The following is a 57,671-nucleotide window of genomic DNA, read 5'->3' as shown; positions in this document are numbered from 1 at the left end:
GCTTTGAAATCTGGGTTCACAGATTGCACCAGCAGGACCAGACGCTCCAGACCCATCGCAAAACCGACCGCTGGCGTTGCGTGCCCGCCCAGTTGTTCCACCATACCATCATAACGCCCACCGGCACAGACCGTGCCCTGTGCGCCTAGACTGGTGGTGACCCATTCAAATACCGTGCGGTTATAGTAATCCAAACCACGAACCAGACGCGGATTAACGGTATATGGGATACCAGACTGCGTTAAAAGTTCACCCAACGCTTCAAAGTGCTCACGCGATTCGTCATCCAGATAGTCCGTCAGCACGGGCGCGTCGTTCAGCAGAACCTGAATCTGCGGGTTTTTCGTATCCAGAACGCGCAACGGGTTGGTGTACATCCGGCGCAGGCAGTCTTCATCCAACTGATCTTTATGCTGTTCGAGGAACGCGACCAGCGCTTCACGATAGCGCGCGCGCGCGTCTAATGAACCGATCGAGTTCAGTTCCAGCTTCACGTGATCGGCAATGCCCAGCACCCGCCACCAGCGAGCCGTCATCAGGATCAATTCGGCATCGATATCCGGCCCTTGCAGACCAAACACTTCACAACCCAACTGATGGAACTGGCGATAGCGCCCTTTCTGCGGACGCTCGTAGCGGAACATCGGGCCGACATACCACAGGCGCTGTTCCTGATTATAGAGAATACCGTGCTCAATACCGGCGCGGACGCAGCCTGCCGTCCCTTCCGGACGCAGAGTCAGACTGTCGCCATTGCGATCGTCAAAGGTATACATCTCTTTTTCGACGACATCAGTCACTTCACCGATAGCGCGCTTAAACAGCGGCGTTTGCTCGACAATCGGCAAACGAATTTCATTATAGCCGTAGCCACTGAGCACCTGTTTCAGGCTGTTTTCAATACGCTGCCACAATGCCGTTTCGGCTGGCAGGTAATCGTTCATGCCACGGATGGCTTGAATATTTTTTGCCACGTCAGTTCTCTATGCGTTTTTCAAAAAATAAACCCGATTATAGAAGGATTGCCGTCGCATCTTCAATGCGGGGCATCCCCATCGGGTTCAGGAATCGTGAATTAGGCGGGTGGCGGCATGCCGCCACACCGTCAAGGTTATTTATCCACCAGATTGACGGTAATACGCTGATTTTCGTCCATCATGGAGGCTTTCGCGCGGATCTTGGCTTCTAACTGATCGATCATCTGCTCGTTATCGAAGCGCTCTCTCTGCCGCACGCCGTCTTCATAGAAGCCGCTCTTGTTGTGTCCACCCGTGACCCCAATGGTCGACACCAGCGCTTCACCGGGGCCATTCACCACGCAGCCGATAATCGAGACGTCCATCGGCGTGATGATGTCTTCCAGCCGTTGTTCCAGCGCGTTCACTGTCCCGATCACGTCAAACTCCTGACGGGAACAGGTCGGGCAAGCAATGAAATTGATTCCGCGTGAACGAATGCGCAGTGATTTCAGGATATCGAAGCCGACTTTCACTTCCTCAACCGGATCGGCCGCCAGTGAAATACGCAGTGTGTCGCCAATACCTTCAGACAGCAGTAGACCGAGACCGATAGCCGATTTCACCGCGCCGCTACGTGCGCCACCCGCTTCGGTGATACCAAGGTGCAGCGGCTGATCGATACGTGCAGCCAGCAGGCGATAGGATTGCACTGCAAGGAAAACGTCCGAGGCTTTGACGCTGACTTTAAACTGTTCGAAGTTCAGGCGATCGAGGATATCGACATGGCGCATCGCCGATTCCAACAGCGCTTCCGGCGTTGGTTCGCCGTATTTTTCCTGCAAATCTTTTTCCAGCGAACCGCCGTTCACACCAATACGGATCGGGATATTGTTGTAACGCGCACAATCGACAACCGAGCGAATACGCTCTTCGTTACCAATATTACCGGGGTTGATACGCAGACAGTCGACGCCGTATTCCGCGACTTTCAGCGCGATGCGGTAGTCAAAGTGAATGTCGGCGACGAGCGGGACATTCACCTGCTGTTTGATAAGCTTAAAGGCTTCCGCCGCGTCCATCGTTGGCACGGAGACGCGAACAATATCGACGCCAACACGTTCCAGCGATCTGATTTGATTGACGGTAGCTTCAACGTCGGTGGTTCGGGTGTTGGTCATGGATTGCACCGCAATCGGCGCACCATCACCTACAGGCACCTTGCCGACGTAAATCCGTTTTGATTTTCGACGGGTTATGGGTGCAGCGTTATGCATTACTTCATCTCCAACATTGCAGTCTTACCTGAACAACACGTTATTCTGCAGTCAGCGTCAGGCGCGCAACCTGATTGCTGCGCACAAAGCGGCTTAAATCAACCGGCTTGCCTTGAAATTGAATCTGTACCGCAGCAGGTGCGCCAATTTTAAGTTTATAGGGTGACTGACCATCCAGATTCAGCGTGCCACCATTACGCTGCATGCCGCTGAACAGTTTTTTGCCGCTGGCATCCGTCACTTCCAGCCAGCAATCGGCCGTGAAAGTCATAACCAATGCATGGGAAGCAGAGACCGGATTGCTCTCCGCTACCGTACCCGCAGCGGGGGCAACGGCCCCTGCGCCTAACAGCACATTACCCGCAGCCTGATGCTGTGCAGTATTCGCCTGTGAAGGCGCTTGGCTGGAAGGTGCCGTTGACGGCGTCGTTGAGGAAGCAGAAGAAGAAGGCGTTGAAGGTGTCGCCGTGACAGTCGCAGACAGGTCAACTGGCGTAGAAGCCGGTGCCGCAGCAGAATTCGGTGTCGCCGTTTCCTGCGGGGCGCTGTTGTCCATCAGCGGAACAGGTTGCCCTTCCGTTTGCGCCTGCATCGAACTGGCATGATCGACCATGCTGTTGATTTCCGCCTGCTGAGCCTGATGATTTTGCCACCACCATGCGCCAGTTAGCCCCAGAACAACCAGCACGACCAGCCAGGTGATTGTCATCAACCAGCCATCACGCTTTTTGCGACTTTTTTTCAGCGAAAAACTCTGCATCGGCGAGACAGAGATCGTTTTAGGTATGGCCTGCCTATCCACGGCGGGAAGTAGCTCATCTTCGGGTAAATGAACCAGCTTGGCATAAGAACGGATATAGCCGCGCAGAAAGGTCGGCGCTAAATCGGCAGGCGTCGTACCGTCTTCAATATCACGAACGGTGGAGATTTTAAGGCACAAACGCTCGGCAATAGTTTGCTGGGTAAATCCAAGACGTTCACGCGCCTCACGCAGACGTTCGCCGGGTAGTTTTGCTTCTGTTGTATCTTGGGTGGCTTCAGTATTCATTAGCTAAGAAGTGCTGGTACTGTTTAGATTGTGGAAAACTTCGCGCCAGCACGTTGCCATAACGTTCTTTATCGCCATCATGGCCCGCCAACGCGGCGAAACGAATCTGTAACCATAAGCTTTCGGCACTGGCCGGAAGACTATGCTGATAAACCTCAAGCAGCAGCCGCACTTGCTCATTTTTCCCGGCATCAAACTGTTTGTTTGCTTCCGCCAGCAAGGCACTGCCTTTCGTCGGGTCGTATTTCAGCGCCCGACTTAATAAATTGCGCGCGTTTTCAGTCTGTCCGGCATAGAAAAAGCAGTATCCCGCATTTTCCAACGCATCAGCAACCTGACTGTAATCAGGAAGTTGTGCAGCCGCACTAAACTGTCGCTGTGCCGCTACATACTGCCCTAAACTACACAGAAACGCACCGTAATTATTCATGACGCTGCCATTTTCCGGCGCCATGTTCAACACATGCTGATAACGCTGTTCAGCAAGGCGGTTTTCACCTATCCGCTGCTCGTAAAGCGCCATCCCCAATTGTGTTCGATAATCCTGCGGAGCAATCGCCACCGCCTTTTCAAGATTCTGCCGAGCCGAATCCAAATTATTGTGCGCCAGATACGCCAACCCCAGCTGCAAGCGGGTTTGAGCAATCGCTGGATTTGTCGCTTCCTGAGGCGAATGCATACATCCCGCCAGCAACAGCATCGCGAACAGGCCACTCAGCCAGTGCGCTCCGCGTAATAACGCGATTCTCTGTGATAGAGACAATCCCTGTGACAGAACCTTTGCCATCCCTGTTCCCTCTCGTTGTCCTTGCCAGACATCCTTTTGTCAGAGAGGTTACCTGAATATGAGCAGAGCGGCAGTCAGATCGGGTAACAACGCGGCGCGCCTCGCAATTTGCTCACGTTTGTCCTGCAAATCACCTCAGCGCCAGACAGCGGGGTAGCGCTTCCACGCTAACCCGCGCGCAATTCGATCTTAGACCGCTTTCACCGCGATAGGTTCACCCGCCATTTTCTTCTTCAGCGTACGTTTGGTTCTGTCCACGACTTCGCCAGCCAACTGACCGCAGGCAGCATCAATGTCATCCCCACGGGTTTTACGTACGATCGTCGTGAAGCCATACTCCATCAGTACCTTGGAGAAACGGTCAACGCGGCTGTTTGAGCTGCGGCCATACGGCGCGCCTGGGAACGGGTTCCACGGAATCAGGTTGATCTTGCACGGCGTATCTTTCAGGCATTCAGCCAGTTGATGCGCATGCTCAGTACCGTCATTGATATGATCCAACATCACATACTCAACGGTAACACGTCCCTGATTCGCATTGGATTTTTCCAGATAGCGACGTACCGCACTCAGGAACATCTCGATATTGTACTTTTTGTTGATCGGCATGATTTCGTTGCGGATGTCGTCGGTCGGCGCATGCAAAGAAATCGCCAGCGCGACATCAATCATATCGCCCAGTTTATCCAACGCAGGCACCACGCCAGACGTAGACAGCGTCACACGACGTTTGGACAGACCGAAACCAAAATCATCCAGCATGATTTCCATCGCTGGCACCACGTTAGTCAGGTTCAGCAGCGGTTCGCCCATACCCATCATCACCACGTTGGTGATGGGGCGCTGGCCGGTGACTTTAAAAGCGCCGATGATCTTCGCCGCACGCCACACCTGGCCGATAATTTCCGATACGCGCAGGTTACGGTTAAAGCCCTGCTGCGCCGTTGAGCAGAATTTGCACTCCAGCGCACAGCCTACCTGAGACGATACGCACAGCGTGGCGCGATCTTCTTCGGGAATATAAACGGTTTCTACGCGCTGGCCGCCCACCAGAATCGCCCACTTAATCGTGCCGTCGGAAGAACGCTGTTCATCTACGACTTCAGGCGCGCGAATCTCAGCGACTTCCTGCAATTTGCTGCGGAAGACTTTGTTAATATCCGTCATCTGGTTGAAGTCATCACAGCAGTAGTGATAAATCCATTTCATGACCTGATCGGCGCGGAACGGTTTCTCTCCCATCGACATGAAGAGGTCACGCATTTGCTGGCGGTTAAGATCCAACAGGTTGATTTTTTCCGCACTAGTTTTAACGGATTGAGAGGCATCAGCAGACGCCGGAGAGAATTCGGACACAGTTTGCTCGGATACGGTAGTGTTAGATGCGGTAGTGTTAGATTCCGTCGTTTCAGACACGACGATTTCAGACGCGATTTGCTTAGACATTGTCAATCCTGGCCTCGTTATTACACGTTATGGCGCTAAAAAGAAGGTTGAATTCGATGGTTATGACCAAAGAAACGCCCCGGATGAGTGCAGGCTCATCCGGGGCGCAGCATTGTACAAAGTTTAAAACAGGTAAGCTACCATCACCGCTTTTTTTCTGTGCCATTGCGTCGACACGGCACACTAACACAACGAAAAAGAAGCAACATCACACGCGCTAACCTGTTTATTACACGCACATTACGCGCGCGCGCAGATTTCGTCGTCGCTGAAGAAATAGGCGATTTCACGCTGAGCGGATTCGATAGAGTCAGAGCCGTGTACCGCGTTCGCCGTGAAGCTGTCCGCGTAATCGGCGCGCAGCGTGCCTGCCAATGCATTTGCCGGGTTGGTCGCACCCATGATGTCACGGTTACGTTGAACGGCGTTTTCGCCTTCCAGCACCTGCACCATAATTGGGCCAGACATCATGAATTCGACCAGGCCATCGAAGAACGGCTTGCCTTTATGTTCAGCGTAGAAACCTTCCGCCTGCTCACGGCTCAGACGCAGCATTTTAGCCGCAACGATGGTAAAACCTGCGCTTTCAAAGCGTGAATAAATCGAACCAATCGCATTCTTGGCAACCGCGTTAGGTTTTACGATGGAGAAGGTACGTTCTATCGTCATATTGACCTCATTAACTAAACTGTCAGATTGCAGCCGGATTATAAGAATTGTATACCCAGCCAGTGAAAGTGGCGCAAATTATAGGTGCAGAGACCTTTGTTGCCTACCAAGGAAATAACATTTTATTAAAAAAATATTACCTCTCATTTTCCCTTCATTAACGATCGCGCATCGCGCTTTTTCGTTTCCCACCGCCCCCGTACTGAATGTAACAAATCATCGGCGATCACAGTTCTGAAGGTTACTTGTAACGTTATAGGTTATTTGTTTTTAAAACAATAAGATAACTGGAATTTCTTTATCATTCACTGCTAGCCTTGCTGCTGTACCCACCATAATGGCCAGTAAGAGGGCTGATAATGAAAAGAGCGGTCAATGCATTGCAAAATTTCGGCAAGTCCCTATATGGGCCGGTGCTGATACTTCCGATTGTCGGGCTATTCATCGCATTTGGGAACGTGTTTGGTAACGGCAACTTAGCGGGCTATGTCCCTTTACTTAATCACCCCTTGATTCAGGATTTTGGTCAACTGGTTTCCAAATCCGCCGTGGCGATTCTGGCTAATTTGGCACTGGTGTTCGCCGTTGGGATCCCGATTGGATTGGCGAAACGCGATAAGGGCTATGCTGCTCTGATTGGTCTGGTGATGTTTATCATCTTCATTAATGCCATGAACATCACACTGCAATTACAGGGCAAACTCGTACCAGCAGCAGAGATGCGCGCCGCCGGGCAAGGCATGGTGCTGGGCGTTCAGGTGCTGGAAATGGGCGTTTTCGCCGGTATCCTGATCGGCGGATTCGCAGGCTATCTGTATAACCGCTATTCCAGCAAACAGTTTAACGGCGTCATGGCGATCTATTCCGGCCACTGCTTCGTCGCCATTCTGGTTATTCCGCTGGCGATTGCACTGGGCTTTGCGATGAGCGCGCTGTGGCCGTTTGCTCAACATGGTATTACCTGGCTCGCCTTCGCGATTAAAGATGCAGGCCCTGTTGGCATCGCGATTTATGGCTTTCTGGAACGCGTACTGATCCCCACCGGGCTGCATCATCTGGTCTATACCCCATTCCTGTATACCGAACTGGGCGGAACCGCAGAGGTATGCGGCAAGCTGTATCAGGGCGCACGCAACATCTATTTTGCTGAAATGGCCTGTCAGGACGTTAAACAGCTGAGTTCCACCGTGGTCTGGGACGCGCGCGGTATCAGTAAAATGTTTGGTCTGACGGCCGCCGCACTGGCGATGTATGTCACGGCGAAGCCAGAGAAACGTCTGGCCGCCAAAGCCATCCTGATTCCGGCCGCGTTTACCTCTTTCTTGCTGGGCGTTACCGAGCCGCTGGAGTTCTCCTTCCTGTTCGTCGCGCCCATGCTGTTTGCCGTCCACGCCGTACTGACCGGCATAGGGATGATGCTGTTCTCCATCATGGGCGTGCATGCAATTGGCGCCAACGGCGTCATCGACTTCCTGCTTTATAACCTGCCGCTGGGCATCGAGAAATCCAACTGGCCGATGTACATCGCGGTTGGGCTGACCATGTCGGTGATTTACTTCTTCGTCTTCCGCTTCCTGATTCTGTATTTCGACATGCCAACACCGGGGCGTGAAACCGATGAAGAAGAGACGCGACTGTATTCTAAAACCGAATATCAGGCCAAAACCGAAGGTCAGGTAAAAACATCAGACGCGGTGAAAAGTGATGCTCCACCTATCGGCGCTACCATCATCGCCGGGCTGGGCGGTAAACCGAATATCGAGGTAGTGGATAACTGCTACACCCGCCTGCGGGTCACTCTAATCGACCCGAATCTGGTAGACGAACAACAGCTTAAGAGCACCGGTGCGAAAGCCGTTATCCGGCAGGGTAACAACGTACAGGTGGTTTACGGACTTCACGTCAAAACGATACGCGAAGCAGTTGAAAACGCGCTTTAACAGGAGACTGACCATGACGAAACCCCCATTCATTCTGACCATTGCCGGCGGCGGCAGCACCTATACCCCAGGCATCGTAAAGAGTCTGATGGTACGTCTCGCGAATTTCCCGCTGGCAGAGATTCGTTTATATGACATCGACGGCCCGCGGCAGGACATCATCGCGCCGGTGGTGGAAAAGGTCATTCGCGACCACAGTGACAGCATCATCTTTACCGTCACGACCAACGCGGAAATCGCATTTAGCGGCGCACATTTTGTCTTTGCCCAGATGCGCGTCGGGCAGTACAAGATGCGCGAACAAGACGAGAAAATCCCGCTACGTCACGGCGTCGTCGGGCAAGAAACCTGCGGCCCCGGCGGACTGGCCTACGGCCTGCGTACCATTCTGCCGATGGCTGAGCTGATCGATCTGGTTGAGCGCTATGCGCATCAAGAGGCGTGGATCGTCAATTATTCCAACCCCGCCGCCATTGTTGCCGAAGGCGTTCGCCGCCTGCGTCCTCACGCCCGCGTGCTGAATATCTGCGACATGCCGGTTGCCGCGATGCGTAACATTGCGGCCGTGCTGGGCGTCGATCGTCACGACATCACGGTGGACTATTTCGGGCTGAACCACTTCGGTTGGTTTACCCGCGTGCTGGTCGACGGCGTCGATCGTATGCCGGAACTGCGTGAACACATCGCCCGCTACGGCCTGTTGACCGCCGATGCTGCCGATACCGATCCGCAGCACGCCGATCCATCGTGGGTAAAAACCTGGCGCAACATCAAACCGGTCATGGATCATTTCCCGGAATTCGTACCGAATCCGTATTTGCAGTACTACCTGATGCCGAATCAGATCGTTGAGCATCAGGATCCTGACTACACGCGCGCCAATGAAGTGATGGACGGACGTGAGAAAAAGCTGTTTGCGGCTGCCGCCAGCTACAAGGAAACCGGTATTCTGCCAGATGCGTTCCACGTTGGCGTGCACGGCTCATTCATCGTTGATGTCGCCTGCTCGCTGGCGTTCGATCTGCGTCAGCGTCATCTGGTGATCGTCGAAAATAAAGGTGCCATCGCCAATCTGCCGTATGACGCGATGGTGGAGGTACCCGCTTATATCACCGCACAAGGGCCGGAGCCGGTGCGGATGGGGAATGTCCCACCGTTCCACCGAGCTTTGCTGGAACAGCAGTTGGCGTCCGAACAACTGTTAGTGGAAGCGACGCTAGAAGGCAGCTACGAGAAGGCTTTGCAGGCATTTACCCTAAACCGTACCGTGCCGACGATGCAGCACGCCAAAGCCATTCTGGATGAGATGATTGAGGCCAATCAAGATTACTGGCCGCAATTAAAACAAGCATATAGAGACGGTATCGCCCAATAATCTGCGACTTGTCGGATGGAGGAAAATCGCTGACAATGCATCTATCATTGCACATCAATGGTAGATTCGGGGTCGAATTCGTCGGCCCCAACGTGGAGGATCTATGTCAGCATCGTCTTCTGATTTGCCCGTTTCTCATGAGCGGTTTGTTTCCGCAGACTGGCTTGCCAGCCACTTGAATGACAGCAGTATCACACTCATTGACGCCCGGATGCTGCCGCCGGGCAACAGCACCCGTGATGTTCATGCCGAATACCGTGCCGGTCATCTGCCTGGCGCGGTTTTTTTTGATATTGAAGCCTTATCCGATCACAGCACCGATCTGCCGCATATGATGCCAACTCGCGAAGACTTCGCGCGTGCGATGGGTGAACTGGGGATTGATAATCAGCAGCATCTGGTGATTTACGATGAAGGTAATCTCTTCTCCGCACCGCGCGCGTGGTGGATGTTGCACACCTTCGGCGCGACATCCGTTTCCATTCTGAGCGGTGGCCTGGCGGGCTGGACAGCACAGAACCTGCAATTGGAACAGGGCGATGTGACGCCAAAGCCAGCATCGTTCCACGCCACGCTGGATGAGAGCGCGATTCGCTCACGCGACGACGTGCTCTCCATCAGCCGGGATAAATCAGAACAGATTGTCGATGCCCGCCCCGCTCCACGCTTTCATGCCGAAGTGGACGAACCGCGTCCCGGCCTGCATCGCGGTCATATTCCCGGTAGCCTGAACGTGCCGTGGACCGATTTAGTGCATAACGGAGCGCTGAAATCCAACGCAGAACTGGCCACCATTCTGCATAAGCACGGCGTGGATTTCACCCGCCCCATCGTCGCCAGCTGTGGTTCCGGCGTAACGGCATCTGTCGTGGTGCTGGCGCTGACGCAGTTAAATGTCCCGAATGTGACGCTGTACGACGGTTCGTGGAGTGATTGGGGTAGCCGCGATGATGTTCCGATTGCGCGTGATTAATCCCGTTAGGTATTTTATTGCCGTCAATCAGGGGTAGCGGGTGGATAATCGGCTGGCATCTTTAATGCAGCACGGTCAGGTGCTGACGCGTGCGGAATACCGCGTGCTGGCTTTTATCGCCGAACATTCGTCGCTGATAGGCAAAATCACGGTGCGTGAGCTGGCACAGAAGACCTACGTCTCCACCGCAACCATCATGCGGCTGTGCCAGAAAATCGGCTTTAGCGGCTACAGTGAATTCATTTATCACTGTAAAACGCTGCTCACGGATAATCCGCGGCTTTCCCCCTCGCCCATCGTCACGCCCGATGACGCTTCGCTTCCCGATGCTTTCCAGCATTTTGTCGACAACTACCAGCGCACGTTTGCCTACATTAGCCATCAGGATAGAGCGGCTTTCAGCGCTATCCTGCGACAGGAAAGCCACTTTTTCCTCTACGGTGCGGGGTTTTCTCACCTGTTTGCCGAATATTTGGCGAAGAAGCTACAGGTGCTGGGGAAAGATGCGTTCTCTTCCGGCCTAGGAGATAGCCGGGGCATTTTTCTTAATAACGCGCCAAAATATCAGGTGTTTATCGCCATTTCCCGCAGTGGGGAAACCGAGCAGGTGTTGGATAAGGCGCGTATCGCCAAAAACATTGGCATGAAGGTGATCGCGTTTACCCGAGCGTCATTGAATTCATTAGGCGAGTTGGCAGATTTGCATTTCCGGCTCTACGATGATGCGGTTCACTATGCGGCAGAGGCTGGCGAGATTAGTTCATTTGAATCGAATCTGGTGATGTTGATCGATTTACTGCTGTTGCAGGCAACAGCGGAAAAATCATAATCCGCTGTCGCCTGTATCAAACTTACATACCCGGTATCAGGCGTTGCCGGTGGCCTTAAACTCCCTCAGGAAACTCCCCCACTTGCGTTCGTAGAACGGCGTAGTGTGTTTAATCATGTAGTGGCTGATCCCCGGCTCGCCCTCTTTCACCAGACACAGATCGACAGGTCGCTCGTCCGGTAAGGTATCACTGGCGACGCTGCCCGCTTCACGAATGATGGTTTCCTCATCCTGATCGACATCAATACCGATCAGCAGATGCGGCTGCTCTTCACCCGGTTCCTGAATTTGCGCCAGAAACGCCCGTTTTACATGACGATGCTTGGTAAACAACTGCGTCAGGGAATCGATCATCTGTGCCGGCATCTCGGCTGGCTGGCTCAGCATCACCTGCATATCTTCTTCAACAACGCGCTGCTGAACAAAACCGCTACCTTCGCCAGACAGAATATGCTCAATTTCCTGCGGCAAAAACTCTTTGCCATACGGCAATTTAGGATTGAGGAACAGCGTGACGCCCTGTGTCATTTCAAACAGCGAACGCGTCGGTAGAGCCAGAAAAGACGCTTCTTCCGTAATCACGCTCTGTAATGCTTCCAGAGAAGAGAAGAAAGGAATAGCAGACGAGCCATCGTCTTTTTCCCAGTGTTGGATATTCACATTACTGCCCGCGTGCAACACCACCTCACCGGATTCATCCCCGTCATCAGTCGTGCCCAGCACAAACACCGTGGCTTCCATCAGTTCACTGAAAAATTCAGGACGATGCGCGGGTTCCGTTGCAGCCAGAATCAGCACTTCTTCCAGTTTATTACGTGGCGAAAACTCCATACTTTCCTCAACATGATTACGTTAAAAAACCGACGCTTTAAGGCCTAAACAGACTACTTGGCGTTGCTCAGCAAGAGATTCGCCAGCGTGCGAACACCGAGCCCGGTCGCGCCTGTCGCCCACTGCTCTACCGCACTTTTGCGGTATGTTGCGGAACAGTCGATGTGCAACCAGCCCTGCTGGTAATTTTTCACAAAGTGCGACAGGAAAGCCGCCGCCGTGCTGGCACCGGCGGTATTTGCACCACTGGCAATATTGTTCAGATCCGCAAAGCTGGACGGCAGATGGCTGCGGTGGAATTCTTCCAGCGGCAGACGCCAGAACGGCTCGTTTTCTTCTTTCGCACTTTCCTGCAATGCCGCCACCAGTTCGTCATCAAAGCTGAACAATGCATGATAGTCGTTGCCCAGCGCCGTTTTCGCCGCGCCCGTCAGCGTCGCACAGTCGATAATCCACTGCGGATTCTGCTCGGAGGCATCGATCAGGCCATCCGCCAGCACCAGACGCCCTTCCGCATCCGTGTTCATGACTTCAACCGTCTTGCCGTTGCGGTAACGAATGATATCGCCCAGTCGGAACGCATTGCCGCTCACCATGTTGTCTGCACAGCACAGATACAGCTTCACACGCTGTTGCAAACCGCGTGACGCCGCCAGCGCCAGTGCGCCAGTCAGAGTGGCTGCACCGCCCATATCCGATTTCATGGAGTCCATAGAGCTGCTGGGCTTCAGGCTGTAGCCACCGGTATCAAACGTAATACCTTTACCCACCAGACAGGCGAACACCGGCGCATCCGCGTTACCCGTTGGGTTATAGTCCAGCGCCAGTAGCACCGGCTGACGTTCAGAACCGCGGCCGACCGTGTGCAGACCGGCGTAATTTTGCTCACGCAGATCTTCACCTTTGGTGATACGGTAGCTGATGGCGTCACAGGCAACATCACACAATAAATCGACTGCGCGGGTTGCCAGTTGTTCTGGCCCCAAATCTTCAGCAGGCAGGTTAATGGTGTCACGTACCCAGTCCACAATTTTCAGGCGATCGTTCAGCTCTTTCTTATCGGCGTCGTTCAGCTCCGCCCACTCAACCGTTCTTTGCCCTTTCGGCCCGCGATACCCTTGCCAGAATGCCCAGCTGTTTGCCAGATCCCAGCCTTCACCGGCTAATTTAACGTGTTTAATCCCCTGCCCGTCGATTTTACGGGCGGCACGCTGGATCGTTGCCAGCGCGGCTTTGCCATTCAGCGACGTCGTTCCAACATGAATGGTAAAACCCTGCTCATTCACACTCAGCGTCGCTTTTTCTCCCCAGCGCGCATCAGCAGGTTGCGTGGAGAGTGAAATCAGCATGGTATTGTTCGTCATAGTGCTTCTCCGATAATGGATATTCCTGCCACTTTTCATGTTTGCAGGTGCTTTTCATCGTTGCAGATACATAAACCGTGCATCATGACATGAAAATGTTACGAATTTTGGCACGAAATAAAATGGGCCACCAAAGGCAGCCCCGTCATGTTTCTATTCTGCTTCATCTAACCAGACCAGCAGGATCGCTTCCAGAATTTTTTCATTGGAAGCGTCTGGTCGATCGTCAAATTCATCCAGTTCGCAGATCCACTGGTGCATATCCGTGAAACGCACCGTTTTCGGATCGAGATCGGGAAACTGGTCGTAAAGCGCTTCACCGATAGCCCGGCTGTCTGTCCATTTTAACCCCATAACGGTTTCTCCCTATTCGAATCAATGTTCGCGCGCGTGGTTGATCGTATAACGCGGGATCTCGACGACCAGATCGTCCCCGGCGATACGTGCTTGACAGCCCAGACGACTCTCCGGCTCCAGTCCCCAGGCCTTATCCAGCATATCGTCTTCTTCTTCCGTGCTTTCCGCCAGCGAGTCAAACCCTTCACGCACGATACAGTGGCAGGTGGTGCAAGCGCAGGATTTCTCACAGGCGTGCTCAACGTCAATACCGTTACGCAGGGCGACGTCCAGAATGCTTTCACCGCGTTCCGCTTCCAAAACCGCCCCTTCAGGACACAGATCCTGATGCGGTAAAAAAACTATCTTAGGCATGTTACACCTCATCCACAGAATGGCCTGCCAGCGCGCGACGGATAGAAGCATCCATACGGCGAGCGGCGAATTCCTGGGTCTGTTGATCGACTGTTTTAATCGCGGCTTCAATCGCCACGGGATCGCTGCCCTGCATCATCGTATGCAGGTGTTCGGATGCCGCGACAATGACGCCTTTTTCGTCATTGCTCAATAACTCGGCGTCAGCCACCAACGCGCTTTGCAAACTTTCCAGCACGCGTGCCGCCTCCACTTTTTGCTCTGCCAGACGACGCGCGCCGACATCTTCCTTCGCATTCAGCATCGAGTCGGTGATCATGGTGGCAATTTCCGTATCGCTCAAGCCGTATGACGGCTTCACCTGGATGGATGCCTCAACGCCCGTCGATTTCTCCATCGCCGTCACGCTCAGCAGGCCATCCGCGTCAACCTGAAAGGTCACACGAATGTGGGCTCCACCGGCAGGCAACGACGGTAAGCCACGCAGCGAGAAGCGAGCCAGCGAACGGCAATCCACCACCATTTCGCGCTCACCCTGCAAGACGTGGATCATCATGCCGCTCTGGCCGTCTTTGAAGGTGGTGAATTCCTGTGCGCGGGCAACCGGGATCGTGGTATTGCGCGGAATGATTTTTTCCACCAGTCCGCCCATCGTCTCCAGCCCCAGCGACAGAGGAATCACGTCCAGCAGCAGCATGTCACTATCTGGCTTGTTACCCACTAGAATATCCGCCTGGATCGCCGCGCCGATAGCCACGACTTTGTCTGGATCGATCGACGTCAGCGGTGTACGGCCAAAAAACGTTCCCACCTGCTCACGCACCAGCGGAACGCGTGTCGATCCGCCCACCATCACGACTTCCAGCACCTCTTCTGGCGTCAGCCCTGCGTCCTTCAGCGTGCGGCGACAGGACAACAGCGTACGTTTCACCAGTTGAGCAATCAGCGAATCAAACTGCTCGCGGGCGATCTCACCCTGCCAGCCTGCCACATCCACACGCGCTGATTCGGCGCTGCTGAGCGCAATTTTGGCTTTCACCGCCGCATCGCGAAAGGCATGATCCAACTGGCGATCGTCACGATCGTGAATGCCTGCCTGCTCACGCAACCACTCCGCCAGCAGATGATCGAAATCATCACCGCCCAGCGCAGAATCACCGCCTGTCGCCAGCACTTCAAAGACGCCGCGGCTCAGACGCAGAATGGAAATATCAAAGGTGCCGCCGCCCAGATCGTAAATAGCGATCACGCCCTCTTTACCGGAATCCAGCCCATAGGCAATCGCGGCGGCGGTCGGTTCATTGAGCAGACGCAAGACGTGCAGCCCGGCAAGACGCGCTGCGTCTTTGGTGCCCTGACGCTGTGCATCATCGAAGTACGCAGGAACGGTAATCACCACGCCATCCGGCACGCCACCTAACGCCGCTTCCGCGCGCGCGGCCAGCGCGGACAGAATGTCCGCCGACACCTGTACGGGATTGAGGTTGCCAGCCGAGGTCTGAATCAGCGGCAGGCCGTTCTCGCTGGCATGAAAGTGATACGGTAAATGCGGGTAGCGTTGCTGAATGTCGTCCAGAGATCGCCCCATCAGGCGTTTGACTGAGCTGACGGTATTTTCCGGATCGTGGGCAGCATTGTCGCGCGCATCCCAGCCAACGCTGTGGCCATCGTGACGATAGTGGACAACCGATGGCAGCAGGTCGCGCCCGTCACTATCTGCTAGTGTCTGAGCTTCACCGCTGCGTACGGTGGCAACAAGAGAATGGGTGGTGCCTAAATCAATACCGACAGCCAGACGACGCTGGTGCGGTGCGGCGCTAAGGCCAGGCTCACTAATTTGTAATAAGGCCATATTGAGCTTCCATCAATTGGCTGGCGAAAAAATCCGATCTGGCAATGACCATCGGGTTTCCCGCCGAATTAACCAGTTATCTGTCCAGCAGTTGTTCTTCGAGTTCTTCAACCTGTTGCTGGAGCTTGTCTAAAAAGCGTAGCTTGCGCACGGTATCTGCGGCGTCTGTCCACGTCTCATTATCGAGTTCATCACGCATGTGCGAACGACGCTTAACGATCGTTTCCTGCAATCGCTCGGCGAAGGCCGTCAGTGCCTCATCCGCATCCGATCGCTGCGAGATCGCATCCAATTCTTCGCGCAGTTCCAGCTGTTCCATCAGGAACGCCGTGTCCTTCATCGTATGCTGTTCGTTGTTCACATCAAACCCGTGCAGCGACAACATATACTCCGCGCGTTTCAGCGGATGCTTGAGCGCCTGATAGGCGTTATTGATCGTCGCCGCCTGCTGCACCGCCAGCATGCGCTCGCGCTCCGGGCTGGCAGCATAGCGATCGGGATGGAACTGCCGTTGCAACTCCTGAAAACGGGATGCAAGCAGGCCGCCATCCACATCATAGCGAATCGGCAGCCCGAATAACGTAAAGTAATCCATAGTGGTACTCTGGGAGTTCTGGGTAGTAGCGCCGATCATTCACTGACAGCACGCGACTACCCGAGAGGGGTCAGACGTTGAAACTTTCGCCGCAACCACATTCGCCGGAAATGTTCGGATTATTGAACTTAAAGCCTTCGTTCAGCCCTTCTTTGACGAAATCCAACTCGGTTCCGTCAAGATAAACCAGGCTTTTGCCGTCCACGATGACTTTGACGCCTTTGTCTTCAAAGACTGTATCGCCGTCGTTCAAATCATCAACAAATTCCAGCACATACGCCATACCGGAACAGCCGGATGTCCGTACGCCAAGACGCAGCCCAAGGCCTTTGCCTCGGTTTGCGATGAAAGCGCTCACGCGTTGTGCCGCACTTTCGCTCAGAGAAATCGACATACTGTTACCTCGATCGTTCGCCACCTCGACGGGAACAGGCACCGAGAGACACGGTGCCCCGCCGAGTTCAGCCGCAGAGATTACTGCGCGTCGCGTTTACTTTTGTAATCCGCAATCGCTGCCTTGATAGCGTCTTCCGCCAGAATGGAGCAGTGAATCTTCACCGGCGGTAGCTCAAGTTCTTCGGCAATCTGCGTGTTCTTAATCGCTTCAGCTTCATTCAGCGATTTGCCTTTTACCCACTCTGTGACCAGCGAGCTGGAGGCAATGGCAGAACCACAACCGTACGTCTTGAAGCGGGCATCTTCGATGATACCCTCATTGTTGACTTTTATCTGCAACTTCATCACATCGCCGCACGCTGGCGCGCCGACCATGCCGCTGCCGATAGAAGGATCGGCGTTGTCAAATGAACCCACGTTGCGTGGATTTTCATAATGATCAATTACTTTTTCGCTGTAAGCCATGATAGTCGTCCCCGATCTGGTGAATTAATGATGCGCCCACTCGATGCTGCTGATATCCACGCCCTGCTTGAACATTTCCCACAGCGGAGAAAGATCGCGCAGACGACCGATGGATTTACGCACCAGCTCGATGGTGTAGTCGATCTCTTCTTCGGTGGTAAAACGCCCCAGCGAGAAACGGATCGAGCTATGCGCCAGCTCATCATTCATGCCCAGCGCACGTAGCACGTAGGAGGGCTCCAGACTGGCCGACGTACAGGCAGAACCGGACGATACCGCCAGATCCTTGAGTGCCATAATCAGTGATTCACCTTCAACATAGTTGAAGCTGACGTTCAGGATGTTAGGCGCACCCTGCTCAATGTCACCATTCAGGTAGACTTCTTCAATATCATTAATACCGTTCCACAGACGATCGCGCAGCGTGCGCAAGCGCTCCATTTCTGCGCTCATCTCTTCTTTCGCGATGCGGTAGGCTTCGCCCATACCGACAATCTGGTGCACAGGCAAGGTGCCAGAACGCATACCACGTTCATGGCCGCCGCCGTGCATCTGCGCTTCAAGACGAATACGGGGTTTACGACGAACATACAGTGCTCCGATCCCTTTCGGCCCATAGATTTTATGGCCGGAGAAAGACATCAGATCCACTTTTAACTGGTTGAGATCGATAGGCAGTTTGCCTACGCTCTGCGTGGCATCGACGTGGAACACAATACCGCGACTGCGGCACATGTCGCCGATCGTTGCGATATCCTGCACAACACCGATTTCATTATTGACGTGCATGATGGAAACCAGAATGGTGTCCTCACGCATTGCGGCTTCGAGTTCAGCCAGATCGATAATGCCGTTACGCTGCGGGGCCAGGTAGGTGACCTCGAAGCCTTCGCGTTCAAGCTGACGACAGGTATCCAGCACGGCTTTGTGCTCGGTCTTGCTGGTGATGATGTGCTTGCCCTTCTTCTGGTAGAAGTTGGCAACACCTTTAATCGCGAGGTTATCGGCTTCGGTCGCGCCTGATGTGAAGACGATCTCACGTGGGTCGGCACCGACCAGCTCAGCAATTTGGTTACGGGCGATATCTACCGCCTCTTCCGCCTGCCAGCCAAAACGGTGGGAACGGGAAGCCGGGTTACCGAACGTACCGTCCAAAGTCAAAAACTGCATCATTTTCTCAGCGACGCGCGGGTCAACCGGCGTGGTGGCTGAGTAGTCAAGATAGATAGGTAACTTCATTGCTCATAAACTCCGTACATCACTTCAAAACGTACAATGCGTTTTGTTTTATTGACAGGCTGTTTATACCCGCAACCTCTCGGGCCAATGCAAAAAATCTGACGATGTTATCGTTGGCACAACATCGTGATAGTCGGACTAACACCAACACCACATTGGGCAATGTGGTCAGGATTATACGGCTATCAGAAAGGCAAAACGTGACGAGTAAAGGTGCTCGTCACGTTGAAGGTGGATCAGGCGCGCAGGTTAACGTTGATCGTTTCCTGAATACGTCCATTGGCGGTGCGGCGAATGTCCGCATCCTGACGATCCGCGACATCCAGCACTTCCTTGTTGTTCACCAGCTCATCCAGCGTGATGTTATTCAGGAAGTCGGTGATACGGTCGCTCAGATCGCGCCACAGCGTGTGCGTCAGGCAGCGGTCGCCACCCTGACAGCCTTCACGACCCTGACAACGCGTTGCGTCAACGGACTCATCGACGGCAGAAATAACCATGCCGACAGCGATTTCATTCGCGCTTTTACCCAGCAGGTAACCGCCGCCCGGGCCACGAACGCTGGCAACCAGTCCATTCTTACGCAGGCGTGAAAACAGCTGCTCCAGATAAGACAGTGAAATACCTTGGCGTTCAGAAATATCCGCCAATGGAACTGGCCCTTCCTGGGAATGCAGAGCCACATCGAGCATGGCGGTAACGGCGTAACGGCCTTTGGATGTCAGTCTCATGATAGTGGTACCTGTAGGTAAAACATGTATTATGGAAACATGTATTGGCAGAACATACCGCGAGTCTGACATTCCCGAGTGTTTTAGTCAACTATTTAACCAAGCAAAATACTCAAGTATTATTCGTCGTGTGTTTTCTGAACCGAACTCAGTATTCCGCGCAGGATGTTAAGTTCCTGAGCTTCAGGCCTGGCGCGGGTAAACAAGCGGCGCAGCTTGTTCATGACCTGCCCCTGATGCGCTGGTCGGATAAACCCGGTTTGCAGTAATGTCTGTTCAAGATGCTGATAAAACCGCTCCAGATCGTCGACCAGCGGGTACGGTGATGCTTCATGTTGCGGCAGTCCGGCCTGTAATCGATCCAAATGTGCGATACGCACTTCATAAGCGATGATCTGTACTGCCATCGCCAGATTGAGCGAACTGTATTCCGGGTTTGCAGGAATCGCCACGTGGTAATGGCATTTTTGAAGTTCATCATTCGTCAACCCCACGCGTTCACGCCCGAACACCAGCGCCACCGGTGCGTGCTCCGCTTCCTGCGCGCTGCGAACGCCGCACTCACGCGGTTCCAACATCGGCCAGGGTAAGGTTCGGGAACGTGCGCTGGTGCCAACGACCAGACCACATCCTTCGAGCGCCTGATCGAACGAATCAACAATGGTGGCATTGCCGATAACATCGCTGGCGCCTGCCGCCAACGCAATGGCCTGTGAATCAGGCTTAACCAACGGGTTGACCAGATAAAGTTTGCTTAACCCCATGGTTTTCATCGCTCTGGCCACTGACCCCATATTGCCAGTGTGCGACGTTTCAACCAGAACAATGCGAATATTGTCTAACATATGAACTCTGTTGTGCGATAGATAGAAGGAAATGGTGCGAAAAGGAAATCGCCATACCTTAACACAAACTTAGCTGTTTTACTTTTCTGCTGCTCTGCTGCTATACTTTGCGCCGCTTTCCGTTCTTTAACATTCCAGTGGACCGATACCATGCATCCGATGCTCAACATCGCTATACGCGCTGCGCGTAAAGCCGGTAATTTAATTGCCAAGAACTATGAAACGCCAGACGCCGTCGAAGCCAGCCAGAAAGGCAGCAACGATTTTGTGACCAACGTCGATCGGGATGCAGAACGTCTGATCATTGAAGTCATCCGCAAATCTTACCCACAGCACACCATCATTGGTGAAGAGTGTGGCGAGTTGGCAGGTGAAGATCCGGCAGTACAATGGGTTATCGATCCTCTGGATGGCACCACCAACTTCATCAAACGTTTACCTCACTTCGCTGTTTCTATTGCGGTCCGCATTAAAGGCCGTACTGAAGTTGCCGTCGTTTACGATCCTATGCGTAATGAACTGTTTACCGCGACCCGTGGTCAAGGCGCGCAGTTGAACGGCTATCGTCTGCGCAGCAGCACTGCTCGCGATCTGGAAGGCACCGTACTGGCAACAGGTTTCCCCTTCAAATTAAAGCAGCACAGCAAAAGCTATATCAATGCCATCGGCGCACTGTTCACCCACTGTGCGGATTTCCGCCGTACGGGCTCTGCCGCACTGGATCTGGCGTATGTTGCCGCGGGTCGCGTTGACGGCTTCTTTGAAATTGGCCTGAAGCCGTGGGATTTCGCTGGCGGCGAGCTGCTGGTTCGTGAAGCAGGCGGGATCGTAACAGACTTCGTTGGCGGCCATAACTACATGGCGTCCGGCAACCTGGTTGCAGGCAACCCGCGTGTAGTGAAAGCCATGCTGAGCACTATCCGTGAAGAACTGAGCGACGCGCTGAAACGCTAATCTCGATCGACTCCAGCCCCTACATAAAAATGCAAGGGGCTGGAGTTGTTATTTTTCTTTACATATGAATCCTGTATACGCATTGTTTATCCTTATACGATAATAATTATCAAACTCATTACACTGATAACTTGTGAATTAGGATCGCCACCATGTTAAGAAAATCAGTCAGATCGCTCTTTCTGACCGCACTCTGCACCACTCCGTTTTTCAGCTACGCCACCCAATATCCTCTTACCGTCACCGATCTCGACGGAAAAAGTGTCACGATTAAACAAGAGCCACAGCGCATCATTCTGCAAGATGGCCGCGATATTATGGCGATGGCATTGCTCGACCGTGATAATCCTTTCCAGCGTCTGGTTGCCTGGAACAATCTGGCGAAAAAGCAGGACACCGCAACCTGGGACATGCTGAAAGGAAAATGGCCTCAGTCCGTCGGCATTTTGGATATGGGGTTCAGTGACAAAGGCAACGTCGATCTGGAAAGCGTGCTGTCAAAACAGCCTGACCTGATGATTGCCCAACTGCGCGCCAAGGCTGCGTTGAAAGAAAGCGGTGTGATCGACAAGCTCAGCGCGCTGAATATTCCCGTCCTGTTTGTCGACTACGAAGTGAATCCGGCGCAAGATACCGCCCCCAGTATCGATCTATTGGGGAAAGTGCTGAATCGCGAAGCGAATGCCAAGGCGTATACCGATTTCTATCGCCAACACTTTGATGCCATTCAGCAGAAAACCGCCGCGATCTCCCCGAAACCGAGCGTCTTTGTTGAACCCATTGCCGGAAACTCGGATTCCTGCTGCTTCACACACAGTAAAAGCGGCTGGGGCGGATTAGTTGAAGCAGTCGGCGCGAAAAATATTGGTTCAGATTTACTGCCAGGCGCAACGGGTTTTGTCTCGCTGGAAAAAATCATCAGCATGAAACCTGATGCCTACATCATGACAGGCTCTAAGCGTGGTAACAGTCAGGTACTGCCGTTAGGCTATGGCGCCAGCGTAGAAGACGTTCGCAATCAGGCTAATGTGCTACTAAGCCGCACCGGTATTAGCCAGATTCCGGCAGTTCAGGCGAAACACGTCTATGGCGTTTACCACCATTTCTACAACCATCCCTACAACATTGTCGGTATGGAATATCTGGCAAAAGATATTTATCCTCAGGCGTTTACCAGCCTGAATCCTGATGACACGTATCACCATATCATTCAAAATTTTACCTCGCTGCCTGACAGTGACTTTATCTTTGCCTGGAAACAAGGTGAGTAATTTTTCATGAGTACGACCACTGAACCGGGTATCCGCAATACTACCGCGGATGCCAACACCGTTATGGACAACTATCGCGGCATCATTCGACGCCGCGTGGGTGTGATGGCGATACTGATGTTGATCATCATCGGCTCGTTGTTGCTGGATTTCACGATGGGACCTTCAGGCCTGACGCTTGATGTGCTGTGGCAAACGCTGACCGATCCGGCCAGCGCCGATGCCGGTACACGCGTGATCGTTTGGGACATTCGTCTGCCTTACGCGCTAATGGCGATTATTGTCGGGCTGGCGCTCGGCCTGGCTGGCGCAGAAATGCAAACCATCCTGAATAACCCGTTGGCCAGTCCGTTTACGCTCGGCGTTTCTTCCGCCGCCGCATTCGGCGCCGCGCTGGCTATCGTCCTCGGCATCGGTATCCCCGGCATTCCGGCTCAGTGGTTTATCTCTGCAAACGCTTTTATCTTTGCCCTGCTGGCAGCCTTGCTGCTTGATGGGATTACGCGCTGGACGCAGGTTGCCACCTCCGGCGTCGTGCTATTCGGTATCGCGCTGGTGTTCACCTTCAACGCGCTGGTTTCCATGCTCCAGTTCATCGCCAACGAAGACACGCTGCAAGGTCTGGTGTTCTGGACAATGGGTAGCCTGGCGCGCGCGTCGTGGGAAAAACTGGGCATCCTGCTGCTGGTTCTGGCCATCATTATGCCCATTTCGCTGATGAGCTCATGGAAACTGACCGCGCTGCGGTTGGGTGAAGATCGCGCCGTGAGTTTTGGCATTAACGTTCGACGTCTGCGTCTGGCGACGCTGCTGCGCATCAGTATTTTGTCCGCCATTTCAGTCGCGTTTGTCGGCCCCATCGGCTTTATCGGTCTGGTTGCTCCGCATATCGCACGTATGATTTTCGGTGAAGATCACCGCTTCTATCTGCCTGCCAGCGCGTTAACTGGCGCGCTGGTGCTGTCGATGGCGTCCGTTGCCTCGAAAAACCTCATCCCCGGCGTCATTATCCCGGTCGGTATCGTCACGTCACTGGTTGGCGTGCCCTTCTTCCTGAGTATTATCCTGCGCCACAGAGGAAACGTATGAACCAGCAAACCGCTTCTGGATTACGCCTTTCCCACTTTCGCGCCGGTTACCCCAAGCGTCAGGTGATTCGCGATCTGTCCGTCCCAGAACTGCCGCGCGGGAAAATTACCGTGCTGCTCGGCCCCAACGGCAGCGGTAAATCCACGCTGCTGCGAGCCATGGCAGGTCTGAATACATCCGAGGGCGAACTGTGGTTGGATGATACCAATCTGATGACGTTGCCATTCGCTCAGCGGGCGGAAAAAGTCGTTTATTTGCCGCAATCCCTGCCCGCAGGCGTTCACCTGCACGTGCTGGAATCGATCATCGTCGCACAGCGCGCGTCCGGCGGCATGCACAGTGCTGAAAAGCAGGATGAAGTCATGAATCTGCTGCGTCAGTTGGGCATTGAACATCTGGCGTTGAGCTATCTCGATCAGCTCTCAGGCGGGCAGAAACAGCTGGTCGGATTAGCGCAATCGCTGATCCGCCAACCTTCGCTGCTCCTGCTGGACGAACCGCTTAGCGCGCTGGATCTGAACTATCAATTCCACGTCATGGATTTAGTGCGCAAGGAAACGCGCAAACGCAATATCATCACCGTCGTGGTGGTGCATGACATCAATATCGCGCTACGTCACGGCGATCACGTACTGATGCTGCAAAACGGTAATTTGATTGCTGATGGCGCACCAGCCGAGGTGATTAGCCCGGAAAGTTTGTCAGCGGTCTATGGCGTACGCGGCCGTATCGAGCGCTGTTCACAGGGCGTTCCGCAGGTGATTATCGACGGGTTGGTCAGCGAACCGACCATCTAAGTCCGTCGTTGAATGAACAGACGGTGAGTTCCCTCACCGTCTTCCTTTCTTAGCTTATCTGGAACTACAACGCTTGATTTACAGCGTCAAAGCGATCTCGCAGCGCTTACTCTGACAGAGCCGTTATTCAACACAGGACAGGCGTTCAGAACCAAGCATATCGCGCATGTTCGTCAGCATGTTTTCAAACAAACGCAGTGCCAAACCAATGCTGTTTACGTTGTAGTATAACGGCGCGTCATAATGCTTCAGATAATGTTCGAACTCTGGTTTGTCGAGCAGCTTATAAATTGCCATAAATCGCAAAATAAGGTGACGGCAATTATTGAGGTAGAGATCGAGCGTGCGGTAATCACTTTTCATTAGCTGAGTAAGCAACGCGGTCATATGTTCGAATTCCGTCAATAACGACGCATAATCCCCCAAATTTTCCGCACTGTGCTCAGTCGATTCCATATCGTCATCTCCCCGGGTGTTTCACCACTGGCCAATTGAGCTTCTAGCCGCGTGCCACCTCACTGCACAGCACGCGGCTTGAGGGATCAGAAACGCTGCCAGTCCGCTTCATCCTGAGCAACAGTACTTTTTTTCCTCACAGGCGAAAGGCGCGGCGCGGATATTCCCGGTAGCACCGATGCAGAAGCGGAAGCCAGCGCCATAGGAGCCATCTGTCCCACAATAAACTGCCCCACCAGCTGACTCAGCGTACTTGCCTGCTCTTGTAGCGACTGCGATGCCGCAGAAGCCTCCTCCACCAATGAGGCGTTTTGTTGAGTCACATCATCCATTTGGTTGACTGCCTGATGCACCTGGCTGATACCCCGGCTTTGTTCCTCGGTTGCCGCCGCGATTTCATTCACCAAATCCGTCACCTGCTGGATCGCGTCTTTCATCGCCGACATGTTTTTCCCTACATCGCTGGCTTGTTCAACGCCTGCCGATACCAGCGAGTTTGAAGCATCAATCAAATCCTTGATTTCACGCGCCGCCGTGGACGATCGCTGTGCCAGCGTGCGGACTTCACCCGCAACCACCGCAAAACCGCGCCCCTGCTCACCGGCGCGCGCCGCTTCTACCGCCGCATTCAGAGCAAGAATATTGGTCTGAAACGCAATACCTTCGATAAGCGCAATAATGTCGGTGATCTTGCCTGAGCTGGTGCGAATATGTTCCATCGTATTCAGCATCGTGCTAACGGAATCCGCGCTATTGATGGAAATCCGGCTAGCGTTCCCCGCCAGCAGGCTCGCCTGTTGCGTGTTCTCCGCGTTCTGGCGCACCGTCTCACTGATTTCCGTCATACTGGCGGCGGTTTGTTCCAGCGAAGCGGCCTGTTCCTCGGTGCGGGATGACAAATCTTCATTACCCGCAGCAATCTGCGTCGCCGCGCTGCTCACTGACTGTGATGACGCACTCACCGAAGCCATCGCCGAAGAGACCCGATGCATCAGGCTATTAAAGGCGCGGGCGGTATTTCCCACTTCATCCTTACGCCGATCGTCAGCTTGAATCGTCAGGTCGAGATGGGTGCTAACGCTTTCCATCGTTTGACTCATATTGTTCAAGCTCTTTCTAATGCCCAGAATGGTTCTCACCGCAAAAAAGCCGATCAGCAACACAATCAGTAACGTACCGGACAACAGACCAAACCACGTTTGTTCGTAGATCCGTTTGTTCACCACACGTAAGTCATCACCCAATTTGACATTCAGATCAAACTGTTTGCGGTAATTGGCGAGTAGCTCACGTACCACTTCTCCAGGTCCACCCGTTCCCTGCAGCAGGCCAAGCGCGATCTCGTTTTGATTTGCCTTTGACGCGTTAAGAAAAACAGGTAGCGACGCCTGTAATTTTTTGGTCAGGTCAATCGCCGTGTTGGTCAGTTGTCGATCTTCCTCACTGGAGACATCATTTATCAGGTAGTACTCATTGAGGTTTTTTATTTCCTCGATAGTTCTATTGATGTCCTGTTCGATCGCGGGCAGCTTACGATCGTCATCCGTGGTCTGATGACGATACAAAAAAAGCACCAGCGAATTACTTTTATCCACCAGACTATTTAAATCTTTGATGCTCGGAATCGCATTATCCTGAACATATTCAAAACGAGACTGGAACCCTGATAACAATGATAAAGTGACTATAACTAATGAGATAAGTGCTAGCGACATTAGCGAAAACGTCAGCAGCAAGCGTTGCGTGATATTCATAACCGCTCCATTTTTGAATTTTTATACCGCACTTTTTTCCTGATTCAGGTATGTCGAATGAACAACGTCGTCCTGCCTACATGACGTGTTGAACAAAAATCAGACATTCCTTTACCACGCTCAATTATCGTCACAGAAGTGAACAGCTTGATAGAACTGATCGACAAAACCATTTAATAATCTCAAACCAATAATTAACAACTATCAAAACAAGATAATCGATCGTCAAAAACATCTGACGATCCTGTAATCAGGTAAATGAGAAGGGAAACGTTTGCTTTGCTCTCTCGCAGAACAAAGAATACGGTGAAATAACCACCTTTAGCGTTGCTGTCGATAGATGGCTGAACCAGAGAGAAAGGCATAAAAAAAGCACTGAACGATGAAGTTCAGTGCTTTTTTATTATCGGGATTACGGCCTGACGGTGTTATTTCTTCGCTGGCAGCGTGACCCAGTAGCCAGGTTGATACGGCAGCGGCAGGAACTTCTCATGGAAGGTACGGAACGTCGCGTCAGGATCGATATCCTTAAACAGCTCCGGGTGCATCCATTTTGCCAATACCTGAATCGCTACAAACTGATATGGGCTGTCATAGAACTGATGCCAGATTGCATGGGCATTACCATTGGTCGCAACGGGCAGCGTTTTAAATGCTGAACGCTCCATCAGTTTTTGCAGACGTTGCAGCGCTTCTTTCTGATCCGCTCCTGGTCCAACGCCAACCCAGCCATTCGCCGTGTTATAGTTTTTCCAGTTCGCCCCTGTCACCACCACCACATCCGGACGGGAACTGATAATCTGCTCTGGGTTCAACGAACCAAACGTGCCGGGGATGATGTTCTTGGCAATGTTGTCACCGCCAGCGGCTTCAACCATACGGCCAAAGTTCTCATCACCGAATGACATGCAGCACTCTTCATCATAGCCGCCCGCACGGTCGATCATCACTTTCGGACGTGGGCCCTGATAGTTTTTCAACCGATCGGTAACCAGCTCAATCTGCTCACGGCGGAATTTAATAATCTCTTCCGCACGCTGTGGTTTACCAACCAATTGGCCCATGATGTGAATGCTTTTCTCAGCGTTCTCAAACGGCTTCTCACGGAAATCGATAAACACGACCGGAATACCCAGCGAATTGAGTTTCTCAATTAATTTGCCTTCATCCGTCGCCGCTTTTGACTCCAGATTCATCAACACCAAATCCGGTTTCAGCGTCAGCGCCTGCTCAACGTTGAAGGTGCCGTCTTTCGCTCCGCCGAAGGTCGGCAGCTTTTTAATTTCCGGGTATTTCTTTTCATAAGCCATATAGCCGTCGTAATCGGCTTTTGGCAGATCGTCACGCCAGCCAACCACGCGCTGGAACGGAGCCTCAGTATCAAAGGCAGCCAGCAGATAAATCTGTCGACCTTCCCCCAGGATAATCCGTTTCACTTCGGATTTAATTTCTACCTTCCTGCCACTAACGTCTTCAATAACAATCGGGTTAGCGCTAGCGACGGCGCTCGCACTCAGCCCCAACAGAACAACGACTGAGAACAGCCATTTCTTCATTATTATTCCCTTCTGCGATTATGGTCATGAATGATAATAGTTATCATTATTGAAATGATATCCTGCCGTGATTATCGGAAGCAATGGGTTTTTAGCGCGACGTTAATAAAAGGTAAAATTAGCCGGAGAATGGCCGAATACCGCCCATCATTGCGGGCTGTGCACTGAGGTAAAGCAGGACGCCGGAGCCAACCAAAATCAGCCCGCCAGCAAAAGCCAGAAGAGAAAACGTCGCACGCTGCCATACGGGCGATGCTCGATTTGCCCCTAAACGCTCAACGATGCGACGGCAGTAAAAAACCAACACGGCCAGCGCCGAGATCGTAATCGCCGTTCCGGCCGCCATCACCAGCGCAGAGGCGACGCCCCACAGATAGACGCCGATCACTTTAGAGAAAAGCAGCACCAGAATAGCGCCTGAACAGGGGCGCATTCCCATCGCCAGCACAATCATCAAGCGCGTACGCCAGCTGCTATCACGCTCAAGCTCCTCATTGCTGGGAAGGTGGCGGTGCCCGCAGCCGCAGTTGGCATCGTGCTGATGCAGAGAATGGGAAAGCACAGGCGTCGGGCGCAGCGTCATACGTCTATCCGTTGGTACGTGAAGCTGGGTGACACGCAAAATAGTCGCAGGTTTAGGCTGCTGTACGAGGACGGTGTACAGCTGTTTCAACGCGCGGAAACAGAGCAAGAGCCCCAACCCCGCGACCAGCACGAAGCTTCCTTTTTCCATCCAGAAACTGCTGTTGTGCAACGTTCGGCTGGATAGCTGCAAGATCCCTAATACCACCGTCACCAGCGCTACCGCCATCAGCCCCTGAACCAGCGACGCCACAAGCGTCAACTTCAGGCTGCTTTTCAGCTTCGACGGGTGTGTCGCCAGATAGGTCATGATGACCACTTTACCGTGCCCTGGCCCGACGGCATGGAGCACACCATAGACCAGGCTGAACATCATCAGACTCAGCCCCGCCTGATGCGGCTGCTGTTCCACCATTTGCAACAGGTGCGACATTTGCTGGTGCAGCGATTTCTGCCAGATTGCGCTTTGCAGCACGATTTGCGGCCAGTATCCCACGATGTAATGCAGCGCCGAGGCCAGCAGCGCCAAAAAGAGCCACAGGGGCCACAGATCGCGCAGCCGACTCAACAGCGGACGCCGGCGCGGCAGCGAACCGAGGTTCACTGACATTGCAACGTCACCCGCTGTGCAAACTGTTTACCCAGCTCCATGTCTTCATCCGGCGTATCATTCTTATCCAGCGACAGCGCATAGGATTGCAGTTCAGCGTTAGGTTCCGGCGTGACGAGCGTGGTTTTACAGCGCGAGGCTAGTTCGGGTGCAAGTTTCACAGCCTTATCATTTTGATAGGACATATCAACAAAATAGGTAGGATCGTAAGTCGAAATCAGTAAAGGCTTTCCAGCCAGCGGCTGTGGATGCGCCAGCGGCAATACAAATTCCAGTACCGCCTGATTGCCTTTGCGGGAAAGGTGATACTCGGTTGGCAGCAGCGTATATTTCACGGGCTGACCATCACGATAGATATCGGTGAAATAGTGCTGCCCCCAGACATTAGCCATGACCTCCGCTGCCAGTTTTTTCCAGATTTCAGAATCCGTTTTCGCCTTTCCTGCGTCATACAGCAAATCGGCTGACGTGATGGGATCCATCGTCCATTGCATACGTAAACCGGTGATGCTGTCTTTCTGGCTCTCAACTGTCGTCTGCATATCAATAAAACTGTGTGGGTGAGCGAAAACGGGTTGGCCGAATGCCAAGCCTGCCACCAGCAACGTTATCTGTCCGCACCCGCGTTTCAAAGCGTTATAATGTAACATTATTTTTACCACACTACGTTATCTTGACAGTAGATACCACTTTTTAGACCTTTTCGACCGCCGCACGGTAGCTGACGGAAGGCCGGATAAACAGTGCCGGCACCGCCAGCAGCGCCATCACCCAGAACGTACCGCCCTGTAAATGTTCAAACAGGAAACCGGATACCATCGTCATTACCGCGATGCTGCCCCCCATTGCCAACGCGGAATACACCGCCTGTAGCCGTAGGATGTCACCACCAGAACGTGCTGCGATAAAACGCATCGCGGCCAGATGGCACACGGTGAACGTGCCACAGTGCAATATCTGTATCACAATCAGCCACGGCAGAGCCACCGTCGAGCCCATTAGCCCCCAGCGCACCACGCCACACACGGCTGAAAGCAGCAGAAGCTGTCTGGCGCTCCAGCGCCGAAACAGGCGTTGGCTGAAGGTAAAGATGACAATTTCCGCGACCACGCCTAATGACCAGAGATAACCGATAATGGAGGCGGAATAGCCCGAATCTTGCCAATAAATAACGCTGAAACCATAGTAAGCCGCGTGCGCACCCTGTAGCAGGGATACGCAAAGCAGGAAACGCCATACCGCAGGCTCAGTCAGCAAGGTTTTCCACGGCGTCACGCTAACCGACTGTGCTGTCGACGCTGCGGCTTGCGGCATCACGCTGGGGCGAAGCAACATGCCTAACAGCATGGCAGCCAATCCCGCGCTGAGGATTGCCAAAATCGCAGGGTGTCCCCAGATAGCGACCAGTTCCCCCGTCGCCGCAGAAGCAATGACAAACGCGATCGAGCCCCAAACCCGCACCTTGCCATAATCCATCACGACCTGCCGCTGCCAGGTTGCCGCTAATGCATCGGTCAGCGGCACCAGCGGCGCGAAAAACAGGTTAAACCCAATCATCACTATCATCAGCCACAGCCAGGCATTACCCAGCCAAAAACCAACGACCAGCGCCAGTGACAGCAACGCCAGCCCGCGTAATACCGTAATCAGTTTGGACGGATCTTTCACACTGGGCGTGATGACCAAACTACCGACGAAGCGCGCCACCAGCCCCGCCCCCAACAGCATCCCGATCGACTCGGCGGACAGCCCCTCGCCTTTCAGCCAACCGCCCCAAAACGGCAGGAAAACGCCATAACAAAAAAAGTAGGTGAAATAGCTCAGCGCCAGCCAGCGCGTCGATTGCAAAACCATGATGTCTCCCTTTCGATGACGAACACGCCTGTTCACCATCCGACGAATCGTCGCAAACGCGATGTTTAGCATTTTCCACTGAAAATGCACCCACACGTTTCGCTGGCGATTCTTTTTTGCTGGTTACTCTTTTTTGCCGGTTACTGTGTCAGAGAGCATGCGGCGGCGCAACGCGTTATTCGCGATGAAACGTGAACAACGGTATCAACCCGAACGGGCAGCATAAAAAATTTCCAGAAGAAATGTTTAACGTTGCGTCATCAACGGCCCGCAGGGTGGCGGCCAAGGATGGCACGCCATAAAAAAACGTAGGGAACGTTTTTCAACGTCGCTTGCGACGGCCCGTAGGGTGGCGGCCAAGGATGGCCGCCATAAAAAACGCCAGCACACAGGCTGGCGTTTAGGAAGTGCTCCGACAGTGATGTCAGAGAAATTGCCGAATTATGCGTAAACCGGGAAGCGGGCGCAGATATCCAGAACTTTCTGTTTCACGCGTTCAATGGTCGCTTCGTCGTTGATGTTATCCAACACATCACAGATCCAGCCAGCCAGTTCACGCACTTCCGCTTCTTTAAAGCCGCGACGCGTTGCCGCTGGCGTACCGATACGGATACCAGAAGTCACGAACGGGCTCTTCGGATCGTTAGGCACGCTGTTTTTGTTCACGGTGATGTTCGCACGACCCAGTGCAGCATCAGCGTCCTTACCGGTCAGGTTTTTGCTCACCAGGTCCAGCAGGAACAGGTGGTTGCTGGTTCCACCAGAAACGACGTTGAAACCACGTGACAGGAAGACTTCAACCATTGCTTTAGCGTTTGTCGCGACCTGCTGCTGATAAACCTTAAATTCAGGCTCCATCGCTTCTTTCAGCGCAACGGCTTTACCCGCGATAACGTGCATCAGCGGGCCACCCTGACCACCAGGGAAAACAGCTGAGTTCAGTTTCTTGTACAGCTCTTCGTCGCCGCCTTTCGCCAGAATCAGGCCACCGCGTGGGCCAGCCAGCGTTTTGTGCGTCGTCGTGGTTACGATGTGAGCATGAGGAACCGGGTTAGGGTAAACATCGGCGGCAATCAGACCGGCAACGTGCGCCATATCGACAAACAGGTAAGCGCCGATGCTGTCAGCGATTTCACGCATCTTGGCCCAGTCAACCACGCCAGAGTAGGCAGAGAAACCACCGACGATCATTTTTGGCTTGTGCGTACGCGCCAGTTCCGCCATTTCGTCGTAGTCGATTTTGCCGCTTTCATCGATACCGTAAGGAATGACTTTATACAGCTTGCCCGACAGGTTAACCGGAGAACCGTGCGTCAGGTGACCACCGTGCGCCAGGTTCATACCCAGAATGGTGTCGCCCGGCTGCAGCAGCGCGGTGTAAACGGCAAAGTTAGCCTGAGAACCGGAGTGAGGCTGCACGTTGGCATAATCGGCACCGAACAGCGCTTTCGCACGATCGATAGCCAGTTGCTCAACCACGTCAACATACTCACAGCCGCCGTAGTAACGTTTGCCCGGATAACCTTCAGCATACTTGTTCGTCAGCTGAGACCCTTGAGCCTGCATAACGCGTGGGCTGGTGTAGTTTTCTGACGCAATCAGTTCAATGTGCTCTTCCTGACGCACCACTTCTTGCTCCATTGCTTGCCACAGGTCGGCATCATAATCGGCAATGTTCATTTCACGCTTTAACATCCGGATCTCCTGACTCAGCTAACATAAATATACTGGGAATTAATGACCCATTTGGGAATTGGGCTACCCTTTTGGGGAATGACGTATAGTGTAAACCGTTTTTCCCTAATGAAGATAGGTCTTGACAGAGGTTTTTACGCAAACGATTAGCTACAGGCAGCACAAGGCTTCAGCAAATATGAGCCGCACGGTGGTCAACGGATTTTTCTTCATTCTCAACCTGCTATTTCTTCATGTTATTCCCTTTGGTTCGCCCTAAGAACCCCTACCACCAAAAAGGTAATTTACAGCAACGGTCAAACCCAATAAGATGCATATAAAATACAACTTATAAGTCATGCCAATAAATAAGGAGTCACCATGCTGGATAACCAAACTATCGCCATTGTTAAATCAACCATTCCTCTGCTGGCGGAAACCGGCCCGAAACTGACCGCGCATTTTTACGATCGCATGTTTACGCATAACCCTGAGCTCAAAGATATTTTTAATATGAGCAACCAGCGCAATGGCGATCAGCGAGAAGCGTTGTTCAATGCCATTTGTGCTTATGCGACGAATATCGAAAACCTGGCCGCGCTGCTGCCTGCAGTTGAGCGTATCGCCCAGAAGCACGCCAGCTTTAACATTCAGGCCGATCAGTATCAGATCGTGGGTAATCACTTATTAGCAACGCTGGATGAAATGTTTAGCCCAGGACAGGACGTGCTGGACGCCTGGGGTAAAGCCTATGGCGTGCTGGCGAATGTCTTCATCCAGCGCGAAGGCGATATCTACCGCAGTACCGAAGCGAAAAACGGCGGCTGGAGCGGCGTGCGACCTTTCCGCATTGTGAACAAGCAGCCGCAAAGCGCCGTGATTACCAGCTTCACGCTGGAACCTACCGATGGCCAACCTATTGCTGATTTTCAAGCAGGTCAATATCTGGCGGTTTACGTCAAACATGACAGTTTTGCCAATCAGGAGATTCGCCAATACTCTCTGACCCACGCACCAAATGGAAAATCCTACCGGATTGCGGTGAAACGTGAAGCACAGGGCACCGTTTCCGGCTATCTGCATGATACCGCGCGCGAAGGCGACATCATTCATCTGGCGGCTCCGCACGGCGATTTCTTCCTTGATATCCCCGCCTCTACACCCGTAGCCCTGATTTCCGGCGGCGTAGGGCAAACCCCTATGCTGGGTATGCTGCATACGCTAAAACAACAGAATCATCAGGCGAAGGTGTTATGGCTGCACGCAGCAGAAAACGGCACGGCACATGCGTTTGCGGATGAAATCAAACAAACGGGAGAATCGTTGCCGCAGTTCCAGCATCACATCTGGTATCGCGAACCGCAGCAGGCCGATCGCCCTGGCGAAGATTATCACCACAGCGGATTGATGCAGTTGGCTTCGCTAAAAGAGGAGTTAACCACGCCAGATATCCACTACTACCTGTGTGGCCCTGTGGTGTTCATGCAGTTTATCGCACAGCAACTGCTGGCAATGGGTATCCCAGCTGAGCAGCTACATTACGAATGTTTTGGTCCGCATAAAGTTGTCTAACCCTCATTGATAACGGATCAAACCCAAAGGTCGCTTTTGCGGCCTTTTTTCATTTTTCAGACCGCTCCCCTTCCCAAAATACTTTATCGATCACACTTTTATGCGCTGATACACGAGCGCTCCGCTAAAAAAGAGGTGGGTCACAAAAAAACACGGCTTATTAAAATAACATTTCATTTTTAATGAATAGTTATTTCACCAAAAGGACCTACGTTTAGGCATCGCCCTTGAATCGGCTTGGGTGCACAATAAAGCCCCGACGTTTTCTCTAAAGGCCGTGACAAGAACGATAAAAAACAGCGACCTTCCTTTGACAACGCTTGGGTTCATTAACTGTTTTCGATTAATCAACAAGGGATATGTCTGACCATGGCAAAACGTTTTTCAGAAAGTGTGGCTTTAGCTCTGATACTTTCCGCCCCTTTCACACTGGTACACGCTAAAACCCCCGCAGCTGCACACCAGACCGCCGCGCCAGAGAGCGCGAAATGGCTATCGGGTTCAACGCTGGGTGAAAAAACCGGTTTATCGGGTAATGTGACCGCACGGGATATCCACCTGCCTGCCACCATCATTATCAGAGACCAGCAGGGCCAGAAGCGGCAGACACAGACTGATGATCAAGGAAAATACCACCTTGATATCTCGGGTCTGACACCGCCGTTACGTCTTTTGGCCATCGAGTCCGGCGGCAATAATTGCCTGCTGAATAATATTTCTCGTGCCATTTGCCTGTCCGCCGTCGCCCCTTCATTGCATGACGGTAAAGAAAATATCGCCAATATCAACCCGCTGACTGACCGCATCACCTCCGATATCGCGGTAGCCGCTGGCTACATTGGTCCACAGCAGCTCACGGACGACGCCGCCTCACCAAAACTGGACGCCGCAGAATGGAAAAAAGCCTACGCCGATTTTCATGCCGGTTTTAATGACGCGCTAAAACAGGTTGGCATCAGTGCCCCCGCACGTTTCGATCCCCTGACCTACTCTGCCGCTCAGCAGGAAGCCGTGACCAAAATCGTCAGCGTCATTAACCATAACCGCAATTATCACAACGACACGGGCTACTCCGGCCATACCGTTTTGACTGATAGCGCATTCCATCCGATTGTCGGCCTGAATAACAAAGGCGATTATGAACCGTTAGATTATCGTTCTGCTCGCCAGAGTCTGGACGCAATCCAGAAAGCACAAACCCGCATTTTCATCGTCGGCGACTCAACCGCGGCAACCTATGAAAAAATGCGCTTCCCACGTATGGGATGGGGGCAGGTTTTTGAACAGCAGTTCAGTAAAAACAGCGGCGTCAAAGTGGTGAATGGCACACGTGCAGGACGTAGTTCACGCGACTATTTTTACGAAGGCTGGTTCCGCCAGATGCAACCACTGATGAAGGAAGGTGATTTCCTGTTTATCCAGATGGGACATAACGATCAAAACTGCAACAGTGCAAAAGCGGTACGTGGCCCTGCTGACGTCGCTAATCTCTGTACTTACCCGAACGATGCGGCAGGGAAAAAACAGGCGCCACAGGGAAAAGCCGATATGTCATTCCAGACATCATTGGAGCGTTACATCACCTTTGCCCGTCAGCATAAACTTACACCGGTTCTGCTTACCCCAACCACCCGAGTAAAAACGGCTGAAGGCAAAAACGGCACGCCAGCGGTACACAGCCACTTCACCAAACAAAACGCGGAAAACGGTTATGCCTTTGTCGGTGATTATAGCCAGACCATCAAAGATACGGCAGCAGATAACAAGGTCGTGTTGCTGGACATTGAACCAGCCACTATCGCTTTAGCGAACCAGGGTAACAGCGATCATTGGAAACAGTATTGGCTGGTGATCGATCCCAAACAATATCCTTACTATCGCGATCAGGCGGGTAGCCTGAGCAAACCGGATACCACACATTTTCAGAAAAAAGGCGCTATCGCCGTAGCAGGGATTGTCGCTGACGCCATCCGACAAGAACCTGCATTAGCGTCGCTGGCAGAAAAAACGGTCGGCAAACACAAGTAGTTATCAGTCAGGCAAAACGATAAGACAGAACCGCGCGGTGCTACATTGCCGCGCGTTACAAACCTTTCCCTTACCGATTAAAGGACTCTGGACATGATAAAAACCTCAAACCTCTGCAAAACGCTGACCTTAACCATGTTAATTTCCTCCCCCTGGGCGCTAGCACAGGCAGCTGACTATAATGCGCAGGTTTCTGCCAATGCAACGGGTGCCAACGCCTACAAAACCATCGCTGAAGCCATCGCCAGCGCACCAGCAGACAGCTCGCCATTTGTTATCTATGTGAAAAATGGCGTGTATCACGAACGCTTGGTAATTACGCGCCCTAACATTCACCTACAGGGCGAAAGCCGTGACGGCACCGTGATCACCGCAACCACCGCCGCCGGAATGCTCAAACCCGATGGCAGCAAATGGGGAACCTCCGGCAGTTATACCGTGAGAATCAATGCGCCGGATTTCAGCGCCCGCTCGCTGACCATCGGCAATGGTTTCGATTTTCCTGCCAATCAGGCCAAAGCCAATGACGATCCGACCAAAATAAAAGATACGCAGGCCGTTGCGTTACTGGTTGATGACAAAGGCGATCGTGTCTGGTTCCACGACGTTAGCCTGACGGGCTATCAGGACACGCTCTATGTGAAAGGGGGGCGCAGTTTCTTCTCCAAATGCCGAATCAGCGGCACCGTTGATTTCATCTTTGGTAATGGTACCGCGCTGTTTGACAATTGCGACATTGTCGCGCGTAACCGAACCGACGTGAAAAATCAGCCGATTGGCTACCTCACCGCCCCCAGCACCAATATTAAACAAAAATATGGTTTGGTCATTATCAATAGCCGTGTGATTAAAGAGAAAGGCGTTCCCGCGAAAAGCTATGGTCTGGGCCGCCCCTGGCATCCAACGACCACTTTTGACGATGGTCGCTATGCCGATCCTAATGCCATCGGTCAGACTGTCTTCCTGAACACCAGTATGGACGACCACATCTATGGCTGGGACAAAATGTCCGGTAAAGATAAACAAGGTAATACAATCTGGTTCCATCCGCAGGACTCACGCTTTTTCGAGTATAAATCCAGCGGTAAAGGCGCAGAGAAAAACGATCAACGCCGTCAGTTAAGCGACGCGGAAGCGGCAGAATACACCGCAGACAAGGTGTTGGCTGGCTGGGTTCCTACCGCACCTAAAGCGAAGTAGAAGTAGAAGTAGAAGTAGAAGTAGAAGTAGAAGTAGAGTAGAAATAAATGTGACGAAGCCAGCCCTCATCAGGCTGGCTTCTAAAACGGAACAACGCGAGGCGAGACGATTAAATCGCTTCCTCGTCCTCTTCGCCGGTACGAATACGGACAACGCGCGCCACATCAAAGACAAAGATTTTACCGTCGCCGATTTTACCCGTCTGCGCGGTCTGCGTGATGGTTTCTACACAGGTATCGACGATATCATCGGACACGACAATTTCGATTTTTACTTTTGGCAGAAAATCGACCATGTATTCTGCGCCGCGATACAGCTCGGTGTGGCCTTTCTGACGACCAAAGCCTTTAACTTCCGTTACCGTCATCCCTGTGATGCCCACTTCAGCTAACGCTTCACGCACATCGTCCAGTTTGAACGGCTTAATAATCGCATCAATTTTCTTCATGGAGGAACCTTTGTGTTATCTATGTTGCGGCCAAAGCCGAGCATCAGCAAATAAGCAGCATGTCAGAACTCAGGCAGACAATCCATACCCACCCCGCATCACGCTGCAGGCGTGCTGCCAGTTCTCTCAGCGCTAGTCTTTAAAATCGTTGGCATCCAGCTCATGGCGGCCCAACAGTTTATAAAATTCCGTTCGGTTACGCCCGGCCATTCGCGCAGCCTGCGTCACGTTACCTTTTGCGATCTGTAATAACTTCCGCAGATAGTTAAGTTCAAACTGGTGGCGCGCTTCAACAAAGGTTGGCAGCGCCGTGTTTTCACCTTCCAGCGCCTGTTCAACCAGCGCGTCACTGATAACTGGTGCGCTGGTCAGCGCCACACACTGTTCAATGACATTCACCAGTTGACGCACGTTACCCGGCCAGCTTGCCGTCATCAAGCGCTTCATCGCATCGGTTGAAAAGGTGCGCACAAAAGGCTTGTGCCGATTGGCGGATTCACGCAGCAGGTGATTTGCCAGCAGCGGGATATCTTCGGCACGTTCATGCAGCGCGGGCAGCTTCATATTCACCACGTTGAGCCGATAATACAGATCTTCGCGGAATTCATTTTTCGCCATCGCTTTCGGCAAGTCACGGTGCGTGGCGGAAATAATCCGCACGTCGATGTCCAGATCGCGGTTGCTCCCCAGCGGGCGGACTTTTCGCTCCTGCAGCACGCGTAGCAGTTTAACTTGTAGAGACAGCGGCATATCGCCGATTTCATCTAAAAACAGCGTACCGCCTTCCGCCGCCTGAAAAAGCCCCTCACGGCTGCTCACCGCACCGGTAAAAGCACCTTTGGCATGACCGAATAACTCAGATTCCAGCAGCGGTTCCGGCAGCGCGCCGCAGTTAATAGCAATAAACGCTTTCTTCGCACGCGGGCTGGCCGCATGAATGGCCTGAGCCAACACCTCTTTCCCGGTTCCGCTCTGCCCATTAATCAACACGCTAACATCCGACTGTGCAACCATTCTGGCCTGTTCCAGCAGGCGTAACATAATCGGGCTGCGCGTCACAATGGTTTCACGCCAGCTTTCATCACCCGCCGGCGCGGACAGCGCCAGTGCTTCATCTATCGCTTTGTAGAGCGCATCACGGTCAACAGGCTTCGTCAGAAAACTAAATACTCCCTGCTGCGTGGCGGCAACGGCATCGGGAATCGAACCATGAGCGGTTAAAATGATTACCGGCATCCCCGGTTGATAGCGCTGAATTTCGGAAAACAACGCCATGCCATCCATCTCGTCCATACGAAGATCGCTGATCACCAAATCGAACGTCTCACGCGTTAACAACCGCAGCGCCTCCTGGCCGCTCTCCGCCGTCATCACGCTAAATCCTTCGCTGGTCAGGCGCATGCCCAATAGCTTCAGCAGACTGGGGTCATCATCCACGAGCAATAAATTCGCCGTTTTTCGGGCTGTCATTGTCTTGTTGACTCCTTCTTCGTCGTCGGTTTGTCCGTATGCGATTCCATCGGCGGCGTATAGGTGTCATCCGCATCCACTGGCTCACTTCTGGATTTCGTTGCCGAATTACGTGAACCGTCTCTATTCACCCCCGCACCGCCACGGCGCTCGGTATCGTTATCCGGCATTTCTCCCGACAGTTGCTTACGCGACGACAGCTGACGTTCAATATCCGTCAGGTTTTCCAGTTTCTGCGTGGTCGTTTCTAACTGGTATTGCAGGTGATTTTGCTGAACACGCAGGGCATCTAACTGTTTATCGCTGGATTCCTGTAAACGCTTATAGCGCAGACGTTCATCCGATAGCGCCAGAAACAGCGTTTGCCTGTCACGCCAGGTTTGCATCAGCGGACGCAGCGCCGCAGGGAAAGCCAGACGGTATAAATTGATTTGTTCCAGCACCTGACGCCGCTCGACCTGAGTAATGCCGGCATTATCCAGCAGAATGCCCTGCTTAAAGGCGCTATCCCAACTATCCCCCGCAACCAGCCCAGCTTCCTCACGGGCCTGAAATTGCGTCAAACGCCCGGCACAGTCCATCGCCCGCAGCCAGTAAAGGGCGTTATTCATGGATTCACGATCGTCTATCTGCCACAGGTGCTCACATTGCGCGATACGGAAATCCGCAACCTGTTCTTTCGGTGGGGCCGCTTCTGTTTCCAACAGCGTAATGCCATTGTTCACATGGCTATTACACGCCGCTAAAACGAGTGGCGACGACATGAGCGTCGCCTTCAAAAGACGGGAAAATACACTATTCGTAAGCCATCCCTTCATAAACCATGCACTCATTATCTATTCATTCTCGGGCTTTATTCATTATCGGACTATTCGTTATCGGGCAATAAGGGCAGCTCAATGCGGAAACACACATCAGCATAGTCCACGGTAATCAGGCTAAGCTCACCACGCATACGGCGAATGCAATCACGCGCAATGCTCAACCCCAACCCGCTTCCTTTAACCGCACCGCGGCGCTGGTGGCTTCCCTGATAAAAAGGCTCAAAAATCATGCTCCGTTCTGCATCGGGAATGGGCGTACCATTGTTGGCGACATCAATCTGAACGCGATTGCCAATCTGACGGCTATAAATCCAAATGTTACCGGATTCCTTACCGTAGTGCACCGCATTGGAATAGAGATTATCAATCACTCGCATCAACAGCGTCGTCTCCGCCCAGCAGTGCCCAACGGCCAGCGCTACATCGGTATGAATCATTTTGGCGCGGGCGGGTAGACTGTGAGACGACACGACAATATCGACGATCTCTTCGATTTCAACGCGCTCCAACTCGGTCGGCGTATCCGCCAGTTTGCGATTGTAGTCCAGCAATTGATCGATCAGCTGTAGCAGGTGGCGACTGCTGCTATCGAGGATAGCGACGACCTCTTTCTGATCGGCAGTCAGTGGGCCAACCACCTCATCGGCCAGCAGTTCAGTACCTTCCCGCAGGCTCGCCAGCGGCGTCTTGAGTTCATGGGAAATATGGCGTAAGAATTCATGTCGCTGCGACTCCAGCCACGACAGACGCTCGCTTAGCCAGATAATACGCTGCGCCAGCGTCCGGATCTCACGTGGGCCTTTGAAGGTGCTGGTGTTCCCCAGCGATCGACCTTCACCAAGGCGGTTGATCATCCGCTCTACGCCATTAACCGGACCAATAATCATCCGTGTAAAGAGCACCACCAGCAGCACGCTGACCAGAAACAAGAGCAGCGCCTGCCAGCCAAAGAACTGGCCGCGTTCGGAAATAGCCTGCTGGAGCTGTTGCCCACGAGAGAAAACAACGTCACGCGTCACCTGCACCATCTGTCCGTTGGCACGAGAGAACCCTTCCAACAGACTCGATGCGGTTTGTTCCGGGCCGCTGTTATGGCAGCGAATTTCACTGAGTTGAGTAAGAAGCTGACGCAGCGTCTGGTAATAGCGGGGATCGGGCAGCACCTGCGCGTGGGAGTCCAGCATTTGCGAATACTGTTTACGCTGGTTCTGGTAGAGCGTTGCCAGCGTCTGATCGTCCAATACGCAGTACTGTCGGTAGCTACGCTCCATTGCCAGCGCCACGCTGGTCATCGATTCACTACGGCGGGCATCCGCCAGCGTTGTTCGGTTGATATCAGCAGCCTGTTCGCTCAGCATGTTCAGGCTTTGATAAGCCTGATAGGCCAGCACCAGCAGCGGCAGCAGCACCAACAAGAACGCCATAATTACTAATTGCCGCAGGGAACGCGGGAATAAACGCCATCGTTTCAAAGAAATCATCTCGTTACCTATCGAATCCGCATTGATGCTAACCGAGTCTTATAAAAGTTCAACGTTTTCCCTTGTGACATGCGCAACGCTTCGCAATACGGCATGAATGCCAATGTAACGTCGTAGCCACTTTCACGACGTAGAAAGTCACGCCGTAAAAAGCAATCAAGGAGGATTGGATTCTCTGGAGGAGAGGTGACGGAGAGCAAAACGTCACGCGGCCAGAAGAATCGCTCCCTCTGGCCGCGTAACTGAATAGGCGGTGCCTCACTCAACGTGTCGCCCGATGCTTGATAACGTTCGTTTTCACGCCCTGTTATCGGTCTGGTGGACGATAGGCACCCTTTCTTTTGGCATCATTCCAGATGTTATGAGCGAAAATATTTGCCAGTCAGCAACGCAATCATAACCAGTTGAATGAGCAACACGATTTATGATGCACCTATCATGCCAACTATCAAAAAATAAAAATAAGACACTGATTATAAATAATTTTTATTTTACGCTTCACCAATAGATTCATTACCCGGAATGCCAATAACGAAAATATGCGCGAAAGAAGCGGTTTATGTCGCTAAAAACAGACAGCTTTATAACAACGCCATGTCATTCATATAAATCAATCAGTTAAATGTCACCAATTAGAGACAATAAAAAACCAGTTCGTCGCAAAAAAACGACAAACGGAGAAAACGGACGTAAAAAAGGGGCCGAAGCCCCTTTCTCTGACAGATATTAACTTAGCCCAGCTGTCTGCGTGCATTGCGGAACATACGCATCCACGGACCATCCTCGCCCCACTCTTCCGGATGCCAGGAGTTACTGACGGTACGGAACACACGCTCAGGGTGCGGCATCATGACGGTTGCCCGACCGCTGGTGCTGGTGACCGCCGTAATACCGTTCGGCGAACCATTCGGGTTAGCCGGATAGTTCTCGGTTACCTGACCGTAGTGGTTGATATAACGCAGCGCTACCAGACCGTGTTCTTCAATCGCCGCCAGATGGGCATCGTCGCGGACTTCAACCTGACCTTCTCCGTGTGAAACGGCAATTGGCATGCGCGAACCAGCCATATCATTCATGAACAGCGACGGGCTCTTCTCCACTTCGACCAGGCTGAAGCGTGCTTCAAAGCGATCGGATTTATTACGGACAAAACGCGGCCAGAGGTCGGCACCTGGAATCAGTTCACGCAGGTTAGACATCATTTGGCACCCGTTACATACGCCTAGTGCCAGCGTATGCGGACGCAGGAAGAATTCCGCGAATTCATCACGCACGCGAGAGTTGAACAGAATGGATTTAGCCCAGCCTTCTCCCGCCCCCAGCACGTCACCGTAAGAGAAGCCACCGCAGGCAACCAGCGCCTGGAAATCCTGCAAGTTACGGCGATTCGCCAGCAGGTCACTCATGTGGATGTCAATGGCATCAAAGCCAGCACGGTGGAATGCCGCCGCCATTTCTACATGAGAGTTCACACCCTGCTCACGCAGGACAGCCACTTTAGGGCGGACATTCTTAGCGATATAAGGTGCAGCAATATCTTCCTGCGGATTGAAGGTCAGCGACACGTTCAAACCGGGATCGTTATCATCCTGTCTGGCGATATGCTCCTGATCGGCACACTGCGGGTTATCACGCAGGCGCTGCATCTGCCAGCTGGTTTCTGCCCACCAGCGACGCAGCGTTGAACGGCTTTCCTGATAAACCGCTTCTGCACCCTTATTAATGGTGAAACGCGTTCCTTCTTCAGCATGACCGAGGTAATGCACGCAGTCCGCCAAACCATGCAGCGCCAGAACGGCTTCCACTTCGGCACGGCGTGCAGCAGGGATCTGAATGACAGCGCCAAGTTCTTCGTTAAACAGCGTCGCCAACGTGTCTTCGCCCTGAGAGGCGATATCGACAGTCACGCCGCAGTGACCAGCAAACGCCATCTCTGCCAGCGTAACCAGCAAGCCGCCGTCTGAACGATCGTGGTAAGCCAGAAGCGCTTTATCCGCAACCAGCTGCTGCATAGCATTAAAGAAGCCAGCCAGTTGTTCTGGGCTATGCACATCTGCCGTCTTACGGCCCAGTTGACGATAAACCTGCGCCAACGCCGTGGCGCCCAGCGCTTTATTGCCTGCACCCAGATCGATCAACAACAGGGCATTATCTTGTCCAGTACGCAGCTGTGGCGTGACTGTGTTACGCACGTCTTCCACACGTGCAAACGCAGAGATCACCAGCGACATCGGCGAGGTGACCGCACGATCTTCACCCTCTTCCTGCCAGCGGGTTTTCATCGACATGGAATCTTTACCCACCGGGATCGTCAGACCCAGCGCTGGGCACAGCTCTTCGCCCACGGCTTTCACCGCCTCATACAGCCCGGCATCTTCACCTGGGTGCCCCGCTGCCGCCATCCAGTTCGCAGACAGCTTCACACGAGTAAGCGGACCAATGTGCGTAGCCGCAATGTTCGTCAACGCTTCACCGACGGCCAAACGCGCGGAGGCCGCGAAGTTACGCAGCGCCACTGGGGCACGTTCGCCGATAGACATTGCCTCGCCGTAATAGCTGTCGAGGCTGGCGGTGGTCACCGCACAGTCAGCAACCGGCACCTGCCACGGGCCAACCATCTGATCGCGCGCGACCATGCCGGTAACAGAGCGGTCGCCAATGGTGATCAGGAAGGTTTTTTCTGCCACCACAGGCAAGTGCAGCACGCGCTCAACCGCTTCGGCCAGATAGATTTCATCACGCTGTAGCGGTGTGCCTTCAACCTGCTTGCGCTCGACATCACGCAGCATTTTCGGCGTTTTACCCAGCAGCACATCCAGCGGCAAATCGATAGGTTTGTTATTAAAGTGACGATCGTTCATCGTCAGATGCAGTTCTTCCGTCGCCTCACCGATCACCGCATAAGGTGCGCGTTCACGGCGGCAAATTTCATCAAACTGTGCCAGCTGTTCTGGCGCAACGGCCAGAACATAGCGCTCCTGCGATTCATTACACCAGACTTCCAGCGGGCTCATGCCCGGCTCGTCGTTCAGAATATCGCGCAGTTCAAAGCGACCACCGCGGCCACCGTCGCTCACCAGCTCCGGCATCGCGTTGGACAAGCCACCTGCACCAACATCGTGAATGAACAGGATCGGGTTGGCTTCACCCAATTGCCAGCAGCGATCGATCACTTCCTGACAGCGGCGCTCCATTTCCGGGTTATCACGCTGTACAGAAGCAAAATCCAGATCCGCATCAGACTGACCCGATGCCATAGAAGAAGCTGCACCACCGCCCAGACCGATATTCATGGACGGCCCGCCCAGCACAATCAGCTTGGCACCCACGCTAATCTCACCTTTCTTGACGTGATCGGCGCGGATGTTGCCAATACCGCCCGCCAGCATGATCGGTTTGTGGTAGCCGCGCAGCTCTGTGCCATTGTGGCTGTCGACGCGTTCTTCATAAGTACGGAAATACCCCGTCAGTGCAGGACGGCCAAATTCGTTGTTGAATGCCGCGCCGCCCAGTGGGCCTTCGGTCATGATATCCAGCGCGCTGACAATACGCTCTGGCTTGCCAAACTCTTCTTCTTCCCACGGCTGAACAAAGCCAGGAATGCGCAGGTTCGATACAGAGAAGCCCACCAGGCCCGCTTTCGGCTTGGAGCCACGGCCTGTTGCGCCTTCATCACGAATTTCACCACCGGATCCTGTTGCTGCGCCCGGCCACGGAGAAATCGCAGTTGGGTGGTTATGCGTTTCAACCTTCATCAGGATATGTGCATCTTCCTGATGGTAAGCATATTGCCCGTTGGTATCCGTGTAGAAACGGCCGACGGCAGAGCCTTCCATGACAGCGGCGTTATCTTTATAGGCCGAGAGAACGTGATCGGGCGTGTGTTCAAAGGTGTTTTTGATCATTTTGAACAGTGACTTCGGCTGAGCGACGCCGTCGATCACCCAATCAGCGTTAAAAATCTTGTGGCGACAGTGTTCAGAGTTCGCCTGTGCGAACATATACAATTCGATATCGTTAGGATTGCGGCCCAGTTTGGTGAAGGCTTCCAGCAGATAATCAATTTCATCTTCCGCCAATGCCAATCCAAGACGGACGTTCGCTTCTTCCAACGCCTGACGCCCTTGCAGCAGAATTTCGACGCGTTTGAAAGGTGCAGGCTGATGATGGGAGAACAGCGCTTCGGCCTGTTTCAGGTCGCTAAATACGCTTTCCATCATCCGGTCATGCAGCAATGCCCCCAGTTGCTGCCACTGTTCATCACTCAGCGTAGGCGCATGAATATAGAAAGCCAGACCGCGTTCCAGACGCAGTACCTTGCTTAATCCACAGTTATGAGCGATATCCGTTGCTTTGGAAGACCACGGTGAAATCGTGCCGGGACGCGGCGTGACCAGTAACAGATGGCCTTGCGGCTCGTGCTCCGCGAGAGAAGGACCATACTTCAGCAAACGTGTCAGTTTGGCCTGTTCATCGGTGTTCAGCGGGGCGCTGACATCGGCGAAATGTACGTATTCAGCATAGATATCGCTAACCGGCAAAACGTGCTCTTTGCAGCGGACCAGCAATTTATTAATACGAAAAGCCGATAAAGCAGGTGAACCACGCAGTATTTCCATAATCTAAAGTTCTCTCGTCTTCGATGCACTGGCTGCGATACAGCCATTGGGCACAACAGGGGGGAAACGCGCACATTATAGAGAATCCTTCCCCCGGACGAAACCGTTTGCGTGGCGATAATTTCATATCGCATCGGGAGAATGATTAATCGGTGACCAAATCAATAAAAGTTGCACACTGGCGGTTTGTTAAGCAAAATGCCCCCACTCTGGGAAATGACGTATAAAAAAACTGCCGTTACAGACAGACAGGCCACACGGCCGCCGAGAGATAACTATTTGAAGCCTTTAAAATTAAATTATTTTTTCATCGGGATTATCACGTTACTGCTGGCATTAGCGCTATGGCCTAGCATTCCCTGGCGCAGCAGCCAGGATGTTCAGCTCAGACAGATCCTCTCACGCGGTGAGTTGCGTATTAGCACTGTCAATTCACCGCTGACTTATGCAATGAGCAACGGATCCCCGACAGGTCTGGATTATGAACTGGCAAAACGTTTCGCCGATTACCTCGGCGTCAAGCTGGTGGTCTCGTCACGTAAGAACCTTGACGAACTGTTTGACGATCTGGACGGTGACGATGCCGATCTGCTGGCCGCCGGACTGATTTACAATCATGAACGTCTGGAACGCTTCCGCGCCGGCCCAACCTACTATTCCATTTCACAACAGATGGTCTACCGTCTTGGCTCGCCTCGTCCTAAAACGCTGGACAAGCTGCAAGGCCGGCTCGTCGTTACATCCGGTTCCGCGCACGCGGCGACTCTGCGCGATCTAAAAGCAGAGAAATACCCGCAGCTCAGTTGGGAATCCGCCTCTGACCAGAGCACGCAGGAGTTACTGAAGCAGGTTGCCGACGGCAAGCTGGACTACACGCTGGGGGATTCGGTTACCATTGGCTTGATGCAGCGAATTCATCCGCAGCTCGCCGTCGCCTTCGATCTGAGCGACGAAGAGCCCGTCACCTGGTATATGCGCCGTTCGCACGATGACAGCCTATCAGCCGCACTGCTGGACTTCTTCAGCCAAATTGTCGAAGACGGCACGCTTGCACGTCTGGAAGAGAAATATCTCGGTCACGTTGGCGAGTTTGACTATGTCGATACCACCACGTTCCTGAGTGCAATTGATGACACGCTGCCCGACCTGCGCCCGCTGTTTGAAAAATACGCCACTGATATCGACTGGAAGCTGCTGGCCGCCATCTCCTATCAGGAATCACACTGGAACCCGCTGGCGACGTCACCGACCGGCGTTCGCGGGCTGATGATGCTCACGCGCAACACCGCAGAAAGCCTGAACGTCACCGATCGGGTCGACCCCGAGCAAAGTATTCGCGGCGGCGCGCAGTATATGTCGCATATGATGCAGAAAATGCCGGATACCATCCCGGAAGATGAAAAAATATGGTTTGCGCTGGCGTCCTACAACATGGGGTACGCCCATCTGCTTGACGCGCGTAAATTGACTGAAAAACAGAAAGGTAACCCCGACAGTTGGGTTGATGTGAAAATGCGCCTGCCGATGCTGAGCCAAAAGCGCTATTACACGCAAACCACCTACGGCTACGCGCGCGGACATGAAGCCTATAACTACGTGGAAAACATTCGGCGTTATATGGTGAGTCTGGAAGGTTACCTGATAGAAAAAGAAGCTAAAGTGCAGCAGCAAACCCAAATCGCACAAGGCTATCCGGCCGTGCCACTCAGCAAGGTACCGGAATAAAAAGCACCGGAATAAATCCGTATGGAAGGGAAAACGCCCCGCTATTCTTGCGCGGCGTTTTTCTCTGCCGCCCGACGGGCTTTATGCTGCTCACGGCGCAGACGAAAGAAGGCGCTGAGCGTGGCAGAACATTCCTCAGCCAGAATGCCAGATTCAATCACGATCTGATGGTTCATGCCAGGGTGGCGCAGAATATCCACCAGCGACCCCGCCGCCCCGGTTTTCTCATCTGACGCACCGTAAACCAAACGCCCAATCCGACTGTGTATCATCGCACCTGCGCACATGATGCAGGGTTCCAGCGTGACATACAGCGTCGTATCCAGCAGGCGATAGTTCTGCAACACTTTCCCCCCTTGCCGCAGCGCCATAATCTCAGCGTGCGCGGTAGGATCGTGATGCCCTATCGGCCGATTCCACCCTTCACCGATCGCTTCGTTATCCAGCACCAACACCGCGCCAACCGGCACTTCGCCTTCATCCTGAGCGCGCTGAGCCAGCGTTAATGCATGGCGCATCCAGTATTCATCGTTACTCACGCTACTCACACTTCCTCATTCAACAGTTCACATTTTGGCGGCGCATTATACCTATATGAAGAGATGAAAAATCAGATGAAAGGATGAAAAAATCACTCCAGCTGTTGCAGGCTCCCTTCGGGGGTGACGCGCCAGCGGTGTTCGCAGAAATAGAGCAGCGGGTTATCTTGTTTACTGTCGCTGTAGCCGCTGTAGAGTTTGAGCGGCGCACCCAGTCGCTGTTCCATCTGAATGACTTTTTCATGCCCCAGACAGCGCAACGTTAATACCCAGCCGCCGTAGCGACGCGTAATCTGGCTGCCCATCAGGCGAACGCCGGGGAGAAAAGACGAATCATGATAGACCTGTTCCACCAGCCGCTGCGGCGATCCGGTCACTAGCCAGACCTGCGCATCGCTGTCTTCAAGATAGGTTTTCAGCCGCTGCTGAACCTGCGGAAACGGGATGACATCATGGCGAAACGCGCCGACAAACTGCTTTTCCAACTGAATTAGCTCATCTTCATCACGCCCAAACGTAATCGCCCACAGCAGCCAGCTCATCGGCCACCGCGCGGCACGGCCGCGAATCAATAAACCCAGTCCGATAACGGGCAATAGCGGGATAACCAGAACCAGATTTAGCGGCAGCCGACGAAGTAAAAAACGCAAAAAGCTGCCAAACATGTCCTGCTGATGCAACGTGCCATCCAGATCAAAAAAAACAATGCGCTGCTCTCGCTTATCACTCAAAACGTTTCTCCCGATTTACCTCAAGATAGAACCGACACCAAAATAATCTTATCCGCCAATCAGCGCCTCACGCAGATAACCGTTGTGCTGTTTCAGGCGCTCACGCGCCGCTGCCACATCAATATTCGCCAGAAGCATCAGAATCGCAGGCTTCACTTCATTATCCGCCTGTACCAGCGCCTGCCGCGCCCTTTCCCGCTCTGCACCCGTCGCCTCAACGACGATGCGGCAAGCCCTGTCCAACAGTTTCACGTTGGTTGCCTTCACATCCACCATCAAATTCTGGTACACCTTCCCCAGCTTAACCATTACGCCAGTAGAAATCATATTCAGGACGAGTTTTTGTGCCGTTCCAGACTTCAGCCGCGTCGAGCCCGTTAACGCTTCCGGGCCAACGACGGGAGAAATCGCCACCTGTGCCTCCTGTGCGATAGGCGAATGTGGATTGCAGGAAATCGCCGCCGTCCGGCAGCCTACATCACGCGCATAGCGCAGCGCGCCAATCACATACGGCGTCCGGCCTGATGCCGCAAGACCAATCACCATATCCGCAGCGGTTAAATCCAGCGCTTTCAAATCCGCTTCACCGAGTGCGGGATCGTCTTCCGCACCTTCAACCGCTTTCAGCAGCGCGCCCGGCCCACCCGCGATCAGGCCGATAACCAGCCCGTGCGGTACGCCAAACGTCGGCGGACACTCGGAGGCATCCAGTACGCCTAAACGACCGCTAGTCCCCGCGCCCAGATAAATCAGCCGCCCACCCACCTGTAGCGACGCCGTCGCCAGATCGACCGCGTCGGCAATCGCAGGTAAAACCTGCGCAATGGCTTCAGGCACTTTCCGATCTTCCTGATTAAACGCGAGCATCATCTCCAGTGTAGAGAGCTGATCCAGCGCCATCGTCGCCGGATTCCGAGTTTCGGAAACCAGCGTCCCTAAATTAAGATTCTCTCCATCCATCACATCTGAACGCATTCTGCTACCTCATGCTTTATGCCAGCGTTTTACACGCCTATGACAAACAACCATTTTCACCACTATACTGCTTTTGAGAGCTGTGAAAGTACGCTATTCTGCACCGAATTCACTCTCCATATTGATCTCGCAAGGTAAACAGAGAAACCTCAGTGCGACTCCCCAGCTTCAGACTCTCCAGTTACAAGCTCTTCTTTATTAGCTGTCTGCTGTTTCTGCTGGCGGGTTCCCTACGTGCGGACTGGGATTTTATTACCATTAATCAGCGAACCGAGCAGCTTTATGGCCCGGCAACGCCCGATGCTCGCCGCCGAATAGACGAGTGGCAGACGCTGCTGGTCAATTCCCGCAATAAAGAGGAAAAGGCTCTGCTGAGCAGCGTGAACCAATTTTTCAATGACCGTATGCTGTTTCGCGATGATATCGTCGTCTGGAATCAGGAAGATTATTGGGCAACCCCGATTGAGGCACTGCGTAAAGGTGCTGGGGACTGTGAAGATTATGCGCTCGCCAAGTATTTTACGCTGCGCCATTTAGGCGTCCCGGCGGATAAATTGCGTATTACCTATGTTAAAGCCCTGCGTCTGAATAAGGCGCATATGGTGGTCACCTATTATCCCACGCCCACCTCGATTCCGCTGGTGCTGGATAATCTGACCGACAAGATCCAACCCGCGACAGAGCGCACTGATTTAGTTCCGGTGTACGCCTTTAATGGCGGTGGGCTCTGGCTGCCCGGCGCCAGCGGCAGCAACAAACGCGTCGGTGACAGTAAACGACTTTCACGCTGGCAGGATGTATTAACCAAAATGCGTGCCGAAGGGTTTTCAATTGAGGAGTAAAGGTAGGCTATGTCTCTATACAAACAATTACTGATAGCCATCTGCCTGTTTGTGCTAATTATTTTCAGCGGGAGTTTTTTCGTCAGCCTGGAAAATTCGCGTGAACAGTACAATAACCAGCTTCACTCTCACGCGCAGGATGCCGCCACCGCGCTTGGGCTTTCCCTGACGCCGAATATCGATGACCCGGCCATGGTGGAACTGATGGTCAGCTCGATTTTCGACAGCGGCTATTTTTCCAGTATTCGCGTGCGAGATCTAAAAACCGGCAACGTCACGCTGGAGCGTACCGCCTCGCCGGATATCCCTGACGTACCGGCCTGGTTTGTCCGGTTAGTGAACCTGCAACCCGGTGCAGGCGAAGCCATCGTGATGCGCGGCTGGGAACAGGCTGCAAAAGTTGAAGTCATCAGCCACCCGATGTTCGCGGTGACCCGCCTGTGGCGCAGTAGTACAGCGTCTTTCCTGTGGCTGCTCGGCTGTGGCACGCTGGGCGTGTTCATCGGTGCGCTGTTCCTGCGCCGACAGCTACGTCCGCTCGATTATATCGTCGATCAGTCGCTGGCGATTACCCGCCGTGAATTCCTTAGCCAGCCGGATTTACCCAATACGCCGGAATTTCGTCGCGTCGCACAGGCGATGAATCTGATGGTCAGCAAGCTCAAAACGCTGTTTGAAGAAGAAGCCGAGCGGAGCGAGCGCTTACGTCAGGATGCCTATCAGGACCCACAAACCGGATTAAATAATCGGCGCGCGTTTGACATGCAGTTCAACGATAAACTGGCTGATGAGGAAACGGCACCCGGCTTCCTTATTATGATTCGCGTTCAGGATCTGGCGGGGATGAACCAGCGACTGGGCGGCCAGCGTACCGATGCGCTGCTAGCCTCTGTCGGGCATATTCTACGTAACACGCAAAAGCAGCATACCCATGCGGAAAGCCTTCTGGCACGTATCCGTGGGGGGGAATTTGCGCTGTTCTGCCCGGGGCTGGTCGATAAAGAAGCCTATGCGCTGATTGGCGAACTCACGCGCAATATCGAAACGTTGCATTTGACAGGCGAAACCGACATCTCTCCTGTCGCCCAATTCGGCATGGTACCTTTCCGTCCCGGCGACACCGCACAATCGCTGTTTATCCAAGGCGATCAGGCGCTCACGCGAGCCGAAAGCAATACTGATACCAGCGCCCCTCACGAGATTCCGTCCGTCAGTGCCGAACAGGTCGAAACCGATCGCCATAGATGGTTTAACCTGCTCGACCCTATCCTTGAACAGGAGCGTTTGCAGCTTTTCCTGCAACCCGTCGTCGCATGTGACGACCCCAGTCAGGTGCTGCATCACAAGGTACTAGCTCGTATTCAGGATGAGCAAGGAAACAGTATCGCCGCGGGCCGTTTCCTGCCGTGGATCCAGCGTTTCGGCTGGGATACGCGTCTGGACCAGACGATGCTGCGCGAAGTGCTGGACTACCTGCGCCAGCACGACGGCAACCTCGCACTGAGCCTGTCCGGCGCCACCGTCCTGAATCTTCACCTGCTCGTCGATCTGCTTGCTCCGCTCAAACACCAGCCGGATGTCGCCAGCCGACTGATTCTGGAATTGGATGAGAATCAATTGCCAGACAGCGCCAAGCTGGAAGCCTTAATCAAGCTATTGAATGAACATGGCTGTGCGCTGGGGCTACAGCATTTTGGTGGACGCTTTAATATGATCGGCAACCTGTCCCAGTGGGGGCTGGCTTATCTGAAAGTCGATGGCAGCTATATCCGTAATATCGATCAGGAAGACGATAAACAAATGTTTATCGAAGCGCTGTACCGCGCCACCAACAGTATTGCCCTACCGCTCATCGCCGAACGCGTTGAAACCGCAGGTGAACTGAAGGTACTTCAGGAGATGGGATTACAGGGAGCAATGGGTCGGCTGCTGGGTGAACCGGTGCCCGCGGTAAGAGTTTGATGCCACATCGTTTGGGGTAACCGTGCATTAACGACCCCGGCTTCTCGCTACGATATGGAGAAGCCGGAAATGGCTGAACAGAACGCTAATACATTATTTCTTAAAACATTATTTCTTCAAAACATCCATCCCTTAAAACATGGTCTCTTCGTCGTCACCAATCAGCTTGTTCAATCCGCCATTCAGCGCTTCACGCGCCTGCGCACGGTTGATTAACTTCAGCTGTGCCGCCTGAGGGAAATCAGTAATGCTCACCACGCCTTTCTGAATCAACACCTGAATTAAATCCTCCAGCACGCGCACCATTTCCAGATCGCTTTGCCGTAGCTGCTCCAAACTGGACATCGCCACCTGATGGCTGCGGAACCAGGCCTGCGCCTCGCGTGAATCATCCGGCAACTCGCCATTCATTTCAGGAAAAGGACGCTTTTCTACCTTCATCAGGTGGCCATCACTGTCGCGCTGGATATAAAACATTCTCGGAGACCTTTTAAGTTTTTGATAAAGAAAGGAGCCGGGCAGGCTCCCCCTTTTCGTCAGCTAGACTGTTCTGGCTTGCTGACCAGACTTTCAAGCGACGGCAATGCACCGTTATAGTGTTCCAACGTAATCGACACTGCAACCGTTCCGCCTTTATCCGCCGTAAAGTTCCCCGCCGTGCTAACCTCAATCGTCGGTGAACCATGATTATCGGTGATACGAATATAGCGACTAATATCGGTTCCTTCCTCCAGCTCGCCCACCAGATCGCTTAGATCAATCCGGTCGCCCTCTTTGGCGTTAAAGTCTTTGATCACATCGTTACCGATATCACCAGCCTGCCACTTAAAGATATCCGCACCCGCGCCGCCGATAAGCGTATCGCCCCCAGGCCCACCGATCAGAATGTCATCTCCCGCACCGCCGTAGAGCAGGTCATTACCTTCTCCGCCGATCAGCGTGTCATTTCCCCCCTGACCGAAAAGAATGTCATTCCCCGCGCCACCGTTGAGTGTGTCGTTGCCATCTTTCGCCGACGACAGATCAAACTCCGCGCTGTGCGTGGCAATATAGCCATGCATCTCTTTCGCCGTCGGGACGCCGGTTTGCATACCTAACTGCTTGCCGATGTAGTTCTGCAAGGCGGTAATACCGTTGCCGTCGATATTAGGAAACGACACCACATCGCCGAACAGAATGTCATTCCCCAACCCGCCATTCAGTTGATCATTACCTGCATGTATTGACTCACTGCTGCCCAGAATCGCTTTATTAAGGTTAGCAGGGTCAATATGATCCTGAACCACGCCGTCGGTGTCATAGCGCTTCAGCGTATCGCCATTTAAATCAGCACCAATACCGATCGCTTCAATCGCTGACTGCTTCTTCAGCAAACTGAAAGCCTGAGTCGCGTTTGTGTTGCTGACATCGCGGTTACCTGAATTATCAACCCAGTACCAGTTGCCGCGGTAGTCCTGCGCCCAGTAGCTGCTGTTATTGCCCACGCCGCCCAAAGAGGAAATCTCATACGTTCCGTCCCCCTGCGCGTGTACTTGCCCAATGACCGTCCCGACAACTTTATTACTGTTATCGCTCCAGGCATATTGATAGACGTTCCCTTTACTATCAATCACTTCACGCACGGCACCGCGGACATCCATAGAGTAGGACTGCCCTGGCTTGTAGGCGAAGCTATCGATATTCAGCGTTTGGTTCCAGTCACTCACTTTCACGACATCGGCTTCATTCTTCTGATAGAACGTTGGCTCACCGTCAGTAATGAAATACGTCAGGTTATTACCCACATTCTTTTTCACCACATCGCTTTGGAACCAGTTAGCCGTCGTCTTGAACACGTCTTCATAGTTGGTTCCACCGCCTTTCTCCGATCCGCCAACCATTGAATTCAATACAGCGGTCAGCTTATTCAGGGCGCTGGCGTCGCTCAGATTCACAGAAATGGTTTTACCCACCTGCGTATCAAAGTCAGCCAGAAAAACGTTTACCGTACCGGAGTTCACGCCGCTAGCACTATTAACAAGGCTTTTGAACACGTTGCTCAACGATGTACGCGTATTCTCGATATCCGTTGACGACATACTGCCGGATGAATCGACCATAAAGGCAATGTTGTAATTCTTGCCTTCAATGATCTGCAAGCCGGAGACATCCGCGACCATCACATCGTGGCTATGCGTGCCGGACATGTTGTCATCACCGATCGTACCGACGCTCATCCCATACTGCTCAACGCCTCCGGCAGAGTAGCCGGTCGCCGTGTCGTGGTTGGCAATTTCTGTCGATGTTGCCTGTGCAACCACGTTGAACTTACCAGCATCAACAGGTACTTCGAGCGTAATCTTTCCAGCCAGCGTCTGAGCATTATTGGCGTTCTTGATGAGGTACGATCCATCGTCGCCAACGGTGTATTTCACATTGTTAATGTGATCAGTCAGCACCGTCCCTTTCGGGATCCCCGTGAGCGTAATCCCTGACAGGGTTTCACTGCCGTCGCGATCGGTCAGGGCTGCCGAGACATCAAGCGTATGTGTCTGGGTGCCTGCCTGGCCGGGCACTTTTTCCACCGTCGCACTATTGGTGCCCGGTGTGTAGGTCGTGCCATCGCTATAGATCACGCCTTCAATATTGTTGCTAACCTGCGAGGTAAACGAGCCAGACTTGCCGCTGCCATCCGTATAGTTAACTTTCAGTCCGTCCAGCGTGTTAACCGACGTATCCTGATTATTATTCGTACTATAGGTTGCGTTATAGGTGTAACCCGTCTCTTTCATAACGAACACGTAGTCAGAATGCGCGCTACTGCCGTTATTCGTCCGGTTACCGTTAAACGAATCCAGATCGCGATGATCCTTACGATCGGCTGGCCAGTCACTCTGTCGATAGAAATACCCGCTATTGGAATGCACAACGAAAATATCGCTGTAGCTGCCGTCTCCGCTGGTATTGCCCTGACTGTAGTACGCGACCTTGCCATTGCCGACTACCGTGGGTACCGGATCCCCTTCAGTCAGCCAAACGCGGACACCGTTGCCCACGGCGACAATTTTCCCATTTTGTACGTCGAAGCCACCGTTGGCGCTACCGCCATTGACCTTAATAATTTCCGAAGAGGTCGGCGTTGTCGCGCCACTGGTGATGCTCAGGCTCACTACCGGCGCATCGGCTACCGGTGTTATGCCAATATGTAGCGCAGCTTTATCGCCGGTGTTACCCGCAACATCAACGGGACGATAACCCATATCACCCAGCGACGCGCCAGAGAGATTGCCCACAGGCGTAAAGCGTAGATCGGTGTTGCCAGCGGTAAAGGTTTGCCCAACCGTGACCGCTTTCCAACTCCCGCTATCGTTAAAATAAAGCGTACCCGCGCTGGCTGGCGGTAAAGACGAAATCACGATGCTTGTGGTATCGCTCGATACGCCCAGATCGCTCCAGCCAATATGGAGCGGCGTGTCTTCCGTGCCAGACACCGTATTGTCGTGCGCCGCTGGCGGCGTAATATCCATGATCGCCTGACTGCTATCATGCGCCTGATTACCTGCCGCATCGGTCGCCGTCGCTCCAGCGGTAATCTTGCCTTCTGCTAGCGTGCTCAGATCGACATTTGTCTGCCATTTACCATTCGTCACAGGCACGTCATGCAGCGTAACCGACTTACCATTCACATCGGTAAAGACCAGATCGACTTTCTTCTCGTTACTGGTGCCGCTGACTAGCGTGTTTTTCGACTCGCTCTGGCTGACATATCCATCGTTGCCAGCAAAATTTGTAATATCAATTTCTGGCGCAGTCGTATCCACACCGTATGCATGATGGGTATTCGCGGTGGTGACGTTACCCGCGGCATCACGCGTGGTCACACTGGCGCTAACATCACCGTTGGCGGCTAACACCGAACCGGGAACGTTCACGCTCCAGGTTTTGCCATCGGCATTCACGGTGGTCTGGTAGGTTTCGGTACCGACTTTAACGGTAACCGCATCACCCGCTTTGACTTCATTATCCACTTTACCGGTGACCGCAATGGTCTGGCCGGATTCGGCCGCATTGATGACGTTATCGCTGGTGACGTTATCGATAGATATCGATGCCGTTGGTGCAACCGTATCGACACCGTAAGCATGATTCGTGTTGGCAGTAGTGACATTGCCTGCGGTATCACGCGTGGTGACCGTCGCGCTCACATCACCGTTGGCGGCCAGCACGGAGCCCGGCACATTCACGCTCCAGGTTTTGCCATCCGCATTCACCGTCGTCTGGTAGGTCTCGGTACCGACCTTAACCGTAACCGCATCACCCGCTTTGACGTCGTTATCGACTTTACCGGTC

The 57,671-nt window shown here is 53.2% G+C and carries 48 protein-coding genes (1 of these 48 running past the window's edge); 14 read left to right on the top strand and 34 right to left on the bottom strand.

Annotation, left to right across the window (positions count from 1 at the left end):
* The 6 genes from hisS to ndk all read right to left on the bottom strand — a co-directional run.
* Positions 1 to 974: the 5' portion of a histidine--tRNA ligase gene (hisS, locus tag WCT94_RS19010; protein ID WP_181845623.1), read on the bottom strand. Its footprint begins 301 nt before the window's first position; only the first 974 of its 1,275 coding nucleotides appear in the window; it begins with the start codon at positions 972 to 974; the stop codon falls past the left edge of the window.
* A gap of 137 nt (positions 975 to 1,111) precedes the next feature.
* Positions 1,112 to 2,233, bottom strand: a complete 1,122-nt coding sequence (ispG, locus tag WCT94_RS19005; protein ID WP_336871156.1) for a flavodoxin-dependent (E)-4-hydroxy-3-methylbut-2-enyl-diphosphate synthase — start codon at positions 2,231 to 2,233, stop codon at positions 1,112 to 1,114.
* Positions 2,234 to 2,273: 40 nt separating this feature from the next.
* Positions 2,274 to 3,281: a cytoskeleton protein RodZ gene (gene rodZ, locus WCT94_RS19000; RefSeq protein WP_336871154.1), complete on the bottom strand. Its 1,008-nt coding sequence runs from the start codon at positions 3,279 to 3,281 to the stop codon at positions 2,274 to 2,276.
* A complete protein-coding gene (gene pilW, locus WCT94_RS18995; RefSeq protein ID WP_336871153.1) occupies positions 3,271 to 4,068 on the bottom strand; it encodes a type IV pilus biogenesis/stability protein PilW in 798 nt (265 codons plus the stop codon). Before pilW ends, rodZ begins: the two co-directional genes overlap by 11 nt.
* Before the next feature lie 189 nt (positions 4,069 to 4,257).
* A complete protein-coding gene (locus WCT94_RS18990; RefSeq protein ID WP_336871151.1) occupies positions 4,258 to 5,514 on the bottom strand; it encodes a bifunctional tRNA (adenosine(37)-C2)-methyltransferase TrmG/ribosomal RNA large subunit methyltransferase RlmN in 1,257 nt (418 codons plus the stop codon).
* Between the two features lie 240 nt (positions 5,515 to 5,754).
* Entirely contained in the window at positions 5,755 to 6,183 is a 429-nt protein-coding gene (gene ndk, locus WCT94_RS18985) for a nucleoside-diphosphate kinase (protein ID WP_336871149.1), read from the bottom strand.
* 359 nt (positions 6,184 to 6,542) lie between these two features.
* On the opposite strand from ndk, the gene WCT94_RS18980 reads away from it, so the two are divergent.
* From WCT94_RS18980 to WCT94_RS18965, 4 genes are all read left to right on the top strand, one after another.
* Entirely contained in the window at positions 6,543 to 8,123 is a 1,581-nt protein-coding gene (locus WCT94_RS18980; RefSeq protein ID WP_336871148.1) for a PTS transporter subunit EIIC, read from the top strand.
* A gap of 13 nt (positions 8,124 to 8,136) precedes the next feature.
* Positions 8,137 to 9,498 carry a 6-phospho-alpha-glucosidase gene (locus WCT94_RS18975; RefSeq protein WP_336871146.1) on the top strand — a complete coding sequence of 454 codons (1,362 nt, stop codon included), beginning with the start codon at positions 8,137 to 8,139 and terminating at the stop codon, positions 9,496 to 9,498.
* 103 nt (positions 9,499 to 9,601) lie between these two features.
* Positions 9,602 to 10,471, top strand: coding sequence for a 3-mercaptopyruvate sulfurtransferase (sseA, locus tag WCT94_RS18970; protein ID WP_336871144.1), 870 nt, complete (start codon positions 9,602 to 9,604; stop codon positions 10,469 to 10,471).
* Between the two features lie 40 nt (positions 10,472 to 10,511).
* Positions 10,512 to 11,300, top strand: coding sequence for a MurR/RpiR family transcriptional regulator (locus WCT94_RS18965; protein WP_336871141.1), 789 nt, complete (start codon positions 10,512 to 10,514; stop codon positions 11,298 to 11,300).
* 36 nt (positions 11,301 to 11,336) lie between these two features.
* Here the strand turns inward: WCT94_RS18965 and sseB are convergent, their stop codons facing one another.
* The 11 genes from sseB to trmJ all read right to left on the bottom strand — a co-directional run bounded on the left by sseB (position 11,337) and on the right by trmJ (position 20,329).
* Positions 11,337 to 12,131: an enhanced serine sensitivity protein SseB gene (gene sseB, locus WCT94_RS18960; RefSeq protein WP_336871138.1), complete on the bottom strand. Its 795-nt coding sequence runs from the start codon at positions 12,129 to 12,131 to the stop codon at positions 11,337 to 11,339.
* Positions 12,132 to 12,184: 53 nt separating this feature from the next.
* Positions 12,185 to 13,495: an aminopeptidase PepB gene (pepB, locus tag WCT94_RS18955; RefSeq protein ID WP_336871136.1), complete on the bottom strand. Its 1,311-nt coding sequence runs from the start codon at positions 13,493 to 13,495 to the stop codon at positions 12,185 to 12,187.
* A 153-nt stretch (positions 13,496 to 13,648) separates the two neighbouring features.
* Positions 13,649 to 13,849 carry a Fe-S cluster assembly protein IscX gene (iscX, locus tag WCT94_RS18950; protein ID WP_010280073.1) on the bottom strand — a complete coding sequence of 67 codons (201 nt, stop codon included), beginning with the start codon at positions 13,847 to 13,849 and terminating at the stop codon, positions 13,649 to 13,651.
* Between the two features lie 21 nt (positions 13,850 to 13,870).
* On the bottom strand, positions 13,871 to 14,206 hold the full coding sequence (gene fdx, locus WCT94_RS18945; RefSeq protein ID WP_336871134.1) for an ISC system 2Fe-2S type ferredoxin: 336 nt from the start codon (positions 14,204 to 14,206) through the stop codon (positions 13,871 to 13,873).
* Between the two features lies 1 nt (position 14,207).
* Positions 14,208 to 16,058, bottom strand: a complete 1,851-nt coding sequence (hscA, locus tag WCT94_RS18940; RefSeq protein ID WP_336871132.1) for a Fe-S protein assembly chaperone HscA — start codon at positions 16,056 to 16,058, stop codon at positions 14,208 to 14,210.
* A gap of 76 nt (positions 16,059 to 16,134) precedes the next feature.
* Positions 16,135 to 16,653, bottom strand: a complete 519-nt coding sequence (hscB, locus tag WCT94_RS18935) for a co-chaperone HscB (RefSeq protein ID WP_336871130.1) — start codon at positions 16,651 to 16,653, stop codon at positions 16,135 to 16,137.
* 70 nt (positions 16,654 to 16,723) lie between these two features.
* Positions 16,724 to 17,047, bottom strand: a complete 324-nt coding sequence (gene iscA, locus WCT94_RS18930) for an iron-sulfur cluster assembly protein IscA (protein ID WP_010307854.1) — start codon at positions 17,045 to 17,047, stop codon at positions 16,724 to 16,726.
* Positions 17,048 to 17,127: 80 nt separating this feature from the next.
* Entirely contained in the window at positions 17,128 to 17,514 is a 387-nt protein-coding gene (iscU, locus tag WCT94_RS18925; protein ID WP_005970177.1) for a Fe-S cluster assembly scaffold IscU, read from the bottom strand.
* 24 nt (positions 17,515 to 17,538) lie between these two features.
* The gene (locus WCT94_RS18920) at positions 17,539 to 18,753 is read right to left on the bottom strand and encodes an IscS subfamily cysteine desulfurase (RefSeq protein WP_336871129.1); all 1,215 of its coding nucleotides are present in this window, start codon (positions 18,751 to 18,753) and stop codon (positions 17,539 to 17,541) included.
* Positions 18,754 to 18,989: 236 nt separating this feature from the next.
* Positions 18,990 to 19,484 (bottom strand): Fe-S cluster assembly transcriptional regulator IscR, encoded by a 495-nt coding sequence (gene iscR / locus WCT94_RS18915; protein WP_015841206.1) that lies wholly within the window; start codon positions 19,482 to 19,484, stop codon positions 18,990 to 18,992.
* A gap of 119 nt (positions 19,485 to 19,603) precedes the next feature.
* On the bottom strand, positions 19,604 to 20,329 hold the full coding sequence (gene trmJ, locus WCT94_RS18910) for a tRNA (cytosine(32)/uridine(32)-2'-O)-methyltransferase TrmJ (RefSeq protein ID WP_336871126.1): 726 nt from the start codon (positions 20,327 to 20,329) through the stop codon (positions 19,604 to 19,606).
* A gap of 150 nt (positions 20,330 to 20,479) precedes the next feature.
* Between trmJ and suhB the strand changes: the two genes are divergently transcribed.
* The 4 genes from suhB to WCT94_RS18890 all read left to right on the top strand — a co-directional run bounded on the left by suhB (position 20,480) and on the right by WCT94_RS18890 (position 24,440).
* Positions 20,480 to 21,283: an inositol-1-monophosphatase gene (gene suhB, locus WCT94_RS18905; RefSeq protein WP_319848527.1), complete on the top strand. Its 804-nt coding sequence runs from the start codon at positions 20,480 to 20,482 to the stop codon at positions 21,281 to 21,283.
* 152 nt (positions 21,284 to 21,435) lie between these two features.
* A complete protein-coding gene (locus WCT94_RS18900; protein WP_336871122.1) occupies positions 21,436 to 22,554 on the top strand; it encodes an ABC transporter substrate-binding protein in 1,119 nt (372 codons plus the stop codon).
* 6 nt (positions 22,555 to 22,560) lie between these two features.
* Entirely contained in the window at positions 22,561 to 23,643 is a 1,083-nt protein-coding gene (locus WCT94_RS18895) for a FecCD family ABC transporter permease (protein ID WP_336871120.1), read from the top strand.
* Positions 23,640 to 24,440: an ABC transporter ATP-binding protein gene (locus WCT94_RS18890; RefSeq protein ID WP_336871117.1), complete on the top strand. Its 801-nt coding sequence runs from the start codon at positions 23,640 to 23,642 to the stop codon at positions 24,438 to 24,440. Before WCT94_RS18895 ends, WCT94_RS18890 begins: the two co-directional genes overlap by 4 nt.
* A 123-nt stretch (positions 24,441 to 24,563) precedes the next feature.
* Here WCT94_RS18890 and WCT94_RS18885 read toward each other — a convergent pair whose 3' ends face one another.
* The 7 genes from WCT94_RS18885 to glyA form a co-directional block, all read right to left on the bottom strand.
* On the bottom strand, positions 24,564 to 24,896 hold the full coding sequence (locus tag WCT94_RS18885; protein ID WP_336871115.1) for a hypothetical protein: 333 nt from the start codon (positions 24,894 to 24,896) through the stop codon (positions 24,564 to 24,566).
* 86 nt (positions 24,897 to 24,982) lie between these two features.
* Positions 24,983 to 26,650, bottom strand: coding sequence for a methyl-accepting chemotaxis protein (locus WCT94_RS18880; protein ID WP_336871112.1), 1,668 nt, complete (start codon positions 26,648 to 26,650; stop codon positions 24,983 to 24,985).
* A gap of 428 nt (positions 26,651 to 27,078) precedes the next feature.
* Positions 27,079 to 28,206: an ABC transporter substrate-binding protein gene (locus tag WCT94_RS18875; RefSeq protein ID WP_336871110.1), complete on the bottom strand. Its 1,128-nt coding sequence runs from the start codon at positions 28,204 to 28,206 to the stop codon at positions 27,079 to 27,081.
* 118 nt (positions 28,207 to 28,324) lie between these two features.
* Positions 28,325 to 29,398, bottom strand: a complete 1,074-nt coding sequence (locus WCT94_RS18870; protein ID WP_336871108.1) for a nickel/cobalt transporter — start codon at positions 29,396 to 29,398, stop codon at positions 28,325 to 28,327.
* A complete protein-coding gene (locus WCT94_RS18865; protein WP_336871106.1) occupies positions 29,389 to 30,048 on the bottom strand; it encodes a DUF1007 family protein in 660 nt (219 codons plus the stop codon). Before WCT94_RS18865 ends, WCT94_RS18870 begins: the two co-directional genes overlap by 10 nt.
* 43 nt (positions 30,049 to 30,091) lie before the next feature.
* Positions 30,092 to 31,252 carry a 3-phenylpropionate MFS transporter gene (locus WCT94_RS18860; protein ID WP_336871103.1) on the bottom strand — a complete coding sequence of 387 codons (1,161 nt, stop codon included), beginning with the start codon at positions 31,250 to 31,252 and terminating at the stop codon, positions 30,092 to 30,094.
* 441 nt (positions 31,253 to 31,693) lie between these two features.
* Positions 31,694 to 32,947: a serine hydroxymethyltransferase gene (gene glyA, locus WCT94_RS18855; RefSeq protein ID WP_336871101.1), complete on the bottom strand. Its 1,254-nt coding sequence runs from the start codon at positions 32,945 to 32,947 to the stop codon at positions 31,694 to 31,696.
* A 360-nt stretch (positions 32,948 to 33,307) separates the two neighbouring features.
* Between glyA and hmpA the strand changes: the two genes are divergently transcribed.
* The 3 genes from hmpA (at position 33,308) to pemA (ending at position 37,726) form a co-directional block, all read left to right on the top strand.
* A complete protein-coding gene (hmpA, locus tag WCT94_RS18850; protein ID WP_336871098.1) occupies positions 33,308 to 34,498 on the top strand; it encodes an NO-inducible flavohemoprotein in 1,191 nt (396 codons plus the stop codon).
* 369 nt (positions 34,499 to 34,867) lie between these two features.
* Positions 34,868 to 36,526, top strand: coding sequence for a pectin acetylesterase PaeY (gene paeY / locus WCT94_RS18845; protein ID WP_336871096.1), 1,659 nt, complete (start codon positions 34,868 to 34,870; stop codon positions 36,524 to 36,526).
* Positions 36,527 to 36,619: 93 nt separating this feature from the next.
* Positions 36,620 to 37,726 carry a pectinesterase PemA gene (gene pemA, locus WCT94_RS18840; RefSeq protein ID WP_336871093.1) on the top strand — a complete coding sequence of 369 codons (1,107 nt, stop codon included), beginning with the start codon at positions 36,620 to 36,622 and terminating at the stop codon, positions 37,724 to 37,726.
* Positions 37,727 to 37,835: 109 nt separating this feature from the next.
* Here the strand turns inward: pemA and glnB are convergent, their stop codons facing one another.
* The 5 genes from glnB to purL all read right to left on the bottom strand — a co-directional run bounded on the left by glnB (position 37,836) and on the right by purL (position 46,568).
* Complete coding sequence (gene glnB / locus WCT94_RS18835; protein WP_005970202.1) at positions 37,836 to 38,174, bottom strand: nitrogen regulatory protein P-II; 339 nt, start codon at positions 38,172 to 38,174, stop codon at positions 37,836 to 37,838.
* Positions 38,175 to 38,306: 132 nt separating this feature from the next.
* Positions 38,307 to 39,644, bottom strand: a complete 1,338-nt coding sequence (glrR, locus tag WCT94_RS18830) for a two-component system response regulator GlrR (protein ID WP_319848541.1) — start codon at positions 39,642 to 39,644, stop codon at positions 38,307 to 38,309.
* Entirely contained in the window at positions 39,641 to 40,477 is an 837-nt protein-coding gene (qseG, locus tag WCT94_RS18825) for a two-component system QseEF-associated lipoprotein QseG (protein WP_336871091.1), read from the bottom strand. Before qseG ends, glrR begins: the two co-directional genes overlap by 4 nt.
* 35 nt (positions 40,478 to 40,512) lie before the next feature.
* Positions 40,513 to 41,949, bottom strand: a complete 1,437-nt coding sequence (locus WCT94_RS18820) for a sensor histidine kinase (protein WP_336871089.1) — start codon at positions 41,947 to 41,949, stop codon at positions 40,513 to 40,515.
* Positions 41,950 to 42,680: 731 nt separating this feature from the next.
* Positions 42,681 to 46,568, bottom strand: coding sequence for a phosphoribosylformylglycinamidine synthase (gene purL / locus WCT94_RS18815; protein WP_336871088.1), 3,888 nt, complete (start codon positions 46,566 to 46,568; stop codon positions 42,681 to 42,683).
* Positions 46,569 to 46,784: 216 nt separating this feature from the next.
* Here purL and mltF point away from each other — a divergent pair, with 216 nt between their 5' ends.
* Positions 46,785 to 48,293: a membrane-bound lytic murein transglycosylase MltF gene (mltF, locus tag WCT94_RS18810; RefSeq protein ID WP_336871085.1), complete on the top strand. Its 1,509-nt coding sequence runs from the start codon at positions 46,785 to 46,787 to the stop codon at positions 48,291 to 48,293.
* A 41-nt stretch (positions 48,294 to 48,334) separates the two neighbouring features.
* Here the strand turns inward: mltF and tadA are convergent, their stop codons facing one another.
* From tadA to murQ, 3 genes are all read right to left on the bottom strand, one after another.
* The gene (tadA, locus tag WCT94_RS18805; RefSeq protein WP_336871083.1) at positions 48,335 to 48,841 is read right to left on the bottom strand and encodes a tRNA adenosine(34) deaminase TadA; all 507 of its coding nucleotides are present in this window, start codon (positions 48,839 to 48,841) and stop codon (positions 48,335 to 48,337) included.
* A gap of 83 nt (positions 48,842 to 48,924) precedes the next feature.
* Positions 48,925 to 49,563 (bottom strand): phosphatidylglycerophosphatase C, encoded by a 639-nt coding sequence (gene yfhb, locus WCT94_RS18800; protein WP_336871081.1) that lies wholly within the window; start codon positions 49,561 to 49,563, stop codon positions 48,925 to 48,927.
* Between the two features lie 48 nt (positions 49,564 to 49,611).
* Positions 49,612 to 50,538 (bottom strand): N-acetylmuramic acid 6-phosphate etherase, encoded by a 927-nt coding sequence (gene murQ / locus WCT94_RS18795; RefSeq protein WP_336871079.1) that lies wholly within the window; start codon positions 50,536 to 50,538, stop codon positions 49,612 to 49,614.
* A 152-nt stretch (positions 50,539 to 50,690) separates the two neighbouring features.
* Between murQ and lapG the strand changes: the two genes are divergently transcribed.
* Together lapG and lapD are read left to right on the top strand one after the other, a co-directional pair.
* The gene (gene lapG, locus WCT94_RS18790) at positions 50,691 to 51,380 is read left to right on the top strand and encodes a cysteine protease LapG (protein ID WP_336871077.1); all 690 of its coding nucleotides are present in this window, start codon (positions 50,691 to 50,693) and stop codon (positions 51,378 to 51,380) included.
* Between the two features lie 9 nt (positions 51,381 to 51,389).
* Complete coding sequence (lapD, locus tag WCT94_RS18785) at positions 51,390 to 53,342, top strand: cyclic di-GMP receptor LapD (RefSeq protein ID WP_336871075.1); 1,953 nt, start codon at positions 51,390 to 51,392, stop codon at positions 53,340 to 53,342.
* Between the two features lie 132 nt (positions 53,343 to 53,474).
* On the opposite strand, the gene WCT94_RS18780 is transcribed toward lapD, so the two are convergent.
* Together WCT94_RS18780 and WCT94_RS18775 are read right to left on the bottom strand one after the other, a co-directional pair.
* On the bottom strand, positions 53,475 to 53,819 hold the full coding sequence (locus WCT94_RS18780; RefSeq protein ID WP_180741732.1) for a tryptophan synthase subunit beta: 345 nt from the start codon (positions 53,817 to 53,819) through the stop codon (positions 53,475 to 53,477).
* 59 nt (positions 53,820 to 53,878) lie between these two features.
* The coding region (locus WCT94_RS18775) for an Ig-like domain-containing protein (RefSeq protein WP_336871073.1) at positions 53,879 to 57,671 on the bottom strand (3,793 nt) is incomplete at its 5' end.

The sequence above is a fragment of the Pectobacterium sp. 1950-15 genome, from assembly GCF_037136835.1.
GTDB lineage: Bacteria > Pseudomonadota > Gammaproteobacteria > Enterobacterales > Enterobacteriaceae > Pectobacterium.
The sequence above is the reverse complement of the archived record's forward strand: the minus strand, read 5'-3'. Positions and strand labels throughout refer to the sequence as shown.

Bases quoted from the DNA above. Each gene is read 5' to 3' on its own strand.
- pepB (WP_336871136.1), bottom strand. From the start codon at position 13,495: ATGACGAACAATACCATGCTGATTTCACTCTCCACGCAACCTGCTGAT.
- pilW (WP_336871153.1), bottom strand. From the start codon at position 4,068: ATGGCAAAGGTTCTGTCACAGGGATTGTCTCTATCACAGAGAATCGCG.
- WCT94_RS18975 (WP_336871146.1), top strand. From the start codon at position 8,137: ATGACGAAACCCCCATTCATTCTGACCATTGCCGGCGGCGGCAGCACC.
- hmpA (WP_336871098.1), top strand. From the start codon at position 33,308: ATGCTGGATAACCAAACTATCGCCATTGTTAAATCAACCATTCCTCTG.
- sseB (WP_336871138.1), bottom strand. From the start codon at position 12,131: ATGGAGTTTTCGCCACGTAATAAACTGGAAGAAGTGCTGATTCTGGCT.
- WCT94_RS18890 (WP_336871117.1), top strand. From the start codon at position 23,640: ATGAACCAGCAAACCGCTTCTGGATTACGCCTTTCCCACTTTCGCGCC.
- trmJ (WP_336871126.1), bottom strand. From the start codon at position 20,329: ATGTTAGACAATATTCGCATTGTTCTGGTTGAAACGTCGCACACTGGC.
- qseG (WP_336871091.1), bottom strand. From the start codon at position 40,477: ATGAGTGCATGGTTTATGAAGGGATGGCTTACGAATAGTGTATTTTCC.
- iscX (WP_010280073.1), bottom strand. From the start codon at position 13,849: ATGGGGTTAAAATGGACAGACAGCCGGGCTATCGGTGAAGCGCTTTAC.
- hscB (WP_336871130.1), bottom strand. From the start codon at position 16,653: ATGGATTACTTTACGTTATTCGGGCTGCCGATTCGCTATGATGTGGAT.
- rodZ (WP_336871154.1), bottom strand. From the start codon at position 3,281: ATGAATACTGAAGCCACCCAAGATACAACAGAAGCAAAACTACCCGGC.
- mltF (WP_336871085.1), top strand. From the start codon at position 46,785: ATGACGTATAAAAAAACTGCCGTTACAGACAGACAGGCCACACGGCCG.
- WCT94_RS18880 (WP_336871112.1), bottom strand. From the start codon at position 26,650: ATGAATATCACGCAACGCTTGCTGCTGACGTTTTCGCTAATGTCGCTA.
- ispG (WP_336871156.1), bottom strand. From the start codon at position 2,233: ATGCATAACGCTGCACCCATAACCCGTCGAAAATCAAAACGGATTTAC.
- WCT94_RS18980 (WP_336871148.1), top strand. From the start codon at position 6,543: ATGAAAAGAGCGGTCAATGCATTGCAAAATTTCGGCAAGTCCCTATAT.
- paeY (WP_336871096.1), top strand. From the start codon at position 34,868: ATGGCAAAACGTTTTTCAGAAAGTGTGGCTTTAGCTCTGATACTTTCC.
- iscA (WP_010307854.1), bottom strand. From the start codon at position 17,047: ATGTCGATTTCTCTGAGCGAAAGTGCGGCACAACGCGTGAGCGCTTTC.
- WCT94_RS18870 (WP_336871108.1), bottom strand. From the start codon at position 29,398: ATGTCAGTGAACCTCGGTTCGCTGCCGCGCCGGCGTCCGCTGTTGAGT.
- glnB (WP_005970202.1), bottom strand. From the start codon at position 38,174: ATGAAGAAAATTGATGCGATTATTAAGCCGTTCAAACTGGACGATGTG.
- lapD (WP_336871075.1), top strand. From the start codon at position 51,390: ATGTCTCTATACAAACAATTACTGATAGCCATCTGCCTGTTTGTGCTA.
- WCT94_RS18920 (WP_336871129.1), bottom strand. From the start codon at position 18,753: ATGAAGTTACCTATCTATCTTGACTACTCAGCCACCACGCCGGTTGAC.
- iscR (WP_015841206.1), bottom strand. From the start codon at position 19,484: ATGAGACTGACATCCAAAGGCCGTTACGCCGTTACCGCCATGCTCGAT.
- hscA (WP_336871132.1), bottom strand. From the start codon at position 16,058: ATGGCCTTATTACAAATTAGTGAGCCTGGCCTTAGCGCCGCACCGCAC.
- sseA (WP_336871144.1), top strand. From the start codon at position 9,602: ATGTCAGCATCGTCTTCTGATTTGCCCGTTTCTCATGAGCGGTTTGTT.
- pemA (WP_336871093.1), top strand. From the start codon at position 36,620: ATGATAAAAACCTCAAACCTCTGCAAAACGCTGACCTTAACCATGTTA.
- fdx (WP_336871134.1), bottom strand. From the start codon at position 14,206: ATGCCTAAGATAGTTTTTTTACCGCATCAGGATCTGTGTCCTGAAGGG.
- WCT94_RS18895 (WP_336871120.1), top strand. From the start codon at position 22,561: ATGAGTACGACCACTGAACCGGGTATCCGCAATACTACCGCGGATGCC.
- suhB (WP_319848527.1), top strand. From the start codon at position 20,480: ATGCATCCGATGCTCAACATCGCTATACGCGCTGCGCGTAAAGCCGGT.
- ndk (WP_336871149.1), bottom strand. From the start codon at position 6,183: ATGACGATAGAACGTACCTTCTCCATCGTAAAACCTAACGCGGTTGCC.
- WCT94_RS18875 (WP_336871110.1), bottom strand. From the start codon at position 28,206: ATGAAGAAATGGCTGTTCTCAGTCGTTGTTCTGTTGGGGCTGAGTGCG.
- WCT94_RS18820 (WP_336871089.1), bottom strand. From the start codon at position 41,949: ATGATTTCTTTGAAACGATGGCGTTTATTCCCGCGTTCCCTGCGGCAA.
- WCT94_RS18780 (WP_180741732.1), bottom strand. From the start codon at position 53,819: ATGTTTTATATCCAGCGCGACAGTGATGGCCACCTGATGAAGGTAGAA.
- WCT94_RS18860 (WP_336871103.1), bottom strand. From the start codon at position 31,252: ATGGTTTTGCAATCGACGCGCTGGCTGGCGCTGAGCTATTTCACCTAC.
- iscU (WP_005970177.1), bottom strand. From the start codon at position 17,514: ATGGCTTACAGCGAAAAAGTAATTGATCATTATGAAAATCCACGCAAC.
- WCT94_RS18900 (WP_336871122.1), top strand. From the start codon at position 21,436: ATGTTAAGAAAATCAGTCAGATCGCTCTTTCTGACCGCACTCTGCACC.
- glyA (WP_336871101.1), bottom strand. From the start codon at position 32,947: ATGTTAAAGCGTGAAATGAACATTGCCGATTATGATGCCGACCTGTGG.
- purL (WP_336871088.1), bottom strand. From the start codon at position 46,568: ATGGAAATACTGCGTGGTTCACCTGCTTTATCGGCTTTTCGTATTAAT.
- glrR (WP_319848541.1), bottom strand. From the start codon at position 39,644: ATGACAGCCCGAAAAACGGCGAATTTATTGCTCGTGGATGATGACCCC.
- WCT94_RS18990 (WP_336871151.1), bottom strand. From the start codon at position 5,514: ATGTCTAAGCAAATCGCGTCTGAAATCGTCGTGTCTGAAACGACGGAA.
- murQ (WP_336871079.1), bottom strand. From the start codon at position 50,538: ATGCGTTCAGATGTGATGGATGGAGAGAATCTTAATTTAGGGACGCTG.
- WCT94_RS18865 (WP_336871106.1), bottom strand. From the start codon at position 30,048: ATGTTACATTATAACGCTTTGAAACGCGGGTGCGGACAGATAACGTTG.
- WCT94_RS18885 (WP_336871115.1), bottom strand. From the start codon at position 24,896: ATGGAATCGACTGAGCACAGTGCGGAAAATTTGGGGGATTATGCGTCG.